The sequence below is a fragment of the Actinomadura craniellae genome (assembly GCF_003289645.1).
Classification (GTDB): domain Bacteria; phylum Actinomycetota; class Actinomycetes; order Streptosporangiales; family Streptosporangiaceae; genus Actinomadura_D; species Actinomadura_D craniellae.
The window spans coordinates 167917-223952 of record NZ_QLYX01000003.1 but is presented as its reverse complement, the minus strand read 5'-3'; the positions used below and the strand labels follow the sequence as shown (position 1 = coordinate 223952).

Sequence of the window (56036 nt, the reverse complement as noted above, 5' to 3'; positions counted from 1 at the left end):
ACGGCATGCCCGCGCCGTCCCCGGCCGGCCGGACGCTGGACGAGCTCACCCCCCGCGAGCACGAGGTGCTCCAGTGCATGGTCGACGGGCTCAGCCGGGCCGACATCGCCGACCGGCTGGGGCTGTCGGCGAACACGGTCCGCACCCACACCCAGAACCTGCTGGCGAAGCTGGGGCTGCACTCGGCCCTGGAGGCGATCACCCTGGCCATGCGGGCGGGGCTGCGCCCCCGGGAGCGGGGATGACCGACCAGCATTTGGCGTAGCGGCCCATCGTCTCGTTGCGCGAGGCCGGCCGGGGCGGGCGTCCCTACGCTTCATCCGGACGGAGGTTGATGGTGAGACGTCGGGGGCTGACCGCACCGGAACTCCCGCACCGCGTTCCCTCCCCCGGGCCGGCGACCCCGCTGGCCCGGCTGCTCGGCCGGGCGGAGGCGGACGTGGCCGGGCGACGTGCCCACCGCCTGGTCGCCGGGCGCCGGGTGCTGGTGACCGGGGCCGCGGGCACCGTGGGCGGCGCGCTGTGCCATCGGATCAAGCGGCTCGGCCCGGCGGCGCTGGGCCTGCTCGACCGCGACCCGGACGGCCTGGCCAGGGTGGGGCACGAGATGACCGGGCTGCTCGACCGCGACCGGGTCGTCATGATCGAGTCGGATGTCCGCGACCACGCCGGGCTGGACCGGGCGCTGGGCGGGCTCCGCCCGGAACTGGTGGTGCACACCGCCGGCCTGACCGGGACGGCCGAACTGGAACGCGCCCCGGCCCGCGCGGTGACCTGGAACCTGCTGGGCACCCACCGGCTGGCCACCGCCGCGGTCCGGCACGGGGTGGAACACCTGGTGCACTGCTCCACCGACAAGGCCGCCGACCCCGCGTCGGTGTGCGGGGCGGTGGCGCGGCTGGGCGAGATGGTGATGCAGACCGTGGCGGGCGGGCCGACCAGGTTCGCCTCGGCCCGGCTGGGCGTCGTGCTCGGCCCGCCCGGGCCGCTGCTCGGCACGCTGGCCGGGCCGATCGTCCGGGGCGAGACGATCACCCTGGCCCACCCCGACCTGGCCCGGCACCTGATGACCGCCGGGGAGGCGGCGGGGCTGCTGCTGGAGGCGGGCGGGCTCGCCGAGGAGGCCGAGGTCTTCGCGCTCGACATGGGCCCCCCGGTGCCCGTCCTCGATCTCGTGCACCGCTACGCCGGGCAGTTGGGGCGCCCGGACGTCACCATCCGGTTCACCGGGCCGCGGCCGGGCGAGAAGGTCGTCGAGCGGCTCTTCTCCGCCGGCGAGCGGCGGGTGCGGACCGCCCACCCGGCCATCTGGGGAACCCGTCCGGCACCGCTGCCGGCCGGCCTGCCGCGGCTGCTGGACGACCTCTACCTCGCCGCCGACGACGGCGACGACGAGCACGTGCGGCGGCTGCTGCGGCGGCTGCTGCCCGAGTACCGGCCCGCCCGGGGAAGGCCCGGCCCCGCCGGGTTCCCGGGCCTGTGAGCGCCCCCCGGCCGCGGGTGGCGGTGGTGCTCGGCCGGTTCGCCGACGGCCCGGGAGTGGTCGCGCTGAACGGCATGCTCGCCCTGGATCCGCGGGCGTACGAGCGGGTGCTGGTGACCGGCGCCCCGGCCGGTCCGGGCGACCTGTCGGCGCGGGCGGACGCGGCGGGGGTGGAGATCGTCCGGGTGCCGGGGCTCACCTCACCCGCCGACGCCCCGCGGGCGCTGCGAGAGCTCACCCGGGTGCTCGCCGCGGGCCGGTACGACGTGGTGCACACCCACGACGGCCGGGACGGGCTGCTGGGCCGGTTCGCGGCGGCCCGGGCCGGCGTGCCGCGGATCGTGCACACCTGGCACCGGCCGCCGGGCGGGTCCCGGTCGTGGCTCCGCCGCCGGACGCGGATCGCGCTGGAGCGGCGGGCCGCCCGGCACACGCACGCCTTCCTGGCCGTGGGCTCGCGGACGGCCGCCCGGGCGACCCTGCTCGGGCTGGCCCCGCCGGACCGGATCCGCCTGTCGTGGCCGGCCGTGGACCTCGCGGAGTACGCGGGCCACCGGGGCGGGCGGGCCCGGGCGCGGCGGCGGCTGGACCTGCCGCTGGGCGTGCGGGTGATGGGGTCGGTGGGCCGGCTCACCGCGCGCAAGGACCCCGAACTGTTCGTCCGGGCGCTGGCCCGGCTGCCCGAGGACGTGTTCGGCCTCTGGGCCGGCGACGGGCCGCTGGCCGGCCGGCTACGCGGGCTGACCGAGCGGCTCGGCCTGGCCGACCGGATGCGCTGGCTGGGCCACCGCGGTGACGTTCCCGAGTTGCTGCCGGCCTTCGATGTGATGGTGTTGCCGGGCCGCTCGGCGGGGCTGCCGTGCGCCCTGGTCGAGGCGATCGCCGCCGGGGTCCCGCTGGTGGCCACGGCGGTGCCCTCCCACCCGGACCTGGTCCGGCCCGGGGAGACCGGGCTGCTGGTGCGGCCCCGGGACCGGGCCGGGCTGGCCGCCGCGGTGGGGCACCTGCTCGACCACCCGGCGGCGGCGCGCCGGATGACCGAGCAGGCGCGGGTCCTGGTGGGCGAATGGTTCACGCCCGAGCATCTGGGCTCGGTACTGGACGCGATATATCGCGGAGATTACCCGCCTGTTCCGTGACCGCCGAAAATCCCACCAGCGCCGAAAGGTGATCATTTGGTCCGTGCAAAGCTCCCGGGCGCGTCTAAGTCTGACAGCGAAGGCGATTCCGGCCCGACCATCACCCGCGACAAGCACCCCCACCTGCACTTTCTTACAAGTGCGACTTTGTCCAGCCCCCCGCCGTAAGTATCTAGATAACGGACAAGACAGCATCAATCAACTTTGAGATGCGCCGACTTTAACCATCGTTTAATATCCTTGCGCTGACCGCTTCCGGCCAGTGCCGGGTCGCACGGGGAAATAGGGTGGTCATTTCGGCCATCTCGAGCGGCGGTCACCAAGGTGCCGTTCCCGGACGGGGGTCTTCGACATGAGCAACGGGCCGTCTCGGTTCTCACCGATCGACCCGCCCGAAATCACCGAGACGTCAGAGCACCGGACCGGGGACCCGGCGCTCCGACGGCGGCGGTTGCGGCACGACATCCGCCACGAACTCGGCACGATCATCATGCTCGCCTCCGCGGTCTCCGTCTCCGACGACGTCGGGCCGCGCAGCCGCGAGCGCATCGACCAACTGCTGGGCGAGACCCGCTGGCTCGACCACCTGCTCCGGCAACTCGAGGAAGAGGACGACGAGGCGGCGGCCGGGCCGGCACCGGCCCGGCCCGAGCGGGTCCGGGTGGACGAACTCGCCACCGAGGTGGTGACCGGGCTGCGGCTGGCCACCACGCTGGCGGTCGGTTGCACCGCCGAGCCCGCCTGGGCGCACATGGACGCGGTCGCGCTGTGGCGGGCGCTGCGCAACGTCCTCGACAACGCCTGCCGGGTCGCCGCCGGGCGGGTGGACGTCCGGGTCGGCGCCGACCGGGGATGGGTGACGATCCAGGTCGACGACGACGGCCCGGGGTTCGGCGCCGGCTCGGGCGGGCTGGCCTCGCTCGGGCTGGGCATCGTGCACGACCTCGTCGCCGAGCACGGCGGCGGGCTGGAGATCGGCGCCGGCGAACCCGGCGGGGCCCGGGTCCGCATCCTGCTGCCGGCCGCCCCACCACCCCTGCATCCGCTATGAGGATCCTCATCTGCGACGACCACCCCGTCTTCGCCGACTCCTTCTCCGTGGTGCTCGGCGAGGCGGGACACGACGTCGTCGGGGTCTGCTACTCCCCCGACGAGCTGCCCGCGATGCTGCGCGCCCGTCCCGCCGACCTCTGCCTGGTCGACCTGCACTTCCCCGCGGGCCCGGTGCTCGACCTCGTCCCGGAGCTGCGGGCCGCCGCGCCCGCCACCCGCCTGGTGCTCCTGTCCGGCTCGCTGGGCCCGGACCTGCTGGAGGCCGGGCTGGCGATGGGGATCAGCGGGTTCGCCTCCAAGGGCCAGCAGCCCCGGGAGATCCTGGCGCTGCTGGACCGGGTGCACGCGGGCGAGGTGGTCGTCGATCCGCTGACCGGATCCGGTCGGGCCGCCCACCCGGACGCCCCGGCGCGCCGCCCGCCCGCCGGCACCTCCCACGTGGCCCGGGTGGCCCGGTTCCTGACCCCCCGCGAACGGGAGGTGCTGACCCGGCTGGCCCGGGGCGAATCCACCGCCGCGCTGGCCAAGGCCATGGGCGTCACCCGCAGCACCGCGCGCAGCCACGTGCAGAGCGTGCTGACCAAGCTCGGGGTGCACTCCCAGCGCGAGGCCGTGGTCGAGGCCGCCCGGCACGGTCTGGTCAGCGTCGAGACCGGCGAATGGTTGATCAACTGAAGGTCAACCCCGAGCGTGGCTCGGCCGTCATTCGGGTAGGAGCACGCTGAATCCGTTTCAACGGCCAGGATCACCCCCGGGTTCGCGCCCGATCCATGCCGGAGAGGAGCACCGGATGCCTCAGCGACGAGGCGCTATCCCCGTCTCCGACATCGCTGTCATCTCCTCCCCCGACACCTACATCCGCGGCATGCCGCACGACCAGCTCGCCCGGCTGCGGGCCCGGACCCCCGTGGTGTGGATCCCCGACGGGGCCGAGGACGGCGCCGGCCTGTGGGCCGTCCTCCGGTACACCGACGTGCGGCACGTCTTCGAGCACCCGCAGATCTTCGTCCGCGCCCCGGACGCCCCGCACCCGCTCGGCACCTGGATGCGCCGCGCCACCGCGCCGCGCCGCCGCCCGGCCTCCTCGGCCCCGCCCGGCCCGGGCCGGCAGCCCGCCGGCGAACCGGCGCGGCGGGCGGCGAAGCTCCTGGACCTGCTGTCCGGGCGCGGCACCGCCGACCTGGTCGGCGAGGTCATGGCCGGCCTGCCCGGCCCGGTGCGCGACGCCGTGTCGGGCGGGGTGTACGCGCTGCTGCGGCATCCCGACCAGTACGCGCGGCTGCGCCGCGACCGCGACCTGCTGGCCGGCGCGCTGGAGGAGATGCTGCGCTGGTGGTCGCCGGTGATCCAGGTACGCCGCACGGTACGGCGGACCACCTCGCTCGGCGGCGTGCCGATGCGCCCCGGCGAGCAGGTCGCGGCCTGGATCGCCGCCGCCAACCACGACGACGAGGTGTTCGAGGACCCCGGCCGGTTCGACATCGGCCGCCCCCCGGGCCGGCACCTCCTGCACGGCGAGGCCGCCCGGCACTGCTCCGCCGTCGAACCGGCCCGCACCCAGTTGCGCGCCGTCATCGGCGCGATCCTCGACCGGCCGGGCCGTATCGAGGTCGCCGGCCGCCCGCTGCGGCTGCGCTCGATCACCCGCAACGGCTTCTCCTGCCTCCCCCTGCGCCCCGCTCAGGACGGGTGAGCGTACTCCGCCGGGAGTAGGGACGGGCACCGCCACCGGCCGATGCCGGCACGTTCCGGCGTCCTCTAGCGTGCGAGGTATGAGCGACCACCCCGCCCACCCGCGCTGGCCCCGGCCGGGCGAGCTGCCCGCCTGGGTGGTGCCGCTGCTGGTCGGCGTGGTCCAACTGGCGGGGTCGTTCGGCGCGCAGAGCGACAAGTACGGCCCGCACGGCGGCCCGCACCTCGACGACCCGCGCCACCACATGTTCCGGGAACTCGACCCGTTCGGGGTGGCGCTGCTGGTGGCGGGCCCGGTGCTGCTACTGGCACGCCGCCGGTACCCCATCCCGGTGGCCCTCGGCACCGGCCTGGTCACGCTGCTGTACTACCTGCGCGCCCACGTGTACGGGCCGGCGTTCCTGGCCGCCGCGGTGGCCCTGGTCGCGGTCGTCGTGGCCGGCCACCGGCTGCTGGCCTGGGTCGGCACCCTGACCTCGTTCGCGGCGTTCTTCGCCGTCGCCTCGCTGATCGGGGTGGACGTCGAGCGGCGCGGGCAGGGCGACCGGCTCTTCCCGGTGGACCGGCCCGGCCTCGCCACCGCCGCCCTGCTGCTGGGCTGGGCGTTCGTGGTGCTGATCGGAGCCGACCTCGTCCGGATCCGCAGCGAGAAGGCCGCCGAGGCGGCCCGCGGCCGGGCGGAGGAGGACCGCCGCCGGGCCAGCGACGAGCGGCTGCGCATCGCCCGGGAACTGCACGACGTGCTGGCCCACAACATCTCGATGATCAACGTGCAGGCCGGGGTCGCCCTGCACCTCATGGACGACGACCCGGGCCAGGCCCGGACGGCACTGGCCGCCATCAAGGAGGCCAGCAAGGAGGCGCTGACCGAGATGCGCTCGGTGATCGGCGTGCTGCGGCAGCAGGGCGAGGTGGCCCCGCGCTCGCCCACCGCCGGGCTGGACCGGCTGGAGGAACTCGTCGGCCGGGCGGAGTCCGCCGGGCTGCGGGTGCGGGCGGAGTTCGAGGGCGACCGGCGCCCGCTACCTGCCGGGGTGGACCTCGCCGCCTTCCGGATCGTCCAGGAGTCGCTGACCAACGTGACGCGGCACGCCGGGCCCGGGCCGCTGACCGCGCTCGTCCGGATCTCCTACGCCGCCGACCATGTCTCCGTCCAGGTCGAGGACGACGGCCGGGGGGTCTCGCTGCTCGACGACCACCCCGGCGGCAACGGCATCCACGGGATGCGCGAGCGCGCCGCCGCGCTCGGCGGTACCTTCAGCGCGGGGCCCCGGCCCGGCGGCGGTTTCCAGGTGCGGGCCGTCCTGCCCGTCCACGAGGGGACGGAAGAGAAATGATCAAGGTCATGCTCGCCGACGACCAGGCCCTGGTGCGCGCGGGCTTCCGGGCGCTGCTCGACGCGCAGCGCGACATCGAGGTGGTCGGCGAGGCCGGCGACGGCGAGGAGGCGGTCGCGCAGGCGCGCCGGCTGCACCCCGACGTCATCCTGATGGACATCCGGATGCCGGTGCTCGACGGGCTGGCCGCCACCCGCCGGATCGCCGCCGACGAGCGGCTGGCCGACGCCCGGATCGTCATCCTGACCACGTTCGAGCTGGACGAGTACGTCTTCGAAGCGCTGCGCGGCGGGGCCAGCGGGTTCCTCGTCAAGGACACCGAGCCGGTGGAGCTGATCCACGCCGTCCGGGCGGTCGCGGCCGGGGACGCGCTGCTGTCGCCGAGCGTGACCCGCCGGCTGATCGCCGAGTTCGCCACCCGGACCAAGGAGCCCGGCCCCGCGCTGCGCCTGAACGCCCTCACCGACCGGGAACGCGAGGTCATGGCGCTGGTCGGCGAGGGGCTGACCAACGAGGAGATCGCCGCCCGGCTGGTCGTCAGCCCGGCCACCGCCAAGACCCACGTGAGCCGGACGATGGTCAAGCTCGGCGCCCGCGACCGCGCCCAGCTCGTGGTCTTCGCCTACGAGTCCGGCCTGGTCCGGCCCGGCTGGCTCACCTGACGCCCGGTCAGCCCGGGCGGAAGGAGCCGAAGATGGCCGCCCGCCGCCCCTCGTCGCCGGACCAGGCGGCAGCGGTGGTGCGGTAGTAGATGGCGTACTCCCGCCCGCCCGCCCGGAAGAAGCGGTCGACCGCGCGCTGGTGGACGCCCTCGGAGACGTAGCTGAACTGCAGGTCAGCGGCATCGCCGCCCAGGTAGGTCAGCTGGGCGAGGCCCTCCTGGGTGTAGCCGGGGAACCGCGTCTGGGGGCCCTGCTGGGCCGCGCTGAACGCCTGCGCCTGCTGGGTCGGGGTGCCCGTCCAGGCGATCGTGCTGACCTGGAGCAGCGCCGAGCCGTCCGGGGCGCGGTAGAAGATGTTCTGCCCCTGCACCTGGCGGGTCCAGCCCTGCGGGACGGCCACCGCGAACCCGTCCTCGGTCCGCGTCGTGTACCCGGGCGGGATCTTCGGAGTGGGGGTGTTCCCGCCGGCCGTGCCGACGGTCACCGTCACCTGCTCCTGCGGCCGGCCGCTGTAGCCGGGCGGGTCGGGCGCGGCGTTGCGCTTGCCCCGCAGGATGAGCGCGCCCGCCAGGACGGCCGCCACCACCAGCACGCCGGCGATCACGACGATCGCGATGGTCTTGGTGCGCTCCCGGTCCGGCCGGGCCGGGGCGGGGTGCGGGGGACCCCAGGTGGGCGGCGGTTCCGGTGAGTGGGTCGTCCAGTCGCCGCCCAGCAGGGTGCGCTGCTCGGGTTCCCACTCGCCCGGGCGGGGGGCGGGCGGGCCGTACCGGCCGAGCGCCTCCAGCTCCGCCGAGTCGGACACCGTCTCGGCCGCGAAGTCGCGCGGCCCGGACGGCTCGTCGGACCGGGTGGCCAGGTCGCCGGGGTCGCGGACGGTCTCGACCTGCCCGCGGGACGTGGCGGCCTCGGTGAGCATCGGCAGGGCCCGGTCGGCGGTCATCCGGTCGGCCGGGCGGCGGGCCAGCAGCCCGTCGAGCACCGGCCACAGCGGGCCGGCGTTGCGGGCCGGCCGCACCGACTCGCTGAGCACCGCGGCCAGCGACGCCATGGCGTCGGAGCGCTCGTAGGGCGACCGCCCCTCCACCGCCGCGTACAGCGTGGCGCCCAGCGCCCACAGGTCGGAGGCGGGCACCGCCCGCTCGCCCTGCGCCCGCTCCGGCGGGATGTATGCGGGCGAGCCCATCACCAGCCCGGTCTGGGTGAGGGTGGCGTCGCCCTCGACCTGGGCGATGCCGAAGTCGGTGAGCACCACGCGGTCGTCATCGGTGATCAGGACGTTGCTGGGCTTGACGTCGCGGTGCAGGATGCCCTTCTGGTGGGCGTGCCGCAGTGCCAGCAGCACCTGCCGGCCGATGTCGGCGGCCCGCCACGGCGGGACGCGGCCCTCCTCGTCGATGAGTTCCTGGAGCGACCTGGCCCGCACGAACTCCATCACGATCCACGGCCGGCCCGTCTCCTCCAGCACGTCGTGGACGGTGACGACGCCGGGGTGGTTCAGCCGGGCGGAGGCCCGCGCCTCGCGGAACGTGCGCTGGTAGAGGACGTCCCGTTCGCCGTCGCTGAGGCCGGGCGGCAGCAGGACCTCCTTGACCGCGACCTGGCGGTCGAGCATCTCGTCGTAGGCCAGCCACACCGTTCCCATGCCGCCCCGCCCGACGACCGTGTCCAGCCGGTAGCGGCGGCCCAGCATCTGGCCCTGCTGATGCTCCATGAGTGGATGGTCCCCCGCTGGAAGGCGTACTGACCGGTGCGGCGTCCCGGACGCCCGACGCAAGTGGGACGCGCGAGCCGGCCCCCGGGTTCAACCGTCACCAGAGGGGACCATACCGATTCCACCTAACAGATCGGCATACACATCGGCCAACGGGCAGGCTCCGGTGCCCGTTCGGGCGGGCTCCGGGCCGGAATTCAGCGGGCGGGCTCGAAGCTCGCATAGACGGGCTCCAGCTCCTCCATCAGGTCGTCCCAGTCGTCGTCCGGGCCGGAGACCAGGATCGCGTAGCCGCGCCCGTTGGTGACGAAGCCGCGGTTGAGGATGCGCATCCGCCCGGACCGGCCGTCCCAGGTGAACTCCCAGTCGGCGGACTTGTCGCCGTTGCCGGTGTCGGGCACCGGGGGCCGGTCGCCGGTGGGCTCCAGCCGGACGCGGTCGTAGCCGGGGAAGCTGCCGTCGTTCCTCCGCGCCGCCTCCTGGCCCTCCCAGTCCTTCAGCGCGCTGGCGCCCGGGGAGGTGGTCTGGTCGATCTGGATGTAGACGCTGCGGTCGGGCGAGTAGAAGAAGACGCCGCCCTGCCTGCGCTCGGGACCGGACCAGTCCTCGGGGATCCCCACGGCGAAGCCGGTCGGGTCGTGGTGCAGCCGGAAGTCGCCGGGCAGGTCGGGCGAGGCGGAGGCGGAGGGCGATGCCGACGGGGAGCGCTTCGCCGAGGCCGAGGCGGCCGGGCTCCGGCCGCCGGGCTCCTGGGCGCCGGCCTCCTTCCCGTTCCCGCCGTCGTCGTTCAGCAGCACCACGGCGAGGGCGATGCCGAGCAGCAGGATCACCGCTCCGGCCAGGATCGGCAGCAGCCGGTCGTTCCCGCCGCCCGAGCCCCCGGCCGCGGGGCGCGGGGCGGGCTCGGTGCCGGCCGGCGGGTCCGCGGCGGCGCCTTGCAAGGTGGCCGGCCCGACCTCGTGGGCCGCCGCACCGGTACCGGCTCCCAGCACGGCCGTGCCGCCCGCCTCGGGTTCGGTCGCGGCGGGCGACTCGGGAAGCCGCCCGACCACGAGCGTGCGCTCGGTGTCGGCGGAGTCCTCGCGGACGATGTCATCGAGCAGCCGGCCGGCCTGGTGCGCGTCCATCCGCTGCTCGGGGTCCTTGACCAGCAGGCCCTCGATCACCGGGGTGAGCGGGCCGCCGTTGGCCGTCGGCATGGGGTCCTCGGAGATGATCGCGACCAGCGCGGCCATCGGCTCGGACCGCTCGTAGGGCGACCGTCCCTCGACCATCGCGTACAGCGTGATGCCCAACGACCACAGGTCGGAGGCCGGGCCGGTCTTGCGGCCCCGGGCGCGCTCCGGCGCGATGTAGGCGGGCGAGCCCATCACCAGCCCGGTCTGGGTCAGGGTGACGTCGCCCTGCGCGGTGGCGATGCCGAAGTCGGTGAGGACCGCGCGGTCGCCGGAGGCCAGCAGCACGTTGCTGGGCTTGACGTCGCGGTGCAACACGCCCGCCTCGTGTGCGGCGTGCAGCGCGGCGAGCATCTGCCGGCCGATCTCGGCGGCGCGGCGGGGCTCCAGCGGCCCGTCCTGTTTGATCACCTGGTCCAGGGAGCGGGACTTGATCAGCTCCATGATGATCCAGGGCCGGCCGTCCTCCTCGACGACGTCGTAGACGGTGACGACGCCGGGGTGGCCGAGCCGGGCGGCGGTGCGCGCCTCCCGGAAAGTGCGTTTGTACTGGATGGTCCGTTCGTCGTCACTGAGACCGTGCGGGAGGATGACCTCCTTCACCGCCACGTCCCGGCCCAGGACCTCGTCGTGGGCCTCCCAGACCGTGCCCATTCCGCCCCGCCCCACCTCGGTGAACAGGCGATAGCGTCCGGCCAGCAACCGACCACCGGCGGGGGATTCATTCGGCATATATGTGACCATATCTACATTCGGGACATTCACGGAGCCACGACCCTCTACCCCCGCGGCATCCAGGGTAACGCCGCCTTCTCCCGCCCAAGCTCCCCGGTCAACCCGTACAAATGACAGACTACGGCGGACCATTGTCCGGCGACGAGGCGGTTACGGAGTGTTGGCAAGGAAGTTGAAGGTCACGGCGGGCGACGACTGGCGTCGTCTGGTCGAAACGGTGCCCACCGTCCTCTTCTGGTACACCCGCCTGTCGGGCGTATTGTCGATCCTCTACTGGCTGTCGTCAGACCTCATCAAACAGGCCGCGGGCATATGGCCACTACGCTGGATAAACTACCTCGGCTTCACCGCGAGCCTCCCCTACGGGGTGCTGTTCATCCTGCTGTCGATGGGCGTGCGGCGGCGGAAGAAAGCCGCCTGGCGCATCCTGGTGATACTGTTCAGCGCCTACTTCGGCATCTCCGCCCTGTACGCGCTGGCCCTCGCACTCACCCCCGGTGAGCGGCTCGGCAGCGGCGAGATGATCACCGCGCTGGCGTACGGGCTGGTCCTGGGCCTGCTGATCGCCGCCCGCGGCCAGTTCTCCACCCTGCCCGACCGCAACAACCGCAAGCTGGCGCTGACCGTCTTCGGGATCCTGTTCGTGGTCGCCGGGGTGATCGGCACCACGCTGGTCTCGCTGACCGACCGCGACCGGGCCGAGGGCATCGAGACGCACCTGCTGTACGCGGGGCTGCAGACCCTGCTGGGCGCCGGAGTCACCGGCGAGCAGTTCTCCGTCGACGTGCCGAGCTGGGTCGACGGCATCCTGGGCATCCTCGGCACCGGGCTGCTGATCATGACCTTCTGGGCGCTGTTCCGGCCGGCCCGGCGGGAGGCGATCCTCACCCCCGACGAGGAGCTGACGGGCCGGGCGCTGCTGGCCGAATACGGCGACCAGGACTCGCTGGGCTACTTCGCGCTGCGCCGCGACAAGGACGTCATCACCGCGCCCAGCGGCCGGGCCGCGATCGCCTACCGGGTCCAGGGCGCGGTCTCGCTGGCCAGCGGCGACCCGCTGGGCGACCACGAGGCGTGGGACCAGGCGATCGACGCGTGGCTGGCCGAGTGCCGGGCGCACGCATGGATCCCCGGGGTGGTGAGCGTGGGCGAGCGGGCCGCGACCGTCTACGCCCGGCACGGCTTCGACGCGCTCGAACTGGGCGACGAGGCCGTCATCGACACCACCGAGTTCAACCTGGACGGCCGGGAGATGCGGCAGGTCCGCCAGGCCGTCCGGCGGGTCGAGCGGGCGGGCTACACCGCCCGGATCCGGCGGCACGAGCAGATCCCCCCCGGCGAGATGGCGGCGATCATCGTCCGGGCCGACGCCTGGCGCGACGGCGAGACCGAGCGCGGGTTCTCGATGGCGCTGAGCCGGCTGGGCGACCCCACCGACGGCCGGTGCGTGCTGGTGGAGGCGTTCGACGCCGAGGGCGAGCCGCGCGGGCTGCTCAGCTTCGTCCCCTGGGGGCGCGGCGGGCTCTCGCTGGACCTGATGCGGCGCGACCGGACGGCGCCCAACGGGCTGAACGAGTTCATGGTGACCTCGCTGGTCCGCCAGGCCACGACCGTCGGCTGCCGCCGCATCTCGCTGAACTTCGCGATGCTCCGCTCGGTCTTCGAGCGCGGCTCACAGCTCGGCGCCGGGCCCTTCGCGCGTTTCTGCTACCGGCTGCTGTCGGTGGCGTCGAAGTTCTGGCAGCTCGAATCGCTCTACCTGGCCAACGCCAAGTACCACCCGCGCTGGACGCCCCGGTTCATCTGCTACACCCACTCGCGCGACCTGGTCCGGATCGGGTTGGCCTTCGCCCGCGCCGAGGGGTTCCTGCCCGCCCTGCGGCGGCCCCGGCTGCGCGCCCCCGAACCGTCGGCCGAGCTGATCGAGAAGATCCGCGCGGTGGAGGAGGCCGCCGAGAGCGCCCTGACCCCGCGCCGCCGGCTCACCGAGCAGGAACGGGTCCGGCACGCCAAGCTGACCGAACTGCGTGCGGCGGGCATCGACCCGTACCCGCCGGGGTTCGCCCGGGCCGACCGCGCCGGGCCGCTGCTCGACCGGTTCGGCGACCTGCCGCCCGACACCCGCACCGGCGTGTCCGTCTCGATCGCCGGGCGGGTCATGCTGGCCCGCGAACACGGTCGGCTGGCCTTCGCCGAACTCCGGGACGAGACCGGCGACATCCAGGTCATGCTGGCCGCCGACCGGGTCGGCGCGCAGGCGCTGGCCCGCTGGAAGAACCTGGTCGACCTGGGCGACCAGGTCGGGATCACCGGCGAGTTCATCACCACCCGCACCGGCGAGCCGACCGTGGCGGCCGACGGCTGGACGCTCACCGCCAAGTGCCTGCACCCGCTGCCCGGCAAGCGCGCCGGGCTGGCCGACCCCGAGGCCCGGGTGCGGCAGCGGTACGTCGACTTCATCGTCAACGACGACGCCCGCCGGATGCTCCGGCTGCGTGGCGAGGCGATCTCCGCGGTCCGCGACCGGCTGCGCGCCGGCGACTACCTCGAGGTCGAGACGCCGATGCTCCAGCCGCTGCACGGCGGCGCCACGGCCCGGCCGTTCACCACCCGCATCAACGCCTACAACATGCAGCTCTACCTGCGGATCGCGCCCGAGCTCTACCTCAAGCGGCTGCTGGTCGGCGGCCTAGGCAAGGTGTACGAGCTCAACCGCAACTTCCGCAACGAGGGCGTCTCGGCCCGGCACAACCCCGAGTTCACCATGCTGGAGGCGTACGAGCCGTACGGCGACTACGACACCATGGCCGTGCTCGCCCGGGACCTGGTGCTGGCGGCCGCCCAGGCCGCGCTGGGCACCACCGTGGTGGAGCGCGGCGGCGTCGAATACGACCTGGCCGCCCCCTGGCGCGAGGTCACCGTCTACGACGCGGTCTCCGCGGCACTGGGCGAGGAGATGACCCCCGACACCCCCCTGTCGCTGGTCCGCAAGCACGCCGCCCAGGCGGGCCTGCACCACGACCCGTCCTGGGGCCAGGGCCGGATCGTCCAGGAACTGTTCGAGGAACTGGTGGAGGGCACCCTGATGCACCCCACCTTCGTCCGCGACTACCCCGCCGAAACCTCTCCGCTGACCCGCCCGCACCGCACCGACCCCCGCCTGGCCGAGAAGTGGGACCTCATCGCCTTCGGCCTGGAACTGGGCACCGCCTACACCGAACTGACCGACCCCGTCCTGCAACGCCGCCGCCTCACCGAACAGTCCCTGCAAGCAGCGGGCGGCGACCCCGAAGCCATGCAACTCGACGAGGACTTCCTCCGCGCCCTCGAATACGCCATGCCCCCCGCCGGCGGCCTCGGCCTGGGCATCGACCGCCTCCTGATCGTCCTCACCGGCCACACCATCCGCGAGACCATCCCCTTCCCCCTGGTCCGCCCCACCCGCTAGCCCGCATCTCGAGAAGTAAGCCAGCGGCCCCGCGGTGCCAGTACCGACCGCACCCGCCCCAGGGGCAACGTGATCACCTGCCAAGATGCGGACGAGATAAAACGCCGATGCGCAGCGAGGCGGTCAGGGAGCGGCGCCCGCGCCGTCTGGACTGAGGAGCGGTGAAGATCGTGAGGTACGAGCGATCTTCACCGTGACGAGGGAAGACGGCGCGCCGAAGGCGCCGCGACAAGCGAGCGAAGCGAGCCAAGCAAACACAGCGACAAGCGCGAGGAACGAGCGCCAAGCTAACAGGGCCGAAGGCCGCGGGTGGCGAGCCAGTGGCGGGCGCGGCCGCGGGAGCGTTCCTCGGCGAAGATCAGCCAGTCGTGTTCGTCGGGGGTGCCCGCGAGTGCCGACCGGAACAGGCGGATGCCGTCGGGGCGGTCGAGGATGCGGAACAGGCGGGTGCGCAGCGTCTCGTCGGGGAGGGTTTCGGTGAAGTCGGCCCGGTCGGTTTCGGCGGGGTGGCCGAGGGGCCAGAACTCCAGCCAGCGGGTGGGCTCGTACTGGGGGCTTTCCTCGTCGAAGGCAGGGTCGATCTCGTCGGTGTATTCGCCGTTCAGCTCGCCGACCGGCAGCACCTCGCCTTTGTGCAGGTCGAGGACGTACACGTCGGGGCCGGGCGCGCCGTCGAGGAAGGCGCCCAGTTCGCCGAGGTCGACGGGCACTTCGGTCAGCGTGTCCTCGGCGCCGCCGAGGATGGTCGTGAGGCGGTGCGCGAGTTCGGCGTCGCCCGGCCAGTCGCGGGCGGCCAGTTCCGTGACGCACTCGGCCGCGCGGTCGCGGGCGCCGGCGGTGTCCTGGGTCAGGGCGAGGGTCAGCGCGTCGCCGGCGTATTGGAGGGTGGGCCGCAGCGGCCGTTCCGCGAACAGTGCCAGTGCTGCCGCGCCGTCCCGGCGGTACAGCGCGCCGCGTAGCGCGGTCATCGACTCCCGGTCCCAGTCCTGCACGCGTTCTGTTGTACCCAACCGTCCCGCCCGCCGGGTGGTGATCTCCCAATCCGGCGGGGCGGTCAGCGGGGTTCGGGCTCGCGGTAGGCGGCGAGGGCGTACCTCAGCCGGGCGGTGACCAGGTCGTGTTCGTCGGCGGGGCAGGCGAGGAGGGTGCGGGCGCGTTCGACGAGTTCGTCGTCGGCCCGGCCGGGTTCCTCCGCGTCCAGCCGGGCGAGCAGGTCGACCAGGTCGGCGCGCTGGTAGGAGACGATCGACCGGCCCGGCACGGGGCGCGGCCCGCCGGCGGGCGCGGCGGGCCTGGGCGGCGCCGCGGGTTCGGGGGCGGGCCGGTGTGTGGTCAGGAGGACGTCGTGCAGGGTCGCCGCCGGGGTCAGCAGGCTGCGCAGCCGGGGTGGGAGCAGGTCGCCGGACGGCGCCGAGCCGGATGATTCGGGCCGTTCTCCGGGCCGTCCCACCAGGATCGCCCGGTCGGCCGTCCAGAGCAGGAACAGTGCCTCGGCCCCGGCCGCGACCCCCTCGTCGATGATCACCACGTCGAAGGCGCCGGGCCGCGGGGGCAGCGCCTCGGGCACCTGCCAGAGCGGCATGATCCACAGCGGGACGGCTCCGGCGGGGTCGGTTCCGGGTTCGGCGACCCGGTCCAGGCAGCGGTTCCACGCCTGGGCGACGGCCAGTTCGGTGGCCAGTTCGCGCTGCTCGGCCAGCAACGCGTCCAGTTCCGCGGTGAGGTCGCGTTCGGTCCGGGTGGGCGGCCGGTCGGCGATCCAGGCGGAGACGTGCGCCCACGTCCATGCCTGTTCCCAGTCGGCGAGCCGGCCGGGCCAGACGCCCATCCCGGCGGTGGCCGACAGCAGGAGGGACAGCTCGGGGTGCACCACGCGCACCCGGCCGAGCAGTTCCTCGCAGCGCAGTTGCTCCCGGCGCTCGCGGTGGGCGGCGGCGAGGGCGGCCAGGCCGCGCTCGTAGCCGGGGACGTCGTGCGCGGCCAGCGCGGCGACGATCGCGTGCAGTTCCGGCGGCGCCCCGCCGGAGCGGGCCAGCGCCTCGACCGGCTCGCGCAGCGTCGCGATCTCGGCCGCGATCGCCCGCGCGTCCTGCCGCCGCCGCGCCCCGGCGAGCGCCCGCACGTACGCCCGCCAGTCGGTGGGGTTGGTGAACCGGGTCTCCACCCCGCTGCGGGCCAGCAGCGCGACGGTCTCGTCCATTTCCGCCAGGATCGCCCGGACGTGGCTCAGCCGGGCGTAGGCCATGGTGAACTCCGAGACCTCGCGTTCCAGCGGCAGTTCCTCGGGGAGCTTCACACCGATCGCCCGCCACGCCTCGCGCAGTTCCTTGCAGGCGATGCGCGCCTCCGTGGCCGCGATCACCAGTTCCAGCCGGTCGGCGGTGACGGGCGCGGCCCCGTCCACTCCGGCGCCCATCAGGACCTGCTCGGCCTGCTTCTGCGCCGTGGACCGCCGCGGGCCGCGCCTGAGGGTTCCGTTCTCCGTCAGGTGCTCGCGCAGCACCCGGGCGGCGGAGTTCTGGGTGCTCGGGTCGCCGGGCGGCAGCGTGACCCGGTGCGGGCCGATCGTGTGCACGGCCCGGTGGGCGTCGACGGCCCAGCCGGCCAGCGCGGAGATCCGGTCCCATTCCTCGGCGAGCCGGCCGGCCAGGGCGTCCTTGATGGCGCCCACCGCCCAGTCGCGGGCCGGCCAGCCCGCCGGGTCGGGGTTCAGGCCGAGTTCGCGGGCCATGGCGGTGACGACCTTGATGCGGCCGTCGAGCCGGGCGAGCAGCGCCTGGTCGGGGATCCAGCGGTCGCCCAGCGGGCCCGTCCCGGCCCGTTCGGCGTCGGCGAGGATGGCGGCCTCGGCGTCGGCGAGTTCCCGGAACCGCTCGGGGTCGGGCAGCCGGGCGGGGTCGGGGAGCGTCTGGGTCAGCCGGGCGGCGCGCTGCGGGGTGCGGGCGGCCAGCAGGCCGGCGAGTTCGGTGGCCTCCGCCGCGGTGAGCGGCGGCAGCGGGGGCAGGCCGGGCCGGGGGGACAGCCACGAGCAGGCGGCCTCGCGTTCCAGCAGCCGCGCGCTGATCTCGGCCAGGGTGCCCTGGTAGTCGCCGCCCAGGTCGTAGACCTCGGTGTCGGCCGCGGTGCGGATGCGCTCGCGCAGCTCGGCCTCGGTGGTCTGCGTCTCGGTCAGCCGGGCCGACAGGGCGGCCAGCGCCCGCTCGGCCCCGGCCGGGTCGCGTTCGGCGCGGCGGGCGGCCAGCGCGGCGACGGCCGGGCCGGGGTCGGGGTCGCCGCCGTCGGAGGTGACGCACAGCGGGGCCAGGCCGGGGGGCAGCACGGCGGCCAGTTCCGCGGCGGCGTCGCTGACGACCAGGACCCGCCGGCCCCGGCCGAGCAGCCCGACGACCAGCCGGGCGATCCCGGCCGGGGTGCGCTCGGGGACGTGCGCGGTCGGCTCCACCGGGTCGATCAGCCCGGCCAGGCCCTTGGGCACGGCCGCCCCCGGTTCGGCCAGCGCGGCCAGGGCGGCGTCGTAGTGGGCGGTCGGCACGCCGCGCGGCCGGACCACCAGGGCGGGGGCGAGCCGGATCCGGGGGTCGGGGGTCCCGCCGGGCGGCGCGGGCGCCCAGTCCAGGGACAGCTCGGCCGGTTCGTCGAAGGCCGCCGCGGCCCACTCGCGCAGCGTGCCGAGGAGGCCGTCGCCCAGCCCGCCGCTCACGCCCCGGCGGACGGCCTCGCGGGCCCGTTCCGTCCGGGCGGGGTCGAAGCCGGGCAGCCCGTCCAGCAGTTCGCGGTCCTCCAGCCGCGGCCCGCACCGGGCCATCCGGACATCGACGCGCCCGGACTCCTCGTCGACCGTGATCCGCACGGGGGTGGTGAGCAGGTGCCCGCGGACCCGTGTCCCGTCCGGGAATCGCCGGCTCAGCAGGCCGGCCCCGAGTGCGATCTCGTAGCCGTCCGGCACGGTCAGCTCGCGTAGCCGCCGGTACCAGCCGCGCAGCGCGAGCCAGCCGTCGAACTCGGTGGAGTCCTCGGGCGGGGTCAGCGAGACGGCCGGCAGGCCGAACAGCACCTCGCCGGGCCCGGCGCCGGCCTCGACGGGGACCTCGGCGGGCAGGTCGGCCAGCCAGTACGCCTGCTCGTACGCGCCGATGTCGCGCACCGGCTCGTGCCGGGACCGGCCCAGCTCGCGCAGATGGCGGAGCAGTTCCGCCGCCGTCCCGGCGGCATCGGGCTCCTGCACGGACACCGGCACACCTCCCGCCCGCCGCATTCGGCCGACAGGTGACGGGAAGGCGGGTCATGGGACAGTATCGCCGGGTCAGTGGTGCACCGTGTGCTTCTCTTCGTCAGGAAGCATCACCCACAGCACGATGTAGACCACGAACTGCGGGCCGGGCAGCAGGCAGGAAAGCAGGAAGAGCAGCCGAACGGTGCTGGGCGCGAGCCCGAACCGGTGGCCGAGACCGGCGCAGACGCCAGCGATCTTCCGGTTGTGGCGGGGGCGGTAGAGGCTGCTCATTGTTACGACTCCTTGATAAAGGGGGTGCTCGTCCTTTCACGGTAAAAACTGGCTACCCAGGGATGAATCACTCGAACGTCGGGTCCTGTACCCCTACTCGGGACCTACGGGAAATCCCCTAAGGGAGTGCGTGAAAAGATGACGACCATGCGCCTGACCAAGCTGGGACACTCCTGTGTGCGGCTCACCAAGGACGACCGGACCCTCGTCATCGACCCCGGCGGCCTCACCCCGGAGCAGGACGCGCTGGCCGGTGCGGACGCGGTGCTCGTCACCCACGAGCACTTCGACCACTTCGACCCCGACCGGCTGCGCGCGGCCGTGGCCGGCGACCCCCGGCTGGAGGTCTGGACGTCCCGCACGGTGGGCGAGCAGCTCGCCGACCTGGGCGGGCGGGTGCACATCGTGGGCCACGGCGACGCGGTGCAGGTGGCCGGGTTCGACGTCCACGTGTACGGCGAGGAGCACGAACTGCTCCACCCCGACGTGCCGCCGATCCCCAACGTGGGCTTCCTGGTGGACGGCGCGGTGTTCCACCCGGGCGACGCGCTGACCGTCCCGGAGGTCCCGGTGCCCAACCTCTGCCTGCCGGTGCAGGCGCCCTGGATGAGCATCCTCGACCTGTACCAGTACGTCCGGGCGGTCGGGCCGGAGCGGGCGTTCAACATCCACGACGGGCTGCTCAACGAAGTCGGGGCCGGCGTGTTCAGCGGGGCGATCGGCCGCGAGCTCACCGCCCGGGACGCGGAGTACCGCCGGCTGGCCCCGGGCGAGTCGGTCGACCTGTGAAGATCGAGGCCGTCTTCTTCGACATTGGCGAGACCCTGATCGACGAGGGTGAGATCTACGGCCGGTGGGCCGACTGGCTGGGGGTGCCCCGGCACACGTTCCTCACCAAGCTGGGCGCCGAGCTGGCCACCGGCGGCGGCGCCCCCGACGTGTTCGAGCACTTCCGGCCGGGCTTCGACCTGGCCGCCGAGGAGGCCGGCCGGGAGGCCGCCGGGCTGCCCAACGGCTTCGGCCCCGACGACCTGTACCCCGACGCCCGCTGCTGCCTGACCGGCCTGCACGAGCAGGGGGTCTACGTGGGGGTGGCCGGCAACCAGCCGGCCCGGGCCGCCGGGCAGTTCGCCGCACTCGGGCTGCCCGCCGACCTGGTCGGCATCTCCGAGCTGTGGGGGGTGGAGAAGCCCGATCCGGAGTTCTTCGCCCGCTGCGCCGCCGAGTGCGACATCGCCCCGGGCTCGATCCTGTACGTGGGCGACCGGATCGACAACGACGTCCGCCCGGCCCTGGCGTACGGGATGCAGGCCGCGTTCCTGCGCCGCGGGCCGTGGGGTCACATCCAGCGCGACGACGCCGCCCTGGCCCGGTGCCGCTTCGTCCTGGCGGACCTGGCCGACCTGCCCGCCCGGGTCGCCGCGCACAACGCCGAGTGACCGGCACCCGGGGGGCGCCGGTCACTCGGGCGGGCTCAGACCTCGGTCTCGCTGTCGCCGATGGTGAAGGCGACGTCCCCCTGCGGGTCGACCTCGGCGTCGAGCGTCTTGTCGTCGAGCAGCTCGGCCGCACCGGGCTCCAGGTAGACCCGGGCACCCTCGGCCTCGACCACCTGGTCGCCCGCCTCGGGGGCGGGGGCCACGGAGAGGTTGAGGGCGTTCGAGCCGTCGATGCCCGACGTCGCGATGCGGATGCCGGTCTGCGGCGGCAGCTCCGGATGCGTGGTCACGGTGCGGATCACTTGAACCGCGCCGTCGGTCAGAGTGAGCACGATCGGCTCCTCACTTGTTCGGGTTGCAGGTTTGCGGCCCCCTGCCCACACCGTGACCTGGTAAACCGGGTTCAGCCCGCCGATGGGGACAGCGCCCGGACCGCCTCGGCCGGCGACAGGCCGCCGCCGGACACCACCGCGACGATCGGAGTGGTGAGCCCGGCGTCGACGTACTCGCGGATGCGCTCGCGGCACCGGTCCGGCGAGCCGTGCACGATCAGGTCGTCCACCACCTCGTCGGGGATCGCCGCCAGTGCGGCCTTGCGGTCGCCGGCCGCCCACGCCTCGTTCATCGGGCGGAGCGCCTCGCCGCGGCCCAGCCACTGGTGGAACGCCTGGTAGACCGGGACGTTCATGTACGCGGCGATCATCCACCGGCCGATCCCGCGGGCCTCCTCGGCGTCGGCGGTCGGGCAGACGAACAGCCGGGCCAGCAGCTCCGGCTCGGTGCCGAGCTCGCCGCGCACCGTGCGGACGTCCTGCGGGCTCAGCCAGTTGGTGATCGCGCCGTCGGCCTCCCGGGCCGCCAGCCGCAGCATGCCCGGCCGGAGCGCGGCGAGCACGATCGGCGGCGGGATCTCCGGGGCCTTCTCCAGCTTGAAGCCCTTGACCTCGAAGGTGTCGTAGCGCTCCTTGACCTTCTCCCCGGCCAGCGCCTTGCGCAGGAAGCGCAGGGTGTCGCGGGTGCGCTTGTAGGGCTCGGCGAACGGGATGCCGTTCCAGCGCTCCACGATCGTGTCGGAGGAGGTGCCGACGCCGAGCACGAACCGGCCCGGCGCCAGGTCGGCGAGGGTGGCCGCCTGCTGTGCGAGCAGGGCCGGGCCCCGGGTGTAGACCGGCACGATCGCCGGGCCCAGCCGCAGCCCGGGCGCCCACTGGGAGGTCAGGGCGAGGGGGGTGAAGGCGTCGCTGCCGTTGGTCTCGGCGCTCCAGGCGTCGGTGTAGCCGAGGTCCTCCAGTTCCTCGACGATCCCGCGCAGTTCGGTGATCGGCACCCCGGTCATCGGGATGGTCAGGCCCCATCGAGAGGTCACGCTCGTACTCCCTTGTTCTCAGGCGATGGACGGACGGATGATCGAGCCGCCGTCGACGACCAGGTTCTGACCGGTCATCCACGCCGACGCGTCGCCGGCCAGGAAGACCGCGACGGAGGCGATGTCCTCGGGCTCGCCGAGCCGGCCCAGCGGCAGCGACTTGCCGATCTTCTCCTCGTTCTCCTCCCACAGCGTCCGGGCCAGCGCGGTCTTGACCAGGCCGGGCGCGATGGAGTTCACCCGTACCGCGGGGGCCAGTTCCATGGCGAACTGGCGGGTGAGGTGGATGACCGCGGCCTTGGTGGCGTTGTAGTAGCCGATCCCGTGCTCGGTGACCAGGCCGCCGACGCTGGCGATGTTGATCACCGAACCGCCCCGCTCGGCCATCGACCGGCGCCAGGCGATCTGGGTCCACTGGACCACCGCGAACTGGTTGACCTGGACGGTCTTCTCCGCGGCGCGCAGGTCGATCTCGCTCAGCGGGCCGTAGTGCGGGCTGGTGCCGGCGTTGTTGACGAGCACGTCGATGCCGCCGAACTCGGCCACGGCCGCCTCGATGCACGCCTCGGCCTGGTCGGCGTCGCCGACGTGCGCGGCCTTGGCCAGGACGCCGACCCCGGGGTGGGCGGCGCGGATCTCGGCGGCCACCTCGTCCAGGGCCGGCTGCTTGCGGGAGGACAGCACGACGTTCGCGCCCTCCGCGGCCAGTGCCATGGCGATGGCCTTGCCGATCCCCCGGGACGCTCCCGTGATCAGCGCGGTCTTTCCGTCGAGCCCTGTCCGCATGTGCGCTCCCTCGCTTCGCTCCCGTCGACCGAATCGAGTTCAGGGTAGCGAGGTGACCGACCAGTCGGTATGTGCACCCTCTCCCCTCTCCCCGGTCGGCGGACGTTCCCCCGCCGTCCGCCCGCCAGAAAGATCACGACCGTAACTTCCGGCTCAGTCAAGCCGGAAGGTCCTCGTTCCATGTTCAAGCTTCCCAAGCGTCTCCTGGCCGGCGGTCTCGCCGTCGCCGCCACGACCGGCGTCCTCGCCGCCCTGACCGGGGGTTCCGCGTCCGCCGACCGCCACTCGGCGGCGCCGACCGTCATCGGCCACCGGGGCGCGAGCGCGCTGCGGCCCGAGCACACCCTGGGCGCCTACAAGGTCGCCATCGCGCAGGGCGCCGACTTCATCGAGCCGGACGTCGTCGCCACCAAGGACCGGGCCCTGGTCGCCCGGCACGACAACTGGCTGGCCGACACCACCGACGTCGAGGACCACCCGGAGTTCGCCGCCCGCAAGAAGACCAAGGTCATCGACGGTGTGACCCGCACCGACTGGTTCACCGAGGACTTCACCCTCGCCGAGCTGCGGACGCTACGGACCACGGAGCGGATCCCCGACCTGCGCCCCGAGAGCGCGGTCTTCGACGGGCTGGAAGTCATCCCGACCCTGGAAGAGGTCATCAAGCTCGCCCGCGCCAACGACGTCGGCGTCTACCCCGAGACCAAGCACCCGACCTACTTCGACGGCCTCGGCCTGTCGATGGAGGAGCCGCTGGTCGCGCTGCTGAACAAGTACGGCCTCAACGACAGCCGGGACAAGGTCATCGTCCAGTCGTTCGAGACGGCCAACCTGCGCGACCTGAGCCGCAAGACCAAGGTGCGGCTCGTCCAGCTGATGAGCGCGTCCGGCGCGCCCTACGACCTGGAGGCCGCCGGCGACCCGCGCACCTACGCCGACCTGGCCACGCCCGCCGGGCTGAAGTGGATCGCCTCCTACGCCGACGGCATCGGCCCGGCCACCGCCATGATCTTCCCGGTGGACGCCACCGGCAAGCTCGGCAAGCCGACCTCCCTGGTCCGCGACGCGCACCGCAACCGGCTCATCGTGCACGCGTACACGATCCGGCCCGAGAACTCCCAGCTTCCCGCCGACTTCCGGCAGGGCAACCCGCAGGCCGCGAACTACCCCCGGGCCACCGGTGACGTCTACGGCTGGGTGACCAAGCTGTTCGAGATCGGCGTGGACGGCCTGTTCTGCGACGACCCGTCGGCCGCCGTCGCCGCCCGCACGAAGTTCCTCACCCGCTAGCGGACGGCCCCGCCCGGCCCGCACGCGCAGCGGGAACCGGCTGGAGCAGAAGCAGGGGACGACCCCACCCGGCGCCCCGGAGTCGCATCGGCTCCGGGGCGCCGCTCGCGTTCCCGGCGAAGCGGGCCACCGTCCCGCCGGCCTTTCGGCGAGCCACGGCCGGCCCGGGCTCGCTCAGTCCTTGCGGAACTCGGACTCGCCGGCGGTCTGGGAGACCTTGACGGCCCACACGACCAGCGGGGCCTGGAGCGGCAGCCGGGCGTAGGCGCCGGCACGCAGCGGCAGCGGCCGGTCCCGCCAGTCGTAGGCCATCTTCACGTTCGCCGGGAAGACACCGACGAACAGGCCGGCGCTGGCCAGCGCGCCGAGCCGCCGGGTGCGCGGGTTCAGCACGGCGGCGGCGCAGGCCAGCTCGGCGATCCCGCTCAGGTACGTCCAGGTGCGCGGGCTGCCGGGGAGTCGCCTGGGGACGACCATGTCGAAGGGCCGGGGCGCGACGAAGTGCATGACGCCGGCCCCGGCCAGCAGGGCGGCCAGCCGCCGGGCAGATCGTGACGAGTCGGTCATGCCCGGCACCCTCTCACGGCCCGCCCGACCCGTCAGACGGCGGGTCCAATAGTGCCGGGTTCACCGGGACCCTGCGCCCACGGGCGCGGGAGGCGCCCCCAGGACGGCAGGTCCGCCATGGCCCGATTCACCGGCTCGCCGCGGCCCGCAGCATGGCGCCCATCTCCGCCGAGTCGTGGTCGGGGCCGACCCCTTCGACGAGGATCGCGGCGCCCGGGATGTGGTCGGTGCGCAGCGGCAGGATCTCCTGATAGGCGGGCGACTCGTACCAGTTCCGGGCCTGGTCGGCCGAGGGGAACTCGATGATGACGATCGTCCCCGGCCAGCTTCCCTCCCGCACCTCCACCGCGCCGCCGTGCACGATGAACCGGCCGCCGTAGGGGTCCAGGGTCTCCTGGATCCGCTCCAGGTAGTCGAAGACGTCGGGGTGCAGCGACTGCACATCGTGCAGGTGGGCGAGCGCGTAGGCGGTCATGTTCCCTCCGGGGTTCTGCTCGGGTTGTGGCCCCAGCCTGCCCGGCCGCCGGTAGGGGCGTCGATTACGCCGCAGGTAACGCACGCTCGGCGGGCACCACGGTTCGGGGCACCGCGCACTTGACGGCCTCACACCGGGAGCGATAGAAACCACTCGGTTATTTAACTAAGGGGTTATCTGAAGATGAGCACGGATGTCCTCGACGCGACGTTCGCCGCGCTGGCCGACCCGACGCGACGGGCGATCCTCGCCCGGCTGGCGGCGGGCGAGGCCACGGTGACGGAACTGGCCGCACCGTTCGAGATGAGCCAGCCCGCGGTCTCCAAGCACCTCAAGGTGCTGGAGCGGGCCGGCCTCGTCTCCCGCGGCCGCGACGCGCAGCGCCGGCCGTGCCGGCTGGAGGCGCGCCCGCTCAAGGCCGCCACCGACTGGCTGGAGAACTACCGCGACTACTGGGAGGAGAGCTACCAGCGGCTGGACGCCCTGCTCACCGAGCTCAAGGACCGGGACGCGCGCCTCCCCGACCCGCATGCGGACGAGACCGCCCCGGCCGCCGGCTCCCGAAACCCGAAGCCGGACGGAACACCCCGAACCGACGGCCCCGGAAGCCGTGGCGCATGAGCGACGCCCTCACCGTGACGACCCCCGGCGACCGGGAGATCGTCATGACCCGGGTGTTCGACGCGCCCCGCCACCTGGTGTTCGCCGCGCTGACCGAACCCGACCTGCTCGGGCGCTGGTACGGCGCGCGCGGCTGGAACCTGGTGGCCTGCGAGGTCGACCTGCGGGTGGGCGGCGCCCGGCGCCTCGTCTCCCGCGGCCCCGGCGGCGCGGAGATGGTCCAGTACGGCGTGTACCGCGAGATCCGGCCGCCCGCCCGCCTCGCCTACACCGAGATGTTCGAGGAACAGTCCTATCCCGGCGAGTCCCTGATCACCCAGGACCTCGCCGAGCACCCCGGCGGAACCCTGCTGACCAGCACGGTCCGCTACGCGACCCCGCAGGGCCGCGACACCGTACTGCGGTACCCGATGAAACGCGGCGTGGGCGAGTCCTACGACCGGCTCGCCGCACTGCTCCGATCCCCCGAAGGAGTCAGCCCATGAACTGGACCCTGGAAGTGGTCATCGTCCCCGTCTCGGACGTCGAGCGGGCCAAGACCTTCTACGCCGAGCAGCTCGGTTTCCACGTCGACCACGACACCAAGATCTCCGAGGACGCGCGCCTGGTCCAGCTCACCCCGCCCGGCTCGGGCTGCTCCGTCGTCATCGGCGAGGGACCGGTCGTCCCCGACATGCCGCCCGGCTCCCTCAAGGGCCTGCAACTGGTGGTCCCCGACATCCACCGGGCCCATGCCGAACTGGCCGGACGCGGCGTGGACGTCACCGAGGTCCAGATCATGGGCGAGAACCCCAGCCCGACGGACGACCCCCTCGACAACGTCGGCTTCGTCTTCTTCACCGACCCGGACGGCAACGCCTGGGCCGTCCAGCAGATCTCCTCCCGCGCCTGACCGAGTTCCCAGGCAAGGCTGATCCTTCAGCCTTCAGGGCGTCAGTGCGCACCGAATGCTGAAGGATCAGCGCCAAGAGGTGGATGTGCGCTGATCCTTCAGCGTCCGAGGTGCTGTGACGCCCTGAAAGCTGAAGGATCAGCGGTCCCGGGCGCCGTGCAGGGGTTCGCGGGTTGCAGGGCGTCAGTCCGTGGCGGTCGCCGGGTCGGCGACGGGGAGCGGAGAGGGGGGTTTGATCTCTTCCAGGCGCAGGTAGGTGATCAGCCGCTGGCCGCCCTGCAGGGACAGCCGGGACAGTACGCGCTTGAGGTCGGCGACGTCGCGGGCGACGATGGTGAGGATGGCGTCGGTCTCGCCTGCGACCCAGTCGGCGGCGATGACCTGGGGCAGTGCCCGCACCTCGTCCTCGAACGCGCGGCTGGTCCGCGGGGCGGCGCCGGCCAGGGTCACCGCCACGTATACCTGGAGGGGGAAGCCCGCCGCCGCGGGGTCCACCCGGGCCACGACGCGCCGGATGACGCCGGACGCCTTCAGCCGCCGGACGCGGTTGAGGGTCGCCGCGGGCGACAGACCCACCAGCCGGGCCAGCTCGACGTTGGTCCGGTCGGCGTCCGCCTGCAGCTCGGCGAGCAGCCGTACGTCAATTTCATCAAGCGCTTCCGCCATACCGCCAAATTTTATTCCGTTACCAGGGGGAATGACCGAACTTGGCCGGGTTGTCGGTGACGATGGTCAGGGGCGCGCTACTTGCGGTCCGCTCGGAGGTCAGGGGGTCCAGGCTATGGATGCAGCGGCCGTCGACCGGTTCGACCGGTGGATCAGGCAGGAGTTCGTCGAACGCAACACCGAACTGGAAGAGGCGTACTTCTCGGCTCGGCGCGAGATCGTCCACGACCCGCACCTCGACACGATCAAGCGGATGATCCGCACGGACGGCGCGAAGCTGATCGCCCCGATCGTCGAGGACGGCGGGATGCCGCCCGGCGCCCAGGAGAGGTACCGGCTGCTGGGCGCCGTCGGGTTCTACCTCGCGTCCTGCCGCAGGCACGAGGTCGACGGCCCCGACGGCGCCGAGGAGCTGTCGGCCGCCTGGTCGCTGGCGAACCTGCTGGGCTCGTCGCTCGGTGTCGTGCCCAGGTTCGTGTTCGCCCACCAGTCGTTTTACAACCCGGCCGTCCACGACGCGTACCGGACGTTCACCTCGCTCGACGACGAGTCCGTCTTCATCACCTACAACGCCCTGGCCGCGCTGGCCTACCGGCGCGCCGCCCACGCGCTGCGGTCCGTCCCCCCGATGGGGGTGTCGAACCCGATGGCGACGTACCTGCTGGAGGACGCGCGCGCGGCGCTCGACGACGTCATGGAGTTCCAGCGCACGCTGGGCCGGACGCTCGACGTCGACCGCTTCTTCTTCAACGTCCGGCCCTACTTCAAGCCGTACCGCGTCGGCGGCACGGAGTACCGCGGCGCGAACGCCGGCGACTTCTCGGCGATCAACGAGCTCGACGTCCTGCTCGGCCTGTGCGACCCGCGAGACCCCTTCTACCAGGGCATACTGGCCGAGAAGCGCCCCTACCTCCCGCCCGAGGACCAGGCCAGGCTGCGCGGGGTCGTCACCGCCGAATCCCTGCTGGAGGCGTTCCTGCGGGAGGCGGCGGCAGGCCCCGTCACCCCGCGGTTGCGGGAGAACGCCGAGCACTTCCTCGCCCTCTGCCGGGCGCACGGCACCGCCTCCTCCTTCCACCACCACAAGCTCGTCAAGCCCTTCCTCGAGGAGCCGGCCAGGGACGCGCCGGAGGAACGGCGCAAGGGCATCACGGCCAGCGGCCCGCCCCTGGAGGTGGTCATGGCATGGCTCGCCCGCCTGAGCGACCTCCGCGCGGCCCGCGACCTCCCCGGCAGCGCCCGGCTCGCCCTGGAACGGCTCCGGAACCTCATCGCGGACGGCGCGCGGACCGATGGGTGAGACGCCGGAGCAGTTCAGGCGGCGGTTCCCCGCCCTGGAGAACCTGACCTACCTCGCCTCCTGCAGCCAGGGCGCGATGTCCGACGCGCTGGCCGGGTCCCTGGCCGAGTTCCAGGCGCGGCTGCTCGAACCCGGCGACCCGTGGCACCCGTGGACGGAGCGGGTCGAGGAGGCGCGGCGGCGCTTCGCCGACCTCATCGGCGCCGACGCCGACGAGGTCGCGATCGTGTCCTGCGCGTCCGAGGGCGCCTACCAGGTCGCCTCCGGCCTGGCCTGGTCGCCGGGCGACGCGATCGTCACCACCGACCTGGAGTTCCCCTCGATCGCGCACGTCTGGCTCGCCCAGCGCGCGCGGGGCGCCACGGTGCGGCACGCGGTCTCCACCGGAGGCTTCGCCACGCTCGACGGCTACGACCAGGCGATCGACGAGCGGACGCGGCTGGTGTCGGTCCCGCTGGTCAGCTTCCGGCACGGCCAACGGCTGCCGGTGGCGGAGATCGCCGCGCTCGCGCACCGGCGCGGCGCCCAGGTGATCGTCGACGCCTACCAGGGGCTCGGCGTCGAGCCCGTGAACGTCGCCGAACTCGGCTGCGACTACCTCATCGGCGGCGCGCTGAAGTACCTGCTCGGCATCCCCGGCATCGCGTTCCTCTACGCCCGCGCCGGAGCATCACAGGACCGGGACCCGCAGCTCACGGGCTGGTTCGGCCGGGCCGACCCGTTCTCGTTCAACCCCTACGAGCTCGACTACGCGAAAACCGCGCGCCGCTTCGAGGTGGGCACCCCGCCCGTCCCGGCCGCCTACGGCGCGGTCGCGGGCCTGCGGCTGATCTCGGCCCTGGACCCCCGCGCGGTCAGGGAGCACATCGCGGCGCTCACCGACCACCTGCACACCGAACTAGCCCGCCGCGGGGAAACGATCGCCTCCCCCGCGGCACCGGACGCGCGGGGCCCCCAGGTCGCGATCCGCGACACCGACCCGGAACGACTGGCGTCCTTCCTCGCCGCCCGCCGCATCATGACGAGCCCGCGCGGCGAACTGCTCCGCCTCTCCGTCCACTACTACAACACCGAAGCCGACATGGCCGCGGCCATCACCGCCATCGCCGACTACCGGCGCACCGCGCCGTAACCGGCACCCGATCGAGGCACGACGCTCCCGTTCCGTGCCGCGAGCCCCGTCCCCTCGAACGTGATCCTTGAGGATTCGAGGGGCGATGACCCCTCGAATCCTCAAGGATCACGAAAGGGTTCGGGGCGGGGATCGCCGGTGGTTCATTCCAGGGCGGCGGTGGCGGTGGCGGCGATGGTGCGGGCGTAGCGGATGACGCCAGGGGATCTGCTGTCGCAGGGCTGAGGGTCGAGGATCGCCGAGGTGAGGCAGAGGTGGAGTTTGCGGTCGTCGGTCTTCCTGTAGAGCTGGGCCATGCCGCCGTCCATCCGCGGGTGCGTGCAGTAGCCGTGGCGCCGCTCGTCGGGGGTGCACGGGGAGAACTGGGGGCTGCGGTGGCGGCCGTCGGGGATCGGGGGGCCGCCGTGCGCGGCGGTGCTGAGCTGCCAGCCGGCGTCGGAGGTCAGGTCCTGGTGGGCGTGCGCGACCGTGGTGTAGACGTCCTGGTTGAGGCGGCGGACCCGGTCGGGGTCGCCGGCGTCGGGGGGCTGGAGCACCCACACCACCCGGGGGCGGGGGATGCCGGCCTGCCGGGCCGCCTCGGTGATCTGCCGGACGGCCTGGTGGGCGTCGTTCCAGTAGCGGTGGTAGTAGTCGTCCCGGTCGGGGCGGGCTCCGCCGGTGCAGGGGGTGTACTCGGAGGAGTGGCCCCAGAACTGCATCACCACCACGCGCGGCCGGACGCTCCTGATCATCGCGGGCAGGCGGCGGGTGGCCGGTACCGAGGAGTTCGGGGTGCCGCCCAGGTGGTCGCAGATCGCGCTGCCCGGCTGCTCGGTGGCGACGACGGCGCCCCGGCCGGTGCGGTGCACGAAGTAGGCCAGCGCGTTGCGGGTCTGCCGGGCGATCGTCTCGCCCACGTACAGCACGGTGGGGGCGCCGGCGGGGGCGGGCGGCGGGGTGCGCAGCAGCCGTTCGTCCGGTGGGGGGAGGTCCATGACCGGCGGGCCGGGGGCGGGGTCCGAGCCGGCCGGGGCGGTTCTGTTCGCCTCGTTCTCGACCAGCGCGAACACCGCGACGGCGCCGACCACCGCCACCACCACGGTCAGGGCCGCCACCAGCCTGCGGACTCCCCGGTAGGCGGTGTCCGGGCGGCGCGGGAGTTCCTCGACCCGGACCGCGGGGTCCGGTCCGGTGCGGCCCGCTCCCGCGATGCGGCGGCGGGCCGTGATCCAGCAGCGCACCTGGTCGTCGTCGCCCCCGCAGGCGCGGACGAACGCGGCGAGCATGTCCTCGCGGGGCAGGGTGTCGCGGGTCAGCGCCAGGGTGACGGTGCTGCGCGGCAGGGCGTCGCCGGCCGCCGCGGCACGCCGCTCCAGTTCCCGGTAGCTGTGCCCGGACCAGTTCTTGAGCCGCCGCATCGCCGCGACCAGTTCGGCGGCGTCGGCGGCTTCGTCCGGCCGGGGCATCCCGGCCCTGGCGTCGGCGTTCGCTTCGGCCACCTCGTCCATTCGCGTCTCCCGACTTCCGCACCGGCTCGGTACCTCGCCCGCGGGTCGTCGCCCCGGGGCTGCCGCCAACCACTATGCCCCGCATCCCACTATTAAGCGTCAGAACGACACATATACCGATGATGCGTAGTGGCCGCCTGATCTGGTCGTCCACATGAGTTCCCCGGACTCTGGCCACCCCTGGCCAACCGTCCGGGCCACCTGCACAGCGGTCCGGGTCTGACCCGGCCACCCGATGCCCGCCGCGAACCGGGCGGCGCCGTCCAGGGCGGCTCCGCTCGGGCGGTGCCGCATGGCGGCCTCGGGAGAAGCCGAACCAGCCGGGAACGCCCGGGCACGGGTGATCCTTCGGCAGGACCGCGGGCGTTCAGCTCGCGTGGAAGGAGGTGCCCTGGAGGCCGTCCAGTCCGGTGTGGGCGGCGACGCAGCGGTAGACGCGGTTGCCGTTCTCGAAGGACGCCTGGGACGGCGGGAGCACGTCGGGCCGCCACCCGGCCACCGGGTGCCGGAGCCCGGCGCCCTTGCGGGAGGCGAGCAGGACCTGCTTGGAGCAGACCTGGCGGATCAGCGGGTGCTGGGCCAGTTCCTGCTGGTTCCAGGTCTGGGCGTCGGCGGGCAGCAGGCCGATGGCGAACGTCTCCCAGCTGTGCCGGCGCACGCAGTCGTAGCGGGTCGCCCGCGCGTCCCCGGAGATCACCACCATGCCGCCCCAGCACTCCGCGGTCGTGGTGCATCGGGCCTGCGCGCCCTGGACGCCCGCGGCGGGGCAGTTCTCGGTCACCGTGGGGACCCCGTACCCGCCGTTCGCGGCGGGCCGGGAGGCGTTCCCCGCTCCGGGCGACGCGCCGCCGGAGGCGGCCCCGGTACCCGGCTCCCCGTCACCCCGGTCGGACATGGCCACCAGCGCGCCCGCGCCGACGATCGCCGCGGCGACCAGCGCGGCGGCGCTCAGCAACACGCCCCTGCCGATGCCCTGGCGGGCGGGACGTCCCGGGCTCGTGGTGCCGTGCCAGCCGCCGGGCGGCCGGGTCTGCGGGCCGGGCCAGCCGCCGTGCTCCCCGCCGGGGTACTGCGCTCCGTATCCCCCGGTACCCGGTCCGGACGGGGACGCCCAGGGGGCACCCGGCGCGGGGGCGGGCGGCCCGGCCACCGGCGGAGGGCCGGGCGCGTGACCGGGCGAGAACACCGCGCCCCGGCCTGAAGGATCCGTGCCGTGGACAGGCGAACCCGGATCCGTCCGCGGACCCGATACGGGCGAAACCCCGAACGCGGCGCCGCCCGTACCGGGCGGCGAGCCCGGCGGGGGCGGGAGGCCGGGAGTGCCCGTCCCGGGCACGACATGTGCTCCGGAGGCGGTCGGCCCGGAACCGGCCGGGGCGGCCGCCACGGGCGGCGGGCCGGACACGACCCCGGGTCCGGAGGCGACCGGCCCGCGATCGGACGAGGCGCCCGCCGGGGCGGGCAGGCCCGGGTCGGTTCGCGGGCCCGGCACAGGCGCGGAACCGGCCAGGTCGGCGGGGGCCAGGGCGGCGAGGGCGTCGCGGAGGGCCGCGGCGGTGGGGGTGCGGGCGGCCGGGTCGTAGGCGAGGGCCCGGCGGAGGACCTCGACCAGGGCGGGCGGGGCACCGGGAACGTCCGGCACCGGGTGGCGCTGCGCCGCCAGCAGGGCCGGGATGGACGGCGGGCCGCCGGGCGGGAAGTGCGGGGGGCGGCCCGAGAGCAGCGCGTACAGCGAGGCCGCCAGCGAGTACACGTCGCCCACCGGAGCCGGCTCGACCAGCTGGAACGCCTCGGGCGGGGCGTACGCGGGGGTGAGGGCCTCCCGGGTGGCGGACGACTCCAGGCCGGGGGCGGGCATGCTGGCCAGGCCGAAGTCGGCCAGCGCGACCCCGCCGTAGGGGTCGCGGAGGATGTTGGCGGGCTTCACGTCGCGGTGCAGCACCCCGGCGGCGTGCGCGGCGGCCAGGGCGTCGGCGATCCGCACCCCGATGTCGCGGACCTCGGCGGCGGGGAACGGGCCCGAGTCGTGCAGCCGGTCGTTCAGCGAGCCGTCGGGGCACAGCGCCATGACCATGTACGGCCGGCCGTCGGGGAGCGTGCCCGCGTCGTAGAGCGCCACCACGTGCGGGTGCCCGGACAGCCGGCCGGCCGCGGTGACCTCGCGCATGAAGCGCCGCCGGTCCCGCTCGGTGGACAGCACCCGGCTGTCGATCTTCAGCGCGACCTCGCGCCGCACGGCCAGCTGGCGGGCGCGGTAGACGGTGCCGAACCCGCCCGCGCCCAGCATCTCGACGATCTCGTAACCGGGGATGTCCATGACAGGGGAAAGCTCCTGGTATGCCGGGGAGGGCAGCACTCTAACCGCCCGCCCCGACACCACGCCCCGACACGGTCCCGATCGAGATGAAGACTCCGGGAACTCAGCCCGCGGCCGCCGCGGTCTCCTTGGCCCAGCGGTAGTCCGCCTTGCCCGTCGGGGAGCGGACGATCTCGGGGACGAAGGCGTAGGCGCGCGGCACCTTGTAGCCCGACAGGCTCTCCCGGCAGTGGGCGTCCAGCTCCTCCGAGGAGGGGGCCGGGCGGTCCGGGTAGAGCTGGACCACCGCGGCGACCCGGCTGCCCCAGCGCGGGTCGGGGACGCCGGTGACGACCGCGTCGTACACGTCCGGGTGCCCCTTCAGGACCGCCTCCACCTCCTCGGGGAAGACCTTCTCCCCGCCGGTGTTGATGGCCTGCGAGCCGCGGCCGAAGACCGCGATGGTGCCGTCCGCCTCGACCGTGGCGATGTCGCCGGTGAGCAGCCAGCGCCGGCCGTCCACCTGGGGGAACGTCTTCGCCGTCTTCTCCGGGTCGTTGTAGTAGCCGCGGGCGATGAAGCCCGTCCGGGCGACCTGCCCCAGCACCCCGGAGCCGGGCTCGACGGGACGCAGCGACTCGTCCAGCACCGTCACGTCGGGCACGTCGGGCGAGAACCGCAGCCCCTTCTCGGGGCTGGACCCGGCGACCGCCGCGGCGGTGGAGCCGGACTCGGTGGACCCGAACCGGTCCAGGATCATCACGTTGGGCAGCAGCGCCTGCAGCCGGTCCCGCACCGCGCCGGTGAGGATCGCCCCGGTCGAGGCGTAGGTGATCAGCGACGACAGGTCGTAGGAGTCGCGCTCCAGCGCGTCGGCCATCGGGATCGCCATCGCGTCCCCGGTGACCGTCAGCGAGTTGACCCGCTCGCGCCCGATCGTCCGCCAGACCTCGTCGGCGTCGAACTTGCGCACGTAGACGATGGCGGCGCCCATGCACCAGGCGATGAACGTGGCCATCTGCGCGGCGCCGTGCATCAGCGGCGGCGCCGTCATCATGATCATCGGCCCGGAGGTGCGGGCGAACTCCACCACGTCCTGCGGCACCGAGAAGGGGGGCGCCGCCGGGTTGCCGAACGCGAAGAACAGGTCCCGCAGGCTCCACATCACGCCCTTGGGCATGCCGGTGGTCCCGCCGGTGTAGATGATGTAGGTGTCGTCGGGCGAGCGCGGCGGGAACCCGCGGCCGGTGGAGCAGCCGGCCAGCGCCTCCTCGTACTCCACCGAGCCGGGCACCGAGCCCGGCCCGCCCACCGAGATCAGGTGCCGCAGCTTCGGCGCCTGCGGGGCGGTCGCCGCCACCCGGTCGTCGAACTCCGCGTCGTACAGCAGCGCCACGATGTCGGAGTCCTGGTAGAGGTAGAGCAGTTCCTTCTGCACGTACCGGTAGTTGACGTTGACGGGCACCGCCCGGATCTTCAACGTGGCGAGCAGCGCGGCGGCGTACTCAACCCCGTTGTAGAGCTGCATCCCGACGTGCTCCCCGGGCCGCACCCCGGCGGCGATCAGGTGGTGGGCCAGCCGGTTGGCCTCGGCGTCCATCTCGGCGAAGGTGAGCCGCCGGTCGCCGCACGCCAGCGCGACGCGGTCCCCGATCGCGTCCGCTATCGCCTCGAACAAATCAGCCTGGTGGAACTCCATCGGGGCACCTCACGGTCTGTCTGAACCGACAATCCACATCGCGAAGAACTGCGCGCCGCCGCCGTAGGCGTGGCCGAGCGCCCGGCGGGCGCCGTCGACCTGGTACTCGCCGGCCATGCCGCGCACCTGGAGAGCCGCCTCGGCGAACCGGATGAGCCCGGACGCGCCGATCGGGTTGGAGGAGAGCACCCCGCCGGACGGGTTCCACGGGATGTCCCCGGTCAGCGCCGTGGCGCCGTTCTCGGTGAGCTTCCAGCCCTCGCCCTCGGCGCAGAAGCCCAGGTTCTCCAGCCACATCGGCTCGTACCAGGAGAACGGGACGTACACCTCGGCGCAGTCGAGTTCGGCGCGGGGGTCGGTGATGCCCGCCTGGGCGTAGACGTCGGCGGCGCAGTCGATGCCGGCGCGCGGGCTCACCGTGTCGCGCCCGGCGAAGACGATCGGCTCGGACCGCATCGCGGTGCCGTGCACCCAGGCGGGCGGGTTCGGCGCGCTCCGGGCGGCGTCCTCCGAAGCCAGCACCATCGCGCAGGCGCCGTCGGAGGAGGGGCAGGTCTCCAGGTAGCGCAGCGGCTCCCACAGCATGGGCGTCATCTCGACCATCTCGCGGGAGATGCCGGGGATCTTCAGGTGCGCGTACGGGTTCTTCAGCGCGTTCTCGCGGTCCTTCACCGCGACGAGCGTCCCGATGTGGTCGGGGGCGTTCGAGCGCTGCATGTACGCCCGGATGTGCGGGGCGAAGTAGCCGCCCGCGCCGACCACCAGCGACGCGCTGTAGGGCCGGTCGACCGTCAGCGCCCAGGTGGCGTTGGACTCCGACTGCTTCTCCCAGGCCACCACCAGCACCCGCTGGTGGACGCCCGACCGGATCAGGTTGGCGGCGACGATGCCGGTGGAGCCGCCGACCGAGCCGGCGGTGTGCACCCGCATCATCGGCTTGCCCCGGGCGCCCAGCGCGTCGGCGAGGTACGTCTCGGGCATGATCACGCCCTCGAACAGGTCGGGCGCCTTGCCGACCACCACCGCGTCGATGTCGGTCCAGGTCAGGCCGGCGTCCTCCAGGGCGCGCAGCGCCGCCTCGCGGACCAGCCCCGCGATCGAGACGTCCAGGCGCCGGGTCTTGTAGGCGGTCTGCCCGACCCCGATCACCGCGCAGCGCTCGGTCATCGCCGATCTCCTTCCAGGACGCACACCAGGTTCTGCTGGAGGCACGGGCCGAAGCTCGCGTGGCCGAGCGCCCGCCGGGCCGCGCCGGAATGGATGCGGGCCGCGGCCTCGCCGATCCGGATCAGCCCGGCGGCCATCGGCGGGTTGGCGGACAGGGCACCGCCGGACGGGTTGACGAGCACGTCCTCGCCGAGCCCCAGGGCCTCCCGCAGGATCAGCTCCTCGTGGCTGAACTGGGCGTGCAGTTCGGCCACCTCGACGCCGGCGGCTCCGGCCCGCTCCCCCGCCAGCCGGGCGGACTCCGACCGGCTCAGGTCCCGGACGCCGGGCGAGTGGGCGTCGGCCCGGTGGTCGATGCCGGTGATCCAGGCGGGCCGTTCGCACAGCTCGCGGGCGCGGTCACCGGAGGCCAGCACGATCGCCGCGGCGCCGTCCGTGCGCGGCGCCACGTCGTGCGGGCGCAGCGGCGCGACCTCGTACCCGGCGTCGGCGGCCGGGTCGTCCAGGTGCAGCGCGTACGGGTTGTCCCGGCCGGCGGCCCGGGACCGGGCGGCCACGGCGCGCAGGTCGTCCTCCTTGGCCCCGGACCGGTCGAGGTGGGCGCGGGCCTGGAGGGCGGCCAGCGACACCTGGTCGGGGCCGAGCGGGGCCAGGTAGTACGGGTCGAGCTGCTGGACCAGCAGTTCCGCGACGTCCGTCTGGGACGACTTGCCGAACCCGTACACCAGGGCGGTGTCGACCACGCCGTGCTTGAGCTCGACCCACGCCTCGTAGAGCGCCCAGGCGGCGTCCATCTCGACATGGCTCTCGGCGATCGGCGGCCAGGCGCCGACCGCGTCCAGGGCGGAGACGAAGGCGAACGGCGCGCCCTCCAGGTAGTCGCACGAGCCGGAGCAGGTGAACCCGAACCGGTTCAGCCCGGTCGCGGCCTTGACCTGCTGGATCACCGGCAGGAGCATCTCGGTCTCCGACAGCCCGGCGTTCTCGGCGGTGTGCGTGGTCTGGGCGAACGCGACCACGGCGATGTCGGTCATGTGTAGTCCTTGATCGCGTCGAAGGGCACGTCGGGCTCCCCGGTGGGCTCGAACCAGCGGATGTTGCCGATGGAGCGGCCCCACTCCTCCCGGGGCTTCCACGCCGCGCGGACGCGCATGCCCAGCCGGACCTGGTCGGCGGGAATCCCGGAGACCAGGGCGAGCATCGCGACGTCGGCGCCGTCCAGCAGGATGTACGCCGACACGAACGGCACCTCGGGCGCGCGCGGGTCGGGGATGTTGTTGACGGCGAAGGTGGTGACCGTGCCGGTGTCGGCCACCTCCACCTCCTCGGTGGTGGGCACCCCGTCCATGGGGCACAAGCCCTTCATCGGCACCAGGACCTTGTCGCAGACCTCGCAGCGGTGGCCCAGGATGCGGCCCTCGGACATGCCCTCCAGGAACCGGTCCAGCGCCCGGCCAGGGTGCAGCCGGTACTCCAGCCGGGTCGGTGCCACGTACATCGTGACCTCGGGTTCGAAGCACTCGATGTCGCGGACGCTGCCGACCCGCTCGGCCCGGAAGCGCGGGCGGACCCGCAGCCCGGCGCGCAGCCGGCGGGGCGGCTCGGGGCCCTCCTCGCCCAGGTCGAGGGCGTGCAGCAGGGCGGTGTCGGCGCCGTCCATCCTGATCAGGGCCCAGGCGAACGGGCGGTCCAGCGGGTGGGTGGCGCGCGGGTTCGGCACCCACGACCACGACTCGACCGTGCCGGCCGGGCCGACCTCGACGAACTCGTCGGTGACCGCGTCACCGGTGTCGGGGTCGTACTCGGTCGGCGGCACCAGCACCCGGCCCGCGGCGGTGCGCACCCCGACCACGCGGCCCGACCGCAGCTCGGTCAGGAACCGGCCGATGACGGGGCCGACCGAGCGGGTGTAGCCGCCGGGGAACTCCAGCACGTGGGCCGTGGTCTCAGATGGCACTGCCCTGGTCCTTCCAGTACGGGTCGCGCAGCTTGCGCTTGAGGAGCTTGCCGTTGGGCTCGCGCGGCATGGCCTCGATGAAGTCGATCGACCTCGGCCACTTCATCCGGGCCAGCCGGCCGTCCAGCGCGGCCAGGATCTCCGCGGCCAGCTCCGGTCCGGGGGCGACGCCCTCGGCGGGCTCGACCACGGCCTTGATCTGCTCGCCCCACTCCTCGTCGGGGATGCCGAACACGGCGACGTCCGCGACCTTGGGGTGCATGACGATCTCGTTCTCGATCTCGGCCGGGTAGATGTTCGCCCCGCCCGAAATGATCATGTCGGCCTTGCGGTCGGACAGGAACAGGAAGCCGTCCTCGGTGAGGTAGCCGATGTCGCCGACGGTGAAGTAGTCGTCCAGCCGGCCGGCCTCGGTCTTGTCCCGGTCGCCCTTGTACTCGAACTCGACCCCGGCCATCTTCATGTAGATCGTGCCGGCGGTGCCCGCGGGGACGGGCTTGCCGTCGTCGTCGACGACGAGCAGTTCGCTGATCGGCCAGGCGTTGCCGACCGTTCCGGGGTGGTCCCGCCAGTCCTGCGGGCTGGCGATGCTGCCGCCGCCCTCGGTGGCCGCGTAGTACTCCCAGATGCAGTCGCCCCACCAGTCGAGCATCTGCTGCTTCAGCGGGACGGGGCAGGGCGCGGCGGCGTGGATCGCCCACTTCATGGAGGAGACGTCGTAGCGGTTCCTGACCTCCTCGGGCAGCGACATCAGCCGCTTGAAGTGGGTGGGCACCATGTGCGTGCTGGTGATCTCGTACCGCTCGATCAGCCGCAGCGTCTCTTCGGCGTCCCACCGGTCCATGTAGACGACGGTGTGGCCCATCTGCAGCGCGGTGCCGCCGAACTGGCTGACCGCGGTGTGGTAGTTCGGCGAGGTCACCAGGTGTGCCTGGGGGTCGCCGCCGGCGGGCGCCCCGGGGGTCATCCCGAACAGCCCCAGCAGGAACGTCATGAGCTCGCCGCTGTCGTCGGGGTCGATCCCGGTCAGCGCGCGGCGGACGCCCTTGGGCCGGCCGGTGGTGCCGGAGGTGTAGTGCATGGTGGCGCCGGCGCTGCGGTTCTCCGGCAGGGTGTCGGGCTGCCCGTCCAGCAGTTCGGCCACGGGACGGAACCCGGGGACGGAGCCGAACGCGAACCGGCGCCGCGGGTCGAGCCCGGCCTCCTCCGCGCCGGACACGCCCTCGGCGGCGTGCCGCTCGTGCACGAAGAACGCCTTGGCCTCGCTGTCGGCCACGATGTAGCCGATTTCGGGGCCGGTCAGGTGCCAGTTGATCGGGGTGTAGTACCAGCCGGCCTGGAGCGCGGCCAGGTAGAGCACCAGCCCGTCGGTACCGTTCGGCACGAGCCCGCAGATGCCGTCGCCGGGCTCCAGGCCCAGCTCGCGCAGCCCGTGCACCACCCGGTTCGCGCGGGCGAGCAGGTCGCCCGCAGTGTGCTCGGTGCCATCCGGATCCACGGCGGCGATCCACTCCGGATCGCGCGCGGCCAGCCGCCAGAAGCCCAACGACCCCATCGGATTCTCCCTCGGGCAGTCGTACGGTGTGGTGGGGGTCACAACCCCGGACTAAAGTAGATCACGTTCTTGTTTTGGGATGCAAGACCTGTTCTATGGTGCTGATTGTTACTAGAATCTGTTCTTGTTTTATGCCCTGGACCGGTTGGAGGAGAGCGTGGAACGGCTGCCGATCAGCACCCCGCACTGCACGATCGAGCGCGACGGGCACGTCGTCGTCGTGACCATGAACCGGCCGGCCGCGCGCAACGCGCTGAGCACCGACATGCTCGTCGGGCTGGCCGACGCGTGGGCGTACGTTTCCACTGAGCAGGACGTGCGGGTCGGCATCCTGACCGGCGCCGAAGGGGTGTTCTGCGCGGGCGCCGACCTCAAGGCGATGGGTTCGCCGTCCGAGGACGAGTACGTCCGGCGGCGCGCCGCGGAGATCGAGAACTACCACTGGAAGGGGCTGATCCGCGACGGGCGGCCCACCAAGCCGATCATCGCCGCGGTGGAGGGGTACGCGGTGGCCGGCGGCACCGAACTGCTGCTCGGCACCGACCTGCGGGTGATCGCCGAGAGCGCGACGCTCGGGCTGTTCGAGGCCAGGCGCGGCCTGTACCCCATGGGCGGGTCGGTGATCAGGCTGCCCCGGCAGATCCCCTACGTCCACGCCATGGACATCCTGCTCACCGGGCGGGCGGTCACCTCGGCCGAGGCGCTGTCGTACGGCCTGGTCAACAAGGTCGTCCCCGACGGGCAGGCGCTCAAGGCCGCCCGCGAACTGGCCGCCGAGGTCGCCGCCGCGGCGCCGCTGTCGGTCCAGGCGATCCTGCGCGGCTACCGCGAGACCGCCCACCTGTCCGAGGACGAGGCGCTGCCGATCTCCGACGAGATCGGCTGGCCGGTGATCGGATCGGCCGACGCCAAGGAGGGCTCGCGCGCCTTCAAGGAGAAGCGGCCGGCCGTCTTCAAGGGCGAGTGACGCTCAGGAGAGCAGGGTACGGGCCGAATCGACGGTGACGGCGGACCTGATCAGGTCTTCGAGCCGGGCCAGGTCGGCGCAGGCGGAGATCTGGGCGCGCACGTCGTCCGGCACCTCCAGGCCACGCGCCGAGAGCACCACGAGCACCGACTCGGCCCTGCCCCGCACCTCGCCCTCGACCATGCCCTTGGCCATTCCCCTGACCATGCCTTCGGCCATGCTGATGCGTGCCAGCTCGTCGAACTGGTCGCGGCTTCCGGGCTGCACGTGCTCTTCCAATGTTTCCCTGCCTTTCGGGACGCCCATGGAACAGCGGCCGCGTGTCCGGCCGGTGGCTCGCCGTAACGCTAGAAGCGCGACGGCCCCGGGCGCACCCCTCAGCGCATATCGGTAATCGCATCGTTACGGATAGTGCAATTACTCCGGCGAATCGTCCCTTTTTATGGGAAATGCCGGCAGGCGGAGCGGCCGTCCGCGCGAAGGAGGTTGCCAAGGGCCAGGCCGGATTCCTCATCCCTCTCGGTATTTCCGGCCTGTGGATGACGGTCACCATGAGACCCCCACCGGTACACGCCAAGTACTTATGGAGGATCCATGAGGCCGAAGCATCGCACCGGCGCCCGGCTGATGCCCGAACGCAGGACCGGCCGGCGGCGGGCACTCGCCGCGCTCGCCGCCGCCGTGTTCTCGTTCGCCCTGCTCCAGCCCCCGCCGGCGCAGGCGCTACCGCTGGACAACGTTCCGGAGGTGGGGGTCGACACCGGGCGGTTCAAGCTGCCGATCAACTGCAAGATCATCCTTGGCGGCGTTCTCCCGATCTTCAATCTGGGCAGCGACGTGGACGTCCAGGGCGTCGCGCCCGTGCAACTCGGGCCCGGCCAGGAGTTCTGGCTGACCCAGGGCTCGGGGAACATCACGATCCCGTCCTGGCTGACCTTCCTGGCGCCGCTGCTGGGGATCACCAAGGCCGACGCCAGGGTCACCGACCTGAGCATCGGCGCCAGCAACTCCACCCCCGCCTCGATCAACATCGCCAAGGAGCCGGTGGAGATCAAGGACATCGCGTTCGAGCCCGGCCAGCCGCTGAAGGTCGGCCTGCCGCTGAAGGCCGGCGAGACCTTCGACGTCGGGCCCTACACCGCGCCCGGCAGCGGCTCGGTGACGTTCAAGTTCGACCACGCGGTCGCCGAGATCACCCTGAAGTCCGACTGGGGCTTCACCCTGCCGATCACGGCCGACTGCACCGCGTCCCAGGGCAACGCGCTGCTGACCGTCGCGGTCGGCGGGCCCGCCGGGCAACCGCCCGCGAAGATCCACGGCGCTCCGCTGAACTTCCCCGAGCCCGCCTCCAACGAGGTGGTCGGCATCATCAACGCCCCCTACACCTGCACGCTCGGCGGCCAGCCGGTGGACGTCGGCATCGCGGTCGGCGGCCACTTCCCGCTGTCGATCAAGAAGGGGACGAACTTCTCCTTCACCAACGCCTCGGGAGCACTCACCATCCCGGCAAAGACGGTGAACAAACTGTTGGACATGGGCTATACCACCGCCGCGGGCAAGGTGACCAAACTCGAACTGCTCACCGAGGGCGGAACGCCGGCGTCCATGAACGTCGCCGCCAACGGGATCGACATCCCGACGACCCCGCTCGAAAGGGACAAGAAGATCGTGCTGTCGCTGCCCACCAACGGCACGCTCACCGCGGGACCGTTCGGCGCCGCCCCGGGCTCGACCCGGATCGCGGTCGCGCTCGGCTCCGCCGCCGCCAGCTTCACCTTCAACGGCTCCACCTCGGCCTCGGCCACCTGCGGCACCCCCGCGCCGCTGGTCTACCTGGTCGACACCCCCGTGATCTGACCTGATCGCACCCGGCGGCTCCCCCGTCCCTCCCGGGCGGGGGAGCCGCCACCGTCCGGCCCACCCCACCGAAAGGACACCCCGTGCAGTTCACCTTCGGCCGCCGGCACGCCGCGGCACTGGTCCTGCTCCCGGCCCTGACCCTCACCGCGTGCGGGGGCGACGACACCTCGTCCGCCCCGCCGCCCTCGGCCACCGGCGCCCCCTCCGCCCCCGCCGCCGGCTCGGCCCCCGCACCCGGCGCGTCCGGCGGCACCACCGGGCCCCGCTCCGTCGCGCCGGTCCCGCCGCAGCCGACCGAGCTGCGCGCCCTCACCGCCTGCATGCGCAAGGAGGGCATCAACATCCCCGAGCCGCCGCAGACGTGGTCCCCGCCGCCCGGCTTCGACATGCGCAAGGGCCAGATCGCGCTGCAGAAGTGCATGAAGCAGCTCGCCCCGCCCTCGCCGCGGTAGCGGGCGGCGCCTTCGCCGCGCCCGGGCAATGACCGGATCACCCGAGGTCAGCGGCGGGTTGGGTTTCGGCGCCTCCGGCCGCGGCACAACGGGGGCGACGAGAGGAGTGAGCCGAGATGGCCGTGCAGCTGTGGCCCAACCGACGGAAAGAAGAGACCCCGGCCGCCGAGGAGACCCGGCGGCGGAGGTTCTGGCCGCCCCGGCGCTCGGCTCCGGAGCCCGAGGAGCGCCGCGGGCCGCGCCGGTGGCCGAGGTCGCGCACCAACCCGATCAGCGGGATGATCTGGGGCGCCGGCTGCGCCGCCGCGCTGATCCTGGGCCTGGGCATGCTGCTCACCTGGAGCGACGCCAACCCCGGCAACGGCTTCGTGAGCGCCACCCTGGACGCCGGCACCTGGCTGGCCACCCCGTTCCGGGACGTCTTCACCAACCCCGACCCCGAACGGCAGATGTACATGAACTGGGGCCTGGGCGCCGTGGTCTACTACCTGCTCGGCCGCCTCTTCTCCACCCTCACCCGCTTCTGACCCCACCCCACCGGGCACCGGGCCCGCCCGCGCCCCGGCTCAACCGAGCAGGGCCCGGGCGGACTCGGCGGTGGCGGCCACCCCGATCCAGACGTCCAGCCGATCGAGATCGGTACACGCGCTGACCTCGGCCCGGACGTCCTCGGGCACTTCGAGTCCCCGGGCGGCCAGCACCGTGAGAATCGCCTCGGCCATGCCCTTGGCATAGTTCTCTGCCATGCTCTCGGCATAACCCTCGGCATAGCCCTTGGCATAACCCTCGGCATAGCCCTCGGCGAAGGACTGCCGAGCCCAGTCGCTGAGGTATCCGCGAGCCTTGGCCTCCGCCCACCCCTCCGCGAGCACTTCGGCTTCTCGGGACAACACCATCCCCGTTCGGTCGAGCAGTGCGCGGGCGGAATCAGCGGTGGCGGACATCCACACCCACGCGTCCAGCCGCTCGAGATCGGTACACGCGCTGACCTCAGCCCGAACGTCCTCAGGCACTTCGAGCCCTCGGGCCGCAAGCACGTCGAAGATCACCTTAGCCTTGGTTTCGGCAATCGCCTCGGCTCGTCCCTTGGCCACGTTCTCGCGGGCCCAGTCGCTGAGGTATCCGCGAGCTCTGATCTCCGCTCGCTCCTCCACACACACTCCAGCTTCTCGGGACAACATCGTCCCCGTTCAGTCGAGCAGTGCGCGAGCGGAATCAGCGGTGGCGGCTATCCCCACCCACGCGTCCAACTGCTCAAGGTCAGTACACGCGCTGATCTCGGCCCGCACTTCTTCCGGAACTTCGACCCCTCTGGCGGCCAGGACTCTGAAGATCGATTCAGCTATGGCCTCAGCCTTGCCCTTGACCACTTTCTCGCGGACCCAGTCGCTGAGGTATTCACGGGTTTCGGTTTTCATCTGCTTCTCCAAGTGATCCCAGACCTCCCTGGACAGAGCCGCCCGCACCATGTCAGCGTACAGACCGCCCCGGTCAGGGTCGATGTCATGGATGGCGGTGAACAGGGCGTTCGCGATGTCGGCGGCGCCGGGGGCCTCGGCATGGGTGATCATCGAGAGCACGGCGAGTTCGAGGTCCTGGGCCGCCTCCCGGACGTCCGTGATCTCGGGGACCTCGGTGGGGCCGGCGACGAGGGGGACCAGGGTCAGGTTGGGGTGGCCCAGGTCGATCGGGCGGGCGCTCCAGCGCGCGATCGCGGCCTCGGGGCAGACGACCAGCAGGACCGCGGGGCAGCGCATCCGGGTGCGCAGGGCGACCAGGTACATCGGCCAGGTCCAGTGCTTGCCGGGGTCGCGGGCGCGCTGGACCTCCACGACGACGGCGAGCACCGGTTCGGGGTCGGCGTCGGGGCGTTTGCGCTGGAAGACGATGACGGAGTCGGCGCGGAGTTCGCTGGGCGTGGTCTCGGTGAGGTCGCCGGACTCCAGGCCGACGTAGTCGTAGTCGGGCAGCGGTACGTGCAGCGCGTCCTGGAGCAGCCCGGCCGCCAGGGCCGGGCTTTCGTGGAACAGCCGTACGACGGCTTCGTGTTCGGTCGATGGCACCCGGTAACGGTAAATGCGCCCCACATCCGGCGGGCCGATATCCCGGACAGATGGCCTTACCGTTATCAACAGCGTTAGTAATATCCCGAAATAACAGGATTTGTTCCGCTGGCGGGCGCGGCAGCGCGACGCGGGCTTCGCGGCGGAGCGACCCCCGGACGGCCGGGCCGGAGGAGAGCCCGGCCGTCCGGCGGGGTCAGCCCTCGGTGATGGCGTTGAGGCGTTCGAGGGACTCGACGTACTCCTCGATCAGGTCGTAGACGACCTGGGCGGCGGGCTTGACCTGGTTCATCGAGCCGACGATCTGCCCGACCGGGAAGGTGACCAGTTCGCCGTCCCCGGAGCGGCCGATCCGGCGCAGCGCGTCCGAGATGAGCATGAACTGCATGGGCATCGGCAGGTAGCCGGGTGACCGCTCGCTCTCCCAGGCGTCGGTCCAGGCGGTCCGCAGCAGCCGGGCGGGCTTGCCCGTCCACGACCGCGACCGGACGGTGTCGCGCGAGGTGGCCTCCAGCAGCTTGGCGCGGGTGTTCTCCTGGGTGTCGGCCTCGTCCACGGTCAGCCAGATCGAGCCGGTCCACACGCCGTCGGCGCCGAGCGCCATGCCGGCGGCCATCTGGCGGCCCCGGCCGATCCCGCCGGCGGCGAGGACCATGGTGTCCGCGCCGACCGCGTCCACCACCTCGGGGATCAGCACCATGGTGGAGACGTCGCCGGTGTGCCCGCCGGCCTCGGTGCCCTGCGCGACGATGATGTCGACGCCGACCTCGACCTGCTTGCGGGCGTGCCGGGCGTTGCTCGCCAGCCCCGCCACCTTCACGCCGTGCTGGTGGGCCTCCTCGACCACGTCCGCCGGGGGCGGACCGAGCGCGTTGGCCAACAGCGCGATCGGGTGCTTGAGCGCCACCTCCACCTGGGGCCGGGCGGTGGCGTCGGTCCAGCCGAGCAGGGCGCGGCCGGCGCTCTCGGTGGACGGCTCGACGCCGTGCTCGGCCAGCAGTTCCTCGAGGAACTCCCGGTTCCGCTCGGGGATCATGCCCTGGAGCCGGCCCAGCAGCTCCTCGGCGTCGCCGAGGTCGGCGCCCTCGTACTTGGCCGGCATCACGACGTCGACGCCGTACGGCTTGCCGCCGACGTGCTCGTCGATCCACTTGAGCTCGAGCTCGAGTTCCTCGGGGGTGAAGTACAGGGCGCCGAGGACGCCCATGCCGCCGGCGCGGCTCACCGCGGCGACCACGTCGCGGCAGTGACTGAACGCGAAGATCGGGTACTCGATGCCGAAGAGTTCGGTTACTCGTGTCCGCACGGCTTGAACTCTAGGCGCCGCCCCAAGAAACTGCAACAGGTTCTACTTAGCGCTTTGAAAAGCCCTTCAGTCGAGCCGATCCCGATGGAACGCGTATCAGCGGACGATCGTGCTCCGGGGTCCGTCGGAGGTGCTTCCGTACCGCCCGTGGCGGTCGCGGCCCGGCCGGGTGCGCGTCCGGCCGGTGAGCGCCGCCACGATGGAACCGCCGGCCAGCATCACCACGCCCACCCCCACCGACGCCGTCGGGACGGTGGAGTTGAGCAGCCGCAACTGCGTGGCCCGGTCCTCGGAGTAGGCCACGTTCCGCTTCTGGTCGGCGTCCACGGTGACCAGATCCGCCGCGGCGACAGTCAGCTTCCCCTTCCCGTCCGGCGTCTGGACCGTGGTGAGGATGCTCTGCCAGTGCTTGACCGGGATCCCGGTGCGCGGGTCCACCCAGACGGTGACCGTGGCGCCCGCGTACCGGTCCACCCGGTGGCTGCCGCTGCGCCGGCCCAGCCCCAGCAACTCGCCCGGCACCTGGTACTCCACGCCCTCAGTCCGGGTGTAGGGCACCACCTGGACGAAGCGGTAGGTGGTCATCCCCTGCACCTTGTCGACGCCGTCGTACCGCATCGGCAGGGGCCGCTTGGTCGTCATGTCGAAGAACGTGTAGTCGCGCTTCTGCACGTTGGCCAGCGGGAAGAGCAGGGCGTACCCCGACATCTGCACGCTGGTGTCGCCGCCGACGTTGCTGCCGCAGCAGTTGACCAGCGCCGAGGTCCGCCGGTCGAAGGCGACCCGGTACCCCTGGATCTGGATCCGCTTGTTGCGCTGCTTGTCGAAGATCTCGGTGGAGGAGTCCCAGACCGCGACCCGCTCGTTGCCCGCCCGCACGTCCCCGCGGAGGGTGTTGATGGCGGTCACCGTGGCGTTCTGCACCGTCTTGAAGGTGGCCAGGTCGAAGTAGGTGGCGCTGCGGTCTTCCAGCCTGGTCGTCTGGTACTGGTTCAGCGGGGCGATCGCCACCCGTTCGGCCACGTAGAACCGCAACATGGGCGCCAGCGCGAGCAGGAAGCCCCCCGCCCCCACCAGGACCAGGCCGATCGATCGCCGCATGTCCAACCTCCGGGGGCTGCCGTATATTGACGGCTTCCAGGGCATCCCACCCCATTGCGCCCGCAACCCTATCGAACCCTAAAAACCCTCTGTCCAATAACGGAGGTCGCGGTGAAAGCACTGGCCGGCCGCCGTTGGCTCGCCCTTTCCGTGGTCCTCGTCGCGACGTTCATGGACCTGATCGACGTCACGATCGTCAACGTCGCGCTACCCGCGATCCAGCGCGACCTGGGAGCCGGATACGCCGCCGGGCAGTGGGCGGTGGCGGGCTACGCGCTGGCATACGCGCTGCTGCTGGTCACCGGCGGCCGGCTGGGCGACATCGCGGGCCGCCGCCGGGTGTTCCTCGCCGGGGTCGCCGGCTTCACCCTGGCCTCCGCGCTGGCCGGCGCCGCCTGGTCGCCCGGCACGCTCGTCGCCGCCCGGATCCTGCAGGGCGCCTTCGCCGGGGTGATGGTCCCCCAGGCGATCTCGGTGATCACCGTCCAGTTCGCACCCGGACGGGAGCGCGCCGCCGCGTTCAGCCTCTACGGGGTGCTGCTCGGCGTGGCCCAGGTGAGCGGGCCGGTGCTGGGCGGGCTGCTGACGACGCACGGCGGCTGGCGCTCCATCTTCTACATCAACATCCCGATCGGGCTGCTCGCCCTGGCCGGTGCCGCGCGCTGGATGGACGACTCCCGGGCCGACCCCCCGCCCCGGCTCGACCTCGGCGGGGTCGCCCTGATCAGCGGGGTCGTCCTGCTGCTGGCCTTCCCGCTGGTCCAGGGGCGGGAGCTGGGCTGGCCCGGCTGGTCGCTGGCCATGCTGGGCTGCGCCGTCCCCCTGCTGGCCGCCTTCGCCCGGTACGAGATGCGCCGGGGGGACGACGCGCTGATCCCCACCGGCCTGTTCCGGCGGCGCTCCTTCAGTGCCGGGCTGGCGCTGAACCTGGTGCTGTTCTCCGGGATCGGCGCCCTCTTCATCACGCTCACCTGGGGGTTGCAGTTCGGGCTGGACTGGTCGCCGCTGCTGGTCGCGTTCGTGTGCCTGGCCTGGCCGGCCGGCACCGCGTGCACCGCGCAGCTCACCCACCGGTACGGGCACCGCCGGGGCCGCCTGCTGGTCGGGCTCGGCACCGCGCTGGCCGCGCTGGGCGCGGCCTGGCTGAGCGCGGTGACCGCCCGCTCCGGCGCGGACCTCACCCCCTGGTCGGTGGTGCCGTGCCTGGCGCTGAGCGGGCTGGGGCTCGGGCTGACCCTGCCGATGCTGTCGCAGACCGTCCTCGGCGAGGTGCGGGCCGACAGCGCGGGCGCGGCCTCCGGGGTGCTGAACTCGGTGACCCAGCTCGGCGGCGCGATCGGTGTGGCCCTGGCCGGGGTGGTCTACTTCGGCGGGCCGGCCGGGTCCGCCCTGCCCCGCGCCCTCGGCTACAGCGCCGCCGCCTTCCTGCTGGCCGCCGCGCTGGCCCGGTTCCTGCCGCGGACGGCCGTTCCCGCCGAGCCGCACCGCCCCCTCGTCGGCGCGTGAGACGGCGGATGTCCTCCGGCGGGCCGGTGCCCTAAGGTGTGGCGACACCGATCACGCTCCGGGAGGTTACGCCGACGATGACGACCCGGGTGACCGTGGTGGTGCCGACGCGTGACTCCGCGCGCACCCTCGACCGGTGCCTGGCCTCCGTCCGGGCGCAGACCCATCCGGTGGAACTGATCGTCGTCGACAACGGCTCCACCGACGCGACCCCGCGGATCTCCGCCCGGCACGCGGACGCCGTCCTCGACCACGGGCCCGAGCGCAGCGCCCAGCGCAACCAGGGCTGGCGCACCGGGACCGGCGAGGTGGTGGCCTTCGTCGACTCCGACATGGTCCTCGCCCCGGAGATCGTGGCGGAGGCGGTCGCGCTGTTCGCCGCGGACCCGTCCCTGGGCGGGCTGGTAATCCCCGAGCTCTCCTTCGGGGAGGGTTTCCTGGCCGCCTGCCGCGCCATGGAGAAGCGGTCCTACCTGGGTGACCCCCGGGTGGAGGCGGCGCGGATCTTCCGGCGGGTCGCGCTGGAGAAGACCGGCGGGTACGCCGAGGACCTGACGGCGTTCGAGGACTGGGACCTGGCCGACCGGGTGGCCGCCACCGGCTACGGGATCGGCCGGGTCGCGTCCGTGGTCGAGCACGACGAGGGGCGCATCACGCTGCGCTCGGCCTTCGCCAAGCGGCGCTACTACGGCCGCTGGCTGCCGGCCTACCGGTCCCGGCCGTGGGCCCGCTCGTTCGGCCGCTCGCGGTCGCTGCGCCGGCTGCTGCGGCTCGGCCCGCCCCCGCGCATCGCCGGGCTGCTGGCCCTCAAGGCCGTCGAGGGCGCCGGGCTCCTCGCCGGCTCCCGCGCCGCTGGGCGGGTGCCCTCCGGCGAGCCCCGGAGGCTGTGAAAGCGGCACAGTCTCCGGTACCCTCGGTGATCCTCTTCGGCATTCCGAGGCCCCTGTGACCGTTTCGCCCCCGCGCACCGACGACCGGCTTCCGGCGATCTCCGGGCACCAGCCCGCGCTCGACGGCGTGCGCGCGGTGGCGGCGCTGGCCGTGCTGGTGTTCCACGTGGCCGCGAGCATCGGCATGTTGACCGCCAAGGACGGCGCGTCGTCCTGGCTGCTCTCCCGGGGCGAGATCGGAGTGCCGATCTTCTTCGCGCTGTCGGGGCTGCTGCTCTACCGGCCGTGGGCGGCCGCCGCGCTCGGCCTGCGCCCGCCCCCCGGCACCCGGAACTACCTGTGGAAACGGGCGCTGCGGCTGCTGCCCGCGTACTGGGCGCTGGTCGTGGCGTGCATGCTGCTGTACGGCCGCGACCACCTCGGCGATGTCCTCGGCTGGTTCGAGCTGCTCACCCTGACCTACAGCTACGACCCGAACCCGTGGTGGAACGACTACCTGGGTCCCAAGGGCATGGGGCAGATCTGGAGCCTCACCGTCGAGGCCGCCTTCTACGTCGCGCTGCCGCCGCTGGCCGCCCTGCTGGCGCGGTGGGCGCGGCGCGGCACCGATGTCGGCGACCGGGCCCGGCGGCTGCTGTGGGGGCTGGCCGGGTGCGCGGCGGTGTCCGTGGGCTACACGTTCTTCTCCGTGTACCTCAGCGGCAACCCCGCCTGGACGGGGCTGTGGCTGCCCCGCTACCTCATCTGGTTCGCGATCGGCATGGCGCTGGCGGTCGTCTCGGTCTGGGCGCACGCCGACCCCGGGCCGGTCCGCCGGCTGTGCCGCACCGTCGCGGAGTCCTGGGGGATGTGCTGGACGGCCGCCGTACTGCTCTACTGCGTCTCCGCCACCCCGCTCACCGGGGACTCCCGGCTGGTCACCGTCGACCCCTGGACGACACAGCTGCACCTGGTGCTGTACGGGCTGGTCGCGCTGTTCCTGATCGCCCCACCGGCGCTGGCCCCCGCGGGGCACCCGGGGATCACCCGCATCATGGGCAACCGGGTGATGAGCTACCTCGGCAAGATCTCCTACAGCGTCTTCCTCTGGCAGTTCGTCGTCATCTACGGCTGGCTCGGCCTGCTGGGCCGGCCGCCGTTCACGGGCACGTTCCTGATCGACCTCCCCGTCTGCGCCGCGCTCACCGTCGCCGTGGCCGCCCTCAGCTTCCACCTGATCGAGGAGCCCGCCCGCCGGATCCGGCTGGGCCCGCTCCCAGCGCGCGCCGGGGCCGGTTGGCTTCGTACCCAGCCGTTCCGGCGCGGCCGTTCCACGGGCGGTGACCGCGGTTAGCCTGGGCGCGCCCCCGTCCCCGCCGCCGCCCGAGGCCAGCCGTGACCGCACCGCCCCCACCCGAGGACGGCCGGATCACCGGCCACCGGCCCGCGCTCGACGGGGTACGCGCGGTGGCGGCGCTGGCCGTGCTGCTGTTCCACGTGGCCGCGAGCACCGGCGACCTCGCCGGGGAGGGCGCCCTCTCGAACCTGCTGTCCGGCGGCGAAATAGGGGTGCCGATCTTCTTCGCGCTGTCCGGGCTGCTGCTCTACCGGCCCTGGGCGGTGGCGGCCTTCGGCCTGGGCGAGCCGCCCCGGACCCGGAACTACCTGTGGAAGCGGGCGCTGCGGCTGCTGCCCGCGTACTGGGCGCTGGTCGTGGTGTGCATGCTGCTGTACGGCCGCGACCACCTCGGCGACCCCGCCGGGTGGGCGATGCTGCTGACCATGACCCACGCCTACGACCCGTCCCCCTGGTGGCACGCGGAACTGGGCTACCTGGGGCCCAAGGGCATGGGGCAGATCTGGAGCCTCACCGTCGAAGCCGCCTTCTACGCGGTGCTGCCGGTGCTGGCCGCCGGGCTAGGGTGGTGGGCGCGGCGGGGCGTCCGCACCGCCGCCCGGCTGGCCCGGCGGCTGCTGGCCGGGCTGGCGGCGTGCTTCGCGTTCAGCGCGGCGTACACCGTGGCCATGTACTCCTTCGCCGACACGCAGCTGCTCAGCATGTGGCTGCCGCACTACCTGGGCTGGTTCACGGTCGGCATGGCGCTGGCGGTCGTCTCGGTCTGGGCGTGCGCGGAACCCCGGGAGGACGGCCCGGCCCGCCGGTTCTGCCACACGGTCGCGGCGTCCTGGGGGATGTGCTGGACGGCCGCGGCACTGCTCTACTGCGCCGCCTCCACCCCGCTGACCGGCGGTTTCCGGCTGGTCGAGGACGACCCCTGGACCGGCCAGTTCCACATCGTCCTGTACGGGCTGGTCGCGCTGTTCCTGCTGGCGCCGGTGGCGCTGGCCCCCGCCGACCATCCCGTGATCAGCGCCGTCCTGGCCAACCGGGTGATGCGCTACCTGGGGAAGATCTCCTACAGCGTCTTCCTCTGGCAGTTCGTCGTCATCTACCTGTGGTTCGACCTGATGGGCCGCCGCCCCTTCGAGGGGAACCTGTGGCTCGACTTCCCGGTCTGCGCGCTGCTCACGGTCGCCGTCGCCGCGGCGAGCCACCGCCTGATCGAGGCCCCCGCCCAGCGGCTGCGCCGTGGCCCGCCCGCGACCCGCACCCCGGCGGTGCCGCTACGATCGGTGTACGCGCATTCACGCACCGACACCGAACGTGACCCTTCGTAGGAGTTTCCCGCATGGCGTCCCAGCAGTTCGACCCGCCGTCAGGTACACGCGACTTCCTCGCGCCCGCGCTGCGGACGCGCGAGCACGTGTTCGCGACGATCCGCGCGGTGTTCGAGCGCTACGGGTTCGAGCCACTGCAGACCCCGGCGTTCGAGCGGCTGGAGACGCTGACCGGCAAGTACGGCGACGAGGGCGACAAGCTGATCTTCAAGATCCTGCGCCGGGGCGAGCACGAGGCCACCGGCGAGGCCGACCTGGCGCTGCGCTACGACATGACGGTGCCGCTGGCCCGGGTCGTGGCCGCCTACGGCTCGCAACTGCCCGCCCCCTACAAGCGGTACGCGATGGGCCCGGTGTGGCGGGCCGACCGGCCGGGCAAGGGCCGGTTCCGCGAGTTCACCCAGTGCGACATCGACGTGGTCGGCTCGGCGTCCCCGCTGGCCGACGCCGAGGTGGTGTGCGCGCTGGCCGACTGCCTGGACGCGGTGGGCGTCCGCGACTTCCGCATGCTGGTCAACTCCCGCAAGGCCCTGACCGGCCTGCTGGAGGCGTACGGGGTGCCGGACTCCCTCGGCGGCGGAGTGCTGACCACCCTCGACAAGCTCGACAAGTTGCCCCCCGACGTGGTGGCCCGCGAACTGGTCGACGGCCGCGGGCTGCCGGTCCCGATCGCGGCGGCGCTGACCGGCGACCTGACCGCCGGCGACGCGGCCGAGCGGATGCGCATCGCGCTCAAGGACAGCGAGCAGGGCGGCGCCGGCCTGGCCGAGATCGACCGCCTGCTGGAACTGGCCGGCCCCGGCGTCGGGCCGGAACGGATCGCGTTCACCCCCAGCCTGGTCCGCGGCCTGGACTACTACACCGGCGTCATCTTCGAGGTGGTCGCCGAGGGGATGCCCGGCTCGATCGCCAGCGGCGGCCGCTACGACGGCCTGATCGCCGCCCTGGGCGGCCCCGACGCCCCCGCCTGCGGCGGCTCCCTGGGCGTCGAGCGCATCATCGGCCTGCTGGACGCCGCCGCCCTGGAGCAGCCCCGGCTGGACGTGGCGCTGACCGTCCTCGGCGACGAGACCCTGCCCGAACTGACCCGCCTCGCCCGCGACCTGCGCGCCGCCGGCCTGCGCACGGAGGTCTACCTGGCCACCAGCCGCAAGCTCGCCAAGCAGCTCAAGTGGGCCGCCGACCGCCACGCCCGGCACACCGTGATCTACGGCCCGCAGGACCGGGCGGCGGGCACCGCCACCGTCCGGAACATGGACACGGGCGACCAGGCCCAGGTCCCGGTCGCCTCCCTCACCGCCCACCTCGCCGCCACCAGGTGACCGGGGCGGCCATCGCCTGACTGTCCAGGATGCCGTCCAGGTCCTGGCCGCCACCAGGTGACCGGGGCGGTCACTTCGTCAGCAGCTGCACGTCGTACTTCTGGATCTGCGGATCCTGGGTGACCAGGGTGAGCCCTTCGCACTGGGCCTGCGCGACGAGGACCCGGTCGAAGGGGTCGCGGTGCAACGGCGGGAGCCGCCCCGCCCGCAGGGCGTGCCGGGAGGTGATCGGAAGTTCCCGCAGTTCGCTGCCCAGCACCCGCTCGGGCAGGTCCGCGGGCCCGAGCTTGCCGAGTGTCTGCTTGATGGTGATCTCCCACAGGGTGGCGGCGCTGGTGAAGACGTCGACCTCCGTGTCGATCAGGTCCTTGGTCGAGTCGGACAGGCGAGGGTCGTCCGCCAGCCACCACAGGACGACATGGGTGTCCAGCAGCAGCCTCATCCGCCGATCCCGAAGTCGTCGGCGATGGCGGCGTTGGTCTCCGGCGAATCCCAGTCGTCGGAGCAGACCAGCACGCCCTTGAGCGAGCCCCGGCCGGCGCGCTCCACGTGCGTGGTCAGCGGGACCACCTTCGCCACCGGCTTGCCCGCCCGGCTGATGACGATCTCGTCGCCCTGCTCGACGCGCTCGATGATGCGCGACAGCTGCGTCTTGGCCTCGTGGATGTTGTACTGCTCGACCGCGCCCATGCCCGCCCCTCCGAACCAGATTAGCCTAGCTAAGTCTAGTCCACTTACCCTGCCGGCATCGTGACCCGGCCCCTTCCCTGCGACCTGGCGGATGTGACAGGAGAACCGGCCCGCACTCAGGCCGAACGCCCTAAGGCCTGTCCCCAAGTGCGGCCGACCGCCCCCGGCGGTACCACCAGCGCCCGCCTCCGGCCCTTGCTCGCGTGATCGTTGAGGATGGGTGGGGCTGGGACCCCACCCATCCTCAACGATCACCGGCGTAGGCGCTGGTGCCAGGTGGCCGGGTCCTGCGCGAGCGAGCCAGGGTCATCGGCACTCGGCCCACTTCGAAACACGCTTTAGCCGCCCCTGGAGCGGGCGGGCCGGGGTCAGGCCCGCCCCGCCCGGCCCCGGCCTCAGGGGAAGAAGACCGCCGCGCCCGTGCGGCCGCCGTCGACGTCCACCACGGTGCCGTGGACGAAGGACGCCTCGTCGGAGGCGAGGTAGACCGCCGCGTGGCCGATGGCCGCCGGAGGGCCGACGTGGCCCGCCGGGGTGCCCGCCATCATGTTGTCGCCCGGGCGCGGTTCGGTCTCGTCGGGGTCGATGGTGCGCACCACCCCGGGGGAGATCGCGTTGACGCGGACACCGGCGGGTCCGAACTCGGCGGCCCAGGCCCGGGTGAGGGTCTCCAGCGCGCCCTTGGTCGAGGCGTACGCGGCCCCGACGGGGAGGCCCAGGCGGGCGACCCACGAGCCGAGGTTGATGATCGCGCCGCCGCCGGCCTCGGCCATGGCCGGGGCGACCGCGGCGGTCAGGAAGAACGGCGCCTTGACGTTGACCGCGTAGATCTGGTCGAAGGTCTTCTCGTCGAGGGTCGGCGTGGTCGAGCCGGGGTAGATGCCGGCGTTGTTGACCAGGACGTCGATGCGCCCGCCGAGCACCCGGGTCGCCTCGGCGGCGAGGGCGCGGGACGCTTCCGGGCTGCCGTCGAGGTCGGCGGCGACGAAGTCGGCGCGCCCGCCCGCGGCGCGGATGCCGTCGACGACCCGCTGCCCGCGTTCGCTGTTGCGGCCCGACACGACGACGTGGGCGCCCTCGGCCGCGAGGGCCTCGGCGATCGCGCGCCCGATGTTGCTGGTGGCCCCGGTGACCAGGGCGGTCTTGTGCTGGAGGCGAGTGCCCATGGTGGTGTCCCCGTTTCGCAAAATATGGACTGCTCGGTCCAGTTCCTGGGGCGCACTGCCGTCCGACCAAGACTGGACCAGTAAGTCCAATCTGCATCAGCAAAATTGGACTGTCAAGTCCAGTTCCGTTACCGTGGACTCCCCGGCCGACCACAAGGAGACCGCCGCATGGTGCTCACCTCCCGCGGTGCCGCCACCCGGCGACGGATCGTCACCGGTGCGGCGGCCCTGTTCCGCGAGCGGGGTGTCGCGCAGGTCAGCCTGGACGACATCCGCGCCGCAACCGCCACCAGCAAGAGCCAGCTCTTCCACTACTTCCCCGGCGGGCGGTCCGAACTGCTCCTCGCTGTCGCCGAGCACGAGGCCGAGCAGGTCCTCGCCGACCAGCAGCCCCTGCTCGGCGACCTGACCGACT

At 73.0% G+C, this 56036-nt stretch carries 53 protein-coding genes (2 of these 53 only partly in view); 27 read left to right on the top strand and 26 right to left on the bottom strand.

Annotated features, from left to right (window positions below; all coding sequences use genetic code 11):
- The 8 genes from DPM19_RS07760 to DPM19_RS07725 all read left to right on the top strand — a co-directional run.
- Nucleotides 1-245 carry the end of a response regulator gene (locus DPM19_RS07760; protein ID WP_111864136.1) on the top strand. It extends 421 nt beyond the left edge of the window, so 245 of the gene's 666 nt are visible here — the last part of the coding sequence; its start codon lies beyond the left edge, outside the window; the stop codon is at nt 243-245.
- Between the two features lie 89 nt (nt 246-334).
- A complete protein-coding gene (locus tag DPM19_RS07755) occupies nt 335-1483 on the top strand; it encodes a polysaccharide biosynthesis protein (RefSeq protein WP_111864133.1) in 1149 nt (382 codons plus the stop codon).
- On the top strand, nt 1480-2622 hold the full coding sequence (locus DPM19_RS07750; RefSeq protein ID WP_111864132.1) for a glycosyltransferase: 1143 nt from the start codon (nt 1480-1482) through the stop codon (nt 2620-2622). Before DPM19_RS07755 ends, DPM19_RS07750 begins: the two co-directional genes overlap by 4 nt.
- 352 nt (nt 2623-2974) lie before the next feature.
- A complete protein-coding gene (locus DPM19_RS07745; protein WP_111864131.1) occupies nt 2975-3673 on the top strand; it encodes a sensor histidine kinase in 699 nt (232 codons plus the stop codon).
- A complete protein-coding gene (locus DPM19_RS07740; RefSeq protein WP_111864130.1) occupies nt 3670-4350 on the top strand; it encodes a LuxR C-terminal-related transcriptional regulator in 681 nt (226 codons plus the stop codon). The genes DPM19_RS07745 and DPM19_RS07740 overlap by 4 nt, the downstream gene beginning before the upstream one ends.
- A 115-nt stretch (nt 4351-4465) precedes the next feature.
- On the top strand, nt 4466-5368 hold the full coding sequence (locus DPM19_RS07735) for a cytochrome P450 (RefSeq protein WP_111864129.1): 903 nt from the start codon (nt 4466-4468) through the stop codon (nt 5366-5368).
- A gap of 79 nt (nt 5369-5447) precedes the next feature.
- Nucleotides 5448-6704: a sensor histidine kinase gene (locus DPM19_RS07730; RefSeq protein WP_111864128.1), complete on the top strand. Its 1257-nt coding sequence runs from the start codon at nt 5448-5450 to the stop codon at nt 6702-6704.
- Nucleotides 6701-7366, top strand: coding sequence for a response regulator transcription factor (locus DPM19_RS07725; RefSeq protein WP_111864127.1), 666 nt, complete (start codon nt 6701-6703; stop codon nt 7364-7366). The genes DPM19_RS07730 and DPM19_RS07725 overlap by 4 nt, the downstream gene beginning before the upstream one ends.
- A gap of 7 nt (nt 7367-7373) precedes the next feature.
- On the opposite strand, the gene DPM19_RS36925 is transcribed toward DPM19_RS07725, so the two are convergent.
- Nucleotides 7374-9080 (bottom strand): serine/threonine-protein kinase, encoded by a 1707-nt coding sequence (locus DPM19_RS36925; protein WP_111864126.1) that lies wholly within the window; start codon nt 9078-9080, stop codon nt 7374-7376.
- Between the two features lie 197 nt (nt 9081-9277).
- Nucleotides 9278-10987, bottom strand: coding sequence for a serine/threonine-protein kinase (locus DPM19_RS07715; RefSeq protein WP_233509962.1), 1710 nt, complete (start codon nt 10985-10987; stop codon nt 9278-9280).
- Between the two features lie 163 nt (nt 10988-11150).
- Between DPM19_RS07715 and lysX the strand changes: the two genes are divergently transcribed.
- Nucleotides 11151-14438, top strand: a complete 3288-nt coding sequence (gene lysX / locus DPM19_RS07710) for a bifunctional lysylphosphatidylglycerol synthetase/lysine--tRNA ligase LysX (RefSeq protein ID WP_233509961.1) — start codon at nt 11151-11153, stop codon at nt 14436-14438.
- Between the two features lie 287 nt (nt 14439-14725).
- Here lysX and DPM19_RS07705 read toward each other — a convergent pair whose 3' ends face one another.
- From DPM19_RS07705 to DPM19_RS07695, 3 genes are all read right to left on the bottom strand, one after another.
- A complete protein-coding gene (locus tag DPM19_RS07705) occupies nt 14726-15430 on the bottom strand; it encodes a hypothetical protein (RefSeq protein ID WP_111864124.1) in 705 nt (234 codons plus the stop codon).
- Between the two features lie 62 nt (nt 15431-15492).
- Nucleotides 15493-18669: a hypothetical protein gene (locus tag DPM19_RS07700; protein ID WP_146778768.1), complete on the bottom strand. Its 3177-nt coding sequence runs from the start codon at nt 18667-18669 to the stop codon at nt 15493-15495.
- A 72-nt stretch (nt 18670-18741) separates the two neighbouring features.
- A complete protein-coding gene (locus DPM19_RS07695) occupies nt 18742-18942 on the bottom strand; it encodes a PspC domain-containing protein (RefSeq protein ID WP_111864122.1) in 201 nt (66 codons plus the stop codon).
- 147 nt (nt 18943-19089) lie between these two features.
- On the opposite strand from DPM19_RS07695, the gene DPM19_RS07690 reads away from it, so the two are divergent.
- Both DPM19_RS07690 and DPM19_RS07685 read left to right on the top strand, forming a co-directional pair.
- A complete protein-coding gene (locus DPM19_RS07690) occupies nt 19090-19731 on the top strand; it encodes an MBL fold metallo-hydrolase (protein ID WP_111864992.1) in 642 nt (213 codons plus the stop codon).
- A complete protein-coding gene (locus tag DPM19_RS07685; RefSeq protein ID WP_111864121.1) occupies nt 19728-20381 on the top strand; it encodes an HAD family hydrolase in 654 nt (217 codons plus the stop codon). Before DPM19_RS07690 ends, DPM19_RS07685 begins: the two co-directional genes overlap by 4 nt.
- A 35-nt stretch (nt 20382-20416) precedes the next feature.
- On the opposite strand, the gene DPM19_RS07680 is transcribed toward DPM19_RS07685, so the two are convergent.
- The 3 genes from DPM19_RS07680 to DPM19_RS07670 all read right to left on the bottom strand — a co-directional run bounded on the left by DPM19_RS07680 (nt 20417) and on the right by DPM19_RS07670 (nt 22533).
- The gene (locus tag DPM19_RS07680; RefSeq protein ID WP_111864120.1) at nt 20417-20713 is read right to left on the bottom strand and encodes a Fe-S cluster assembly protein HesB; all 297 of its coding nucleotides are present in this window, start codon (nt 20711-20713) and stop codon (nt 20417-20419) included.
- Nucleotides 20714-20784: 71 nt separating this feature from the next.
- Nucleotides 20785-21747 carry an LLM class F420-dependent oxidoreductase gene (locus DPM19_RS07675; RefSeq protein WP_199484915.1) on the bottom strand — a complete coding sequence of 321 codons (963 nt, stop codon included), beginning with the start codon at nt 21745-21747 and terminating at the stop codon, nt 20785-20787.
- A gap of 18 nt (nt 21748-21765) precedes the next feature.
- A complete protein-coding gene (locus tag DPM19_RS07670) occupies nt 21766-22533 on the bottom strand; it encodes an SDR family oxidoreductase (RefSeq protein ID WP_111864118.1) in 768 nt (255 codons plus the stop codon).
- Between the two features lie 180 nt (nt 22534-22713).
- On the opposite strand from DPM19_RS07670, the gene DPM19_RS07665 reads away from it, so the two are divergent.
- On the top strand, nt 22714-23823 hold the full coding sequence (locus DPM19_RS07665; protein ID WP_111864117.1) for a glycerophosphodiester phosphodiesterase: 1110 nt from the start codon (nt 22714-22716) through the stop codon (nt 23821-23823).
- 174 nt (nt 23824-23997) lie between these two features.
- On the opposite strand, the gene DPM19_RS07660 is transcribed toward DPM19_RS07665, so the two are convergent.
- Together DPM19_RS07660 and DPM19_RS07655 are read right to left on the bottom strand one after the other, a co-directional pair.
- The gene (locus tag DPM19_RS07660) at nt 23998-24390 is read right to left on the bottom strand and encodes a DoxX family protein (protein ID WP_111864116.1); all 393 of its coding nucleotides are present in this window, start codon (nt 24388-24390) and stop codon (nt 23998-24000) included.
- A 127-nt stretch (nt 24391-24517) separates the two neighbouring features.
- Nucleotides 24518-24949, bottom strand: coding sequence for a DUF1330 domain-containing protein (locus tag DPM19_RS07655; RefSeq protein ID WP_233509960.1), 432 nt, complete (start codon nt 24947-24949; stop codon nt 24518-24520).
- A 99-nt stretch (nt 24950-25048) separates the two neighbouring features.
- Between DPM19_RS07655 and DPM19_RS07650 the strand changes: the two genes are divergently transcribed.
- Genes DPM19_RS07650 through DPM19_RS07640 form a run of 3 tightly spaced genes read left to right on the top strand, consistent with a single transcriptional unit; the run spans nt 25049 to nt 26378 of the window.
- Nucleotides 25049-25486 carry an ArsR/SmtB family transcription factor gene (locus tag DPM19_RS07650; protein WP_111864114.1) on the top strand — a complete coding sequence of 146 codons (438 nt, stop codon included), beginning with the start codon at nt 25049-25051 and terminating at the stop codon, nt 25484-25486.
- Complete coding sequence (locus DPM19_RS07645) at nt 25483-25971, top strand: SRPBCC family protein (protein WP_111864113.1); 489 nt, start codon at nt 25483-25485, stop codon at nt 25969-25971. Before DPM19_RS07650 ends, DPM19_RS07645 begins: the two co-directional genes overlap by 4 nt.
- Entirely contained in the window at nt 25968-26378 is a 411-nt protein-coding gene (locus DPM19_RS07640; protein ID WP_111864112.1) for a VOC family protein, read from the top strand. Before DPM19_RS07645 ends, DPM19_RS07640 begins: the two co-directional genes overlap by 4 nt.
- A 183-nt stretch (nt 26379-26561) precedes the next feature.
- Here the strand turns inward: DPM19_RS07640 and DPM19_RS07635 are convergent, their stop codons facing one another.
- Nucleotides 26562-27044 carry an Lrp/AsnC family transcriptional regulator gene (locus DPM19_RS07635; protein WP_111864111.1) on the bottom strand — a complete coding sequence of 161 codons (483 nt, stop codon included), beginning with the start codon at nt 27042-27044 and terminating at the stop codon, nt 26562-26564.
- 115 nt (nt 27045-27159) lie between these two features.
- On the opposite strand from DPM19_RS07635, the gene DPM19_RS07630 reads away from it, so the two are divergent.
- Both DPM19_RS07630 and DPM19_RS07625 read left to right on the top strand, forming a co-directional pair.
- On the top strand, nt 27160-28344 hold the full coding sequence (locus DPM19_RS07630) for a monodechloroaminopyrrolnitrin synthase PrnB family protein (RefSeq protein ID WP_158566722.1): 1185 nt from the start codon (nt 27160-27162) through the stop codon (nt 28342-28344).
- Nucleotides 28337-29476: an aminotransferase class V-fold PLP-dependent enzyme gene (locus DPM19_RS07625; protein WP_199484914.1), complete on the top strand. Its 1140-nt coding sequence runs from the start codon at nt 28337-28339 to the stop codon at nt 29474-29476. Before DPM19_RS07630 ends, DPM19_RS07625 begins: the two co-directional genes overlap by 8 nt.
- A gap of 143 nt (nt 29477-29619) precedes the next feature.
- On the opposite strand, the gene DPM19_RS35650 is transcribed toward DPM19_RS07625, so the two are convergent.
- The 7 genes from DPM19_RS35650 to DPM19_RS07590 form a co-directional block, all read right to left on the bottom strand.
- Nucleotides 29620-30966: a hypothetical protein gene (locus DPM19_RS35650; RefSeq protein ID WP_199484913.1), complete on the bottom strand. Its 1347-nt coding sequence runs from the start codon at nt 30964-30966 to the stop codon at nt 29620-29622.
- A gap of 367 nt (nt 30967-31333) precedes the next feature.
- The gene (locus DPM19_RS35645; RefSeq protein WP_199484912.1) at nt 31334-33283 is read right to left on the bottom strand and encodes a serine/threonine-protein kinase; all 1950 of its coding nucleotides are present in this window, start codon (nt 33281-33283) and stop codon (nt 31334-31336) included.
- Between the two features lie 103 nt (nt 33284-33386).
- Entirely contained in the window at nt 33387-34961 is a 1575-nt protein-coding gene (locus tag DPM19_RS07610) for an acyl-CoA synthetase (protein ID WP_111864109.1), read from the bottom strand.
- 9 nt (nt 34962-34970) lie between these two features.
- The gene (locus DPM19_RS07605; protein WP_111864108.1) at nt 34971-36128 is read right to left on the bottom strand and encodes a thiolase domain-containing protein; all 1158 of its coding nucleotides are present in this window, start codon (nt 36126-36128) and stop codon (nt 34971-34973) included.
- Nucleotides 36125-37162, bottom strand: a complete 1038-nt coding sequence (locus DPM19_RS07600) for a thiolase domain-containing protein (RefSeq protein WP_111864107.1) — start codon at nt 37160-37162, stop codon at nt 36125-36127. Before DPM19_RS07600 ends, DPM19_RS07605 begins: the two co-directional genes overlap by 4 nt.
- Nucleotides 37159-38085 (bottom strand): Zn-ribbon domain-containing OB-fold protein, encoded by a 927-nt coding sequence (locus DPM19_RS07595; RefSeq protein ID WP_111864106.1) that lies wholly within the window; start codon nt 38083-38085, stop codon nt 37159-37161. Before DPM19_RS07595 ends, DPM19_RS07600 begins: the two co-directional genes overlap by 4 nt.
- The gene (locus DPM19_RS07590) at nt 38075-39640 is read right to left on the bottom strand and encodes an acyl-CoA synthetase (RefSeq protein WP_111864105.1); all 1566 of its coding nucleotides are present in this window, start codon (nt 39638-39640) and stop codon (nt 38075-38077) included. Before DPM19_RS07590 ends, DPM19_RS07595 begins: the two co-directional genes overlap by 11 nt.
- A gap of 157 nt (nt 39641-39797) precedes the next feature.
- On the opposite strand from DPM19_RS07590, the gene DPM19_RS07585 reads away from it, so the two are divergent.
- The gene (locus tag DPM19_RS07585) at nt 39798-40607 is read left to right on the top strand and encodes a crotonase/enoyl-CoA hydratase family protein (RefSeq protein ID WP_199484953.1); all 810 of its coding nucleotides are present in this window, start codon (nt 39798-39800) and stop codon (nt 40605-40607) included.
- A gap of 3 nt (nt 40608-40610) precedes the next feature.
- On the opposite strand, the gene DPM19_RS07580 is transcribed toward DPM19_RS07585, so the two are convergent.
- Nucleotides 40611-40874, bottom strand: coding sequence for a hypothetical protein (locus tag DPM19_RS07580; protein ID WP_111864103.1), 264 nt, complete (start codon nt 40872-40874; stop codon nt 40611-40613).
- 327 nt (nt 40875-41201) lie between these two features.
- Here DPM19_RS07580 and DPM19_RS07575 point away from each other — a divergent pair, with 327 nt between their 5' ends.
- The 3 genes from DPM19_RS07575 to DPM19_RS07565 all read left to right on the top strand — a co-directional run bounded on the left by DPM19_RS07575 (nt 41202) and on the right by DPM19_RS07565 (nt 43446).
- Nucleotides 41202-42464 (top strand): DUF6801 domain-containing protein, encoded by a 1263-nt coding sequence (locus tag DPM19_RS07575; protein WP_233509959.1) that lies wholly within the window; start codon nt 41202-41204, stop codon nt 42462-42464.
- An 83-nt stretch (nt 42465-42547) separates the two neighbouring features.
- Nucleotides 42548-42919, top strand: a complete 372-nt coding sequence (locus DPM19_RS07570; protein WP_111864102.1) for a hypothetical protein — start codon at nt 42548-42550, stop codon at nt 42917-42919.
- Between the two features lie 116 nt (nt 42920-43035).
- Nucleotides 43036-43446, top strand: coding sequence for a hypothetical protein (locus DPM19_RS07565; protein WP_111864101.1), 411 nt, complete (start codon nt 43036-43038; stop codon nt 43444-43446).
- A 39-nt stretch (nt 43447-43485) separates the two neighbouring features.
- Here the strand turns inward: DPM19_RS07565 and DPM19_RS35640 are convergent, their stop codons facing one another.
- The 4 genes from DPM19_RS35640 to DPM19_RS07545 form a co-directional block, all read right to left on the bottom strand.
- Entirely contained in the window at nt 43486-44073 is a 588-nt protein-coding gene (locus tag DPM19_RS35640) for a hypothetical protein (protein WP_199484911.1), read from the bottom strand.
- 36 nt (nt 44074-44109) lie between these two features.
- Nucleotides 44110-44982, bottom strand: a complete 873-nt coding sequence (locus tag DPM19_RS07555; protein ID WP_111864100.1) for a hypothetical protein — start codon at nt 44980-44982, stop codon at nt 44110-44112.
- A 196-nt stretch (nt 44983-45178) separates the two neighbouring features.
- Nucleotides 45179-46288 (bottom strand): NAD(P)H-dependent flavin oxidoreductase, encoded by a 1110-nt coding sequence (locus tag DPM19_RS07550; RefSeq protein WP_111864099.1) that lies wholly within the window; start codon nt 46286-46288, stop codon nt 45179-45181.
- Nucleotides 46289-46384: 96 nt separating this feature from the next.
- The gene (locus DPM19_RS07545) at nt 46385-47389 is read right to left on the bottom strand and encodes a DUF3068 domain-containing protein (protein WP_158566721.1); all 1005 of its coding nucleotides are present in this window, start codon (nt 47387-47389) and stop codon (nt 46385-46387) included.
- 111 nt (nt 47390-47500) lie between these two features.
- Here DPM19_RS07545 and DPM19_RS07540 point away from each other — a divergent pair, with 111 nt between their 5' ends.
- The 5 genes from DPM19_RS07540 (at nt 47501) to hisS (ending at nt 53765) form a co-directional block, all read left to right on the top strand.
- A complete protein-coding gene (locus tag DPM19_RS07540; protein WP_233509958.1) occupies nt 47501-48895 on the top strand; it encodes an MFS transporter in 1395 nt (464 codons plus the stop codon).
- A gap of 77 nt (nt 48896-48972) precedes the next feature.
- On the top strand, nt 48973-49785 hold the full coding sequence (locus tag DPM19_RS07535; RefSeq protein ID WP_111864097.1) for a glycosyltransferase: 813 nt from the start codon (nt 48973-48975) through the stop codon (nt 49783-49785).
- Nucleotides 49786-49840: 55 nt separating this feature from the next.
- The gene (locus DPM19_RS07530; RefSeq protein ID WP_158566720.1) at nt 49841-51118 is read left to right on the top strand and encodes an acyltransferase family protein; all 1278 of its coding nucleotides are present in this window, start codon (nt 49841-49843) and stop codon (nt 51116-51118) included.
- A gap of 41 nt (nt 51119-51159) precedes the next feature.
- Complete coding sequence (locus DPM19_RS07525) at nt 51160-52443, top strand: acyltransferase family protein (RefSeq protein ID WP_111864095.1); 1284 nt, start codon at nt 51160-51162, stop codon at nt 52441-52443.
- Nucleotides 52444-52454: 11 nt separating this feature from the next.
- A complete protein-coding gene (gene hisS, locus DPM19_RS07520) occupies nt 52455-53765 on the top strand; it encodes a histidine--tRNA ligase (protein ID WP_111864094.1) in 1311 nt (436 codons plus the stop codon).
- A gap of 70 nt (nt 53766-53835) precedes the next feature.
- Here the strand turns inward: hisS and DPM19_RS07515 are convergent, their stop codons facing one another.
- The 3 genes from DPM19_RS07515 to DPM19_RS07505 all read right to left on the bottom strand — a co-directional run bounded on the left by DPM19_RS07515 (nt 53836) and on the right by DPM19_RS07505 (nt 55621).
- Nucleotides 53836-54207: a type II toxin-antitoxin system VapC family toxin gene (locus DPM19_RS07515; RefSeq protein WP_111864093.1), complete on the bottom strand. Its 372-nt coding sequence runs from the start codon at nt 54205-54207 to the stop codon at nt 53836-53838.
- On the bottom strand, nt 54204-54455 hold the full coding sequence (locus tag DPM19_RS07510; RefSeq protein ID WP_111864092.1) for a type II toxin-antitoxin system Phd/YefM family antitoxin: 252 nt from the start codon (nt 54453-54455) through the stop codon (nt 54204-54206). The genes DPM19_RS07515 and DPM19_RS07510 overlap by 4 nt, the downstream gene beginning before the upstream one ends.
- 395 nt (nt 54456-54850) lie before the next feature.
- Nucleotides 54851-55621, bottom strand: coding sequence for an SDR family NAD(P)-dependent oxidoreductase (locus DPM19_RS07505; RefSeq protein WP_111864091.1), 771 nt, complete (start codon nt 55619-55621; stop codon nt 54851-54853).
- A gap of 168 nt (nt 55622-55789) precedes the next feature.
- Between DPM19_RS07505 and DPM19_RS07500 the strand changes: the two genes are divergently transcribed.
- On the top strand, nt 55790-56036 hold the 5' portion of the coding sequence (locus DPM19_RS07500; RefSeq protein ID WP_111864090.1) for a TetR/AcrR family transcriptional regulator. 341 nt of this gene lie beyond the right edge of the window; only the first 247 of its 588 coding nucleotides appear in the window; the start codon lies at nt 55790-55792; its stop codon lies beyond the right edge, outside the window.

What these genes read in the sequence shown, in the direction of transcription:
- DPM19_RS07755 (WP_111864133.1), top strand. Translation starts at nt 335, where the DNA reads ATGGTGAGACGTCGGGGGCTGACCGCACCGGAACTCCCGCACCGCGTT.
- DPM19_RS07745 (WP_111864131.1), top strand. Translation starts at nt 2,975, where the DNA reads ATGAGCAACGGGCCGTCTCGGTTCTCACCGATCGACCCGCCCGAAATC.
- DPM19_RS07740 (WP_111864130.1), top strand. Translation starts at nt 3,670, where the DNA reads ATGAGGATCCTCATCTGCGACGACCACCCCGTCTTCGCCGACTCCTTC.
- DPM19_RS07735 (WP_111864129.1), top strand. Translation starts at nt 4,466, where the DNA reads ATGCCTCAGCGACGAGGCGCTATCCCCGTCTCCGACATCGCTGTCATC.
- DPM19_RS07730 (WP_111864128.1), top strand. Translation starts at nt 5,448, where the DNA reads ATGAGCGACCACCCCGCCCACCCGCGCTGGCCCCGGCCGGGCGAGCTG.
- DPM19_RS07725 (WP_111864127.1), top strand. Translation starts at nt 6,701, where the DNA reads ATGATCAAGGTCATGCTCGCCGACGACCAGGCCCTGGTGCGCGCGGGC.
- DPM19_RS36925 (WP_111864126.1), bottom strand. Translation starts at nt 9,080, where the DNA reads ATGGAGCATCAGCAGGGCCAGATGCTGGGCCGCCGCTACCGGCTGGAC.
- DPM19_RS07715 (WP_233509962.1), bottom strand. Translation starts at nt 10,987, where the DNA reads ATGCCGAATGAATCCCCCGCCGGTGGTCGGTTGCTGGCCGGACGCTAT.
- DPM19_RS07695 (WP_111864122.1), bottom strand. Translation starts at nt 18,942, where the DNA reads ATGAGCAGCCTCTACCGCCCCCGCCACAACCGGAAGATCGCTGGCGTC.
- DPM19_RS07690 (WP_111864992.1), top strand. Translation starts at nt 19,090, where the DNA reads ATGCGCCTGACCAAGCTGGGACACTCCTGTGTGCGGCTCACCAAGGAC.
- DPM19_RS07670 (WP_111864118.1), bottom strand. Translation starts at nt 22,533, where the DNA reads ATGCGGACAGGGCTCGACGGAAAGACCGCGCTGATCACGGGAGCGTCC.
- DPM19_RS07665 (WP_111864117.1), top strand. Translation starts at nt 22,714, where the DNA reads ATGTTCAAGCTTCCCAAGCGTCTCCTGGCCGGCGGTCTCGCCGTCGCC.
- DPM19_RS07660 (WP_111864116.1), bottom strand. Translation starts at nt 24,390, where the DNA reads ATGACCGACTCGTCACGATCTGCCCGGCGGCTGGCCGCCCTGCTGGCC.
- DPM19_RS07650 (WP_111864114.1), top strand. Translation starts at nt 25,049, where the DNA reads ATGAGCACGGATGTCCTCGACGCGACGTTCGCCGCGCTGGCCGACCCG.
- DPM19_RS07645 (WP_111864113.1), top strand. Translation starts at nt 25,483, where the DNA reads ATGAGCGACGCCCTCACCGTGACGACCCCCGGCGACCGGGAGATCGTC.
- DPM19_RS07640 (WP_111864112.1), top strand. Translation starts at nt 25,968, where the DNA reads ATGAACTGGACCCTGGAAGTGGTCATCGTCCCCGTCTCGGACGTCGAG.
- DPM19_RS07635 (WP_111864111.1), bottom strand. Translation starts at nt 27,044, where the DNA reads ATGGCGGAAGCGCTTGATGAAATTGACGTACGGCTGCTCGCCGAGCTG.
- DPM19_RS07630 (WP_158566722.1), top strand. Translation starts at nt 27,160, where the DNA reads ATGGATGCAGCGGCCGTCGACCGGTTCGACCGGTGGATCAGGCAGGAG.
- DPM19_RS07625 (WP_199484914.1), top strand. Translation starts at nt 28,337, where the DNA reads ATGGGTGAGACGCCGGAGCAGTTCAGGCGGCGGTTCCCCGCCCTGGAG.
- DPM19_RS35650 (WP_199484913.1), bottom strand. Translation starts at nt 30,966, where the DNA reads ATGGACGAGGTGGCCGAAGCGAACGCCGACGCCAGGGCCGGGATGCCC.
- DPM19_RS35645 (WP_199484912.1), bottom strand. Translation starts at nt 33,283, where the DNA reads ATGGACATCCCCGGTTACGAGATCGTCGAGATGCTGGGCGCGGGCGGG.
- DPM19_RS07610 (WP_111864109.1), bottom strand. Translation starts at nt 34,961, where the DNA reads ATGGAGTTCCACCAGGCTGATTTGTTCGAGGCGATAGCGGACGCGATC.
- DPM19_RS07605 (WP_111864108.1), bottom strand. Translation starts at nt 36,128, where the DNA reads ATGACCGAGCGCTGCGCGGTGATCGGGGTCGGGCAGACCGCCTACAAG.
- DPM19_RS07600 (WP_111864107.1), bottom strand. Translation starts at nt 37,162, where the DNA reads ATGACCGACATCGCCGTGGTCGCGTTCGCCCAGACCACGCACACCGCC.
- DPM19_RS07590 (WP_111864105.1), bottom strand. Translation starts at nt 39,640, where the DNA reads ATGGGGTCGTTGGGCTTCTGGCGGCTGGCCGCGCGCGATCCGGAGTGG.
- DPM19_RS07575 (WP_233509959.1), top strand. Translation starts at nt 41,202, where the DNA reads ATGAGGCCGAAGCATCGCACCGGCGCCCGGCTGATGCCCGAACGCAGG.
- DPM19_RS07565 (WP_111864101.1), top strand. Translation starts at nt 43,036, where the DNA reads ATGGCCGTGCAGCTGTGGCCCAACCGACGGAAAGAAGAGACCCCGGCC.
- DPM19_RS07545 (WP_158566721.1), bottom strand. Translation starts at nt 47,389, where the DNA reads ATGCGGCGATCGATCGGCCTGGTCCTGGTGGGGGCGGGGGGCTTCCTG.
- DPM19_RS07535 (WP_111864097.1), top strand. Translation starts at nt 48,973, where the DNA reads ATGACGACCCGGGTGACCGTGGTGGTGCCGACGCGTGACTCCGCGCGC.
- hisS (WP_111864094.1), top strand. Translation starts at nt 52,455, where the DNA reads ATGGCGTCCCAGCAGTTCGACCCGCCGTCAGGTACACGCGACTTCCTC.
- DPM19_RS07515 (WP_111864093.1), bottom strand. Translation starts at nt 54,207, where the DNA reads ATGAGGCTGCTGCTGGACACCCATGTCGTCCTGTGGTGGCTGGCGGAC.
- DPM19_RS07510 (WP_111864092.1), bottom strand. Translation starts at nt 54,455, where the DNA reads ATGGGCGCGGTCGAGCAGTACAACATCCACGAGGCCAAGACGCAGCTG.
- DPM19_RS07505 (WP_111864091.1), bottom strand. Translation starts at nt 55,621, where the DNA reads ATGGGCACTCGCCTCCAGCACAAGACCGCCCTGGTCACCGGGGCCACC.